The organism is Streptomyces sp. NPDC029151, from assembly GCF_055564315.1.
Genome location: NZ_JBVHWQ010000002.1, coordinates 515,655 through 572,977, shown reverse-complemented (window position 1 = coordinate 572,977; position 57,323 = coordinate 515,655). Strand labels below are relative to the sequence as shown.

Sequence of the window (57,323 nt, the reverse complement as noted above, 5' to 3'; positions counted from 1 at the left end):
ATGCGGTACTCGCTGTACTGCTCGGTGCCGTCGGGGAAGGTCTGGGTCTGGCCCACCAGGAAGCCGGTGTTCGGGTCGGCGATGGCCGCGATGTCGGGGACGACGCGGTTGCCGGCGGCGTTGTTGGCCGTGGCCAGCTCCTTCGGCACGACCCCCTTCTGGTAGTACGGCTGCGGCACCGTCTTGCTGGTGCCGCCGCCCGCGCCGGAGGTGAACGTACCGGGGAAGCCGGCCCAGCTCTTGCCGTCGGCCGACAGGGACGCCTTCTCGGTGCCCCAGCCGGTCTCCCACAGGTACTTGTCGCCCTTGCCGACGGCCAGGGACGTGCCGCCGACCGCGGTCACCCAGGCGGAGTTGGCGGGAGTGTCGACCTGCTTCACACCGGTGTTGGCGACCTGGTCGCCGTCGTCGCCGGAGGAGAAGTAGAAGCCGATGCCCTGGACCGCGCCCAGCTGGAAGACCTGGTCGTACGCGGCGGCCAGGTCCGGCGTCTGGTTGGCCTCGACGTCGCCCCAGGAGTTGGAGACGATGTCGGCCAGGTGGTTGTCGACGACCTTGCTGAGGGAGTCCAGCAGGTCGTCGTCGTAGCAGGACGCCGCGCCGACGTAGGTGACGTCGGCGGCCGGTGCCACCGCGTGGACCGCCTCGACGTCCAGGGTCTCCTCGCCGTACCAGCCGGCGGCCCCGCACTCCTTGGTCTTGGTGTAGTTCTTCGGCAGCGCCTGGTGCAGCTGGCCGGTCTTCCAGGCCGCGTCACCGTTCTTCAGCGCGTACGTGCCCGCGTCGTAGGCGATGGTCGGGGAGGCGTACGCGTCCGTGATCGCGATGCGCACGCCGCGGCCCGTGTACGTGCCCGCGCCGTACGCGGCGCGCAGCTGCTTGCCCGTGTAGCCCTTGACCGCGTACGGGATCTTCGAGCCGTACGCGTCGGGGAGCGTCGTCGCGATGTTCGAGCCGTAGTAGGAGGAGAACGGCCCGGAGTTCTTGAACACCGCGTCGGGGGGCGGGAGCTGGTCGTCGTGGTGCGCCTTGTGCGGGGCGTTGTCCAGGCCGGTGACCGTGAGGACGGCGCCCTTCAGGGCGGCCGGGGCGGAGGCCGCGGCGGCCGGGGCGCGGTAGGTCTTCGAGCCCTTGGCGAAGTTGTGCAGCTGGGTGCCGAACGCCTTCTCGGCGGCGGCCACGTCACCGGAGACGGCGACGTAGTGCGGGGTGACCGCGGTGACGGTCAGCCCGGCCGACTTCAGCCAGGACGTGACCGCGCTGACCTGGGCCCTGGTGGCGCCGAAGCGGGCCTGGGCCTTCTTGGCGCTCAGGTACTTGCCGTACAGCGGCGAGCTGGGGTCGGACACCGCCTTGGCGTAGGCGGCGAGGCCGGCCGCGTCCTTGCCGGCGAGGTAGACGCGGGCCTTGACCTGCGCGCTGTCCGGGGTGGCGCCCTTGTCCGCCTTGGCCGTGGCCCACAGCGGCTTGGTGCCCTTCAGGACGTCACGAGCGGGGCTGTCCGCAGCGTGTGCCGCGGGTATGCCCAGCGCCAGCGCACCGGCGATCATGGGCAGTGTCGCTGCCATGCTCACACCGGCGCGCACGGTGGCGCGGTTGGATCTCATAGAACCCCCTGCGATGCGGTTCGCATGCATGTAGTGGTGGTCGGTACCACGTGGATGCGCGCGCCGGCCCGCGGCGGTGTCGGCCGGCGAATGGATCACACGATGGGGGCCACTCTTTCGATGAACCGTTCATGTCAGGGGAACGTAAAAGTCAAGAGAAGCTCAAGTAACCGCCTTCGTAGGAGGATTTGGCGCTTTCGTCCGGTCGGCGGTGTTACGAACGGGGTTGCGCGCCCCGCTCCTTGAGCATCCCGGCCATCAGCTCGATCTCCGACTGCTGCGCGTCGACCATGCCCTGCGCGAGCCGCTTCTCCACGCCGACCGTGCACTTGGCGACACAGCCCTCGGCCATGTGGATGCCGCCCTTGTGGTGAGCCGTCATCAGCTGGAGGTAGAGGATCTCGGCCTGCTTGCCGCTGAGCGACTGGAGCTTCTTCAGCTCGGTGTTGGTCGCCATGCCCGGCATCAGCGCGCCGTCCTTGCCGGAGGCCATGCCGCCCATGCCCATCCAGGTCATCGGCGGGTCGGCGGACACCTTGGGCAGCTCCCACAGGTCCAGCCAGCCCAGCAGCATCCCACGCTGGTTGGCCTGGGTCTGCGCGATGTCGTACGCGAGCCGCCGCACCTCCTCGTTGCCGGTGCGGTCCCGCACGATGTACGACATCTCGACGGCCTGCTGGTGGTGGACGGCCATGTCCCGCGCGAAGCCGGCGTCCGCCGACCGGGCGTCCGGCGTCTTCACCTCCGAGCCGCCGGTGTCCTCGGCGACCGCGTACGTGATCGCGCCGGCCGCGACGAGCACCGCCGCCGCGGCCCCCGCGGCCCAGCCGATGTGCTGCCGCCTCACTTCATGACCCCGCCGGTGCACGAGGCGCCCGGTTCGGGCGTCTGCCGGCCCTGCACGTAGGTGGCGAAGAACTTGTCCACTTCCGGATCCTTCGCGCTCTTCACCGTCACCTGGTGACCCCACGCCGACAGGATCAGCGGGGCCTCCTGGTTCTCGTACGGGCTCATCAGCGAGTACGGCGTCTTCTTCACCTTGGCCGCGAGCGCGTCGACGTCCGCCTTCGGCGCCTTGCCGGTGTACGTCACCCAGACCGCGCCGTGCTCCAGCGCGTGCACGGCGTTCTCGTCCGCCACCGGCTTGGTGTAGACGTCGCCGTTGCAGTTCAGCCACACCGGGTTGTGGTTGCCGCCGACCGGCGGGTGCATCGGGTACGACACCTTGGTCGTCACGTGCGTCCGGGACAGCTTGCCCGACCAGGTCCTCACCCCGTCCTTGCCGGTGGTGAAGTGCCCGGAGTCCCCGGAGCCCTTGGCGTCGCCGCTCGGGGTGGCCTGGTCCTTGCCGGAGTCGTCCTGCGACCTGACCAGGACCACGCCGCCGACGACGAGACCCACGACGACCACCGCACTGGCGGCGATGGTGAGCACCCGGTTGCGGCGCTCGCGGGCGCGCTCCGCGCGCCGCATCTCCTCGATGCGCGCCTTGCGCGCCGCGGTGCTGCTGTTCTTGCCGGAACCCATGAGGCGTGTCCTTCTGCGGAAGGGGACGTGGACGGTGGGGCTCGCTGATCGTAGTGCGGCGGGGCCGCACTTCCGTAGGGAGGGCACCGGAACCGGATGAACCGGAGCCGGGAAATTTGAAGGGGGGATGCGCATTATCTACGCTCGCGGTATGCGGCTGCTGCGCTCCACCGACCTGGCCCTGCGCGTCCTGATGCGACTCGCCGTCGTCGCCGACGCCGTGCCCACGACCCGCCAGGTCGCCGCGGACATGGACGTCCCCTACACGCACGCCGCGAAGGTCGTCGCCGAGCTGCAGCGCCTGGGCCTGGTCCACGCCCGGCGCGGCCGGGGCGGGGGGCTGGCGCTGACGGAGCGGGGGCGTACGGCGTCGGTGGGCGCGGTGGTGCGGACCTTCGAGGGCGACGGGGACGTGGTGGACTGCGAGGGGGCCGCCCAGGGAACGCCTCCCTGCCCGCTGCGCTCCGGCTGCCGTCTGCGGGGTGCCCTGCGCGGGGCGCGGGAGGCGTTCTACGCGGCGCTGGACTCCGTCACCCTCGCCGAGATCGTCGACGAGCCGACGGGGCCGTTGCTGCTGGGGATCTCCCGGAGTCCGGGCCCGGACTGAGCGCCTCTCGCGGGCGCCGCCCGCCGGCTCAGTCCTGCGCCAGCCACAGGTCCGGCCCGAACACCTCGTAGTGGATGTCGGCCGGAGCCACGCCCTTCTCGATCAGCTGCGTGCGGACCGCGCGGAGGAAGGGCAGCGGGCCGCACAGGTACGCGCGCGTGCCGGGCCGCACGGCGATGTCCGTCAGGTCGACCAGGCCGGTCCGGGCGCCGGGCCCGGCGCCCCGCTCGTAGAAGACGTGCACGCGGGCGTCGGGCAGCTTGCCGGCGTAGGCCGTGTGGTCGGCGCGCAGCGCGTGGTCGGCGGGGGAGCGGTCGCCGTGGACGACGGTGACCGGGGCGCGGTGGCCACGGGCGGCGAGGTCGGCCAGCATCGCGACCATCGGGGTCACGCCGATGCCGGCCGAGGCGAGCAGCAGGGGGGTGTCGGGCGCGTCGGAGAGGGTGAGGTCGCCGAAGGGCTCGGAGAGTTCCAGGACGTCGCCGGGGCCTACGTGCGCGTGAAGGTGGTTCGAGACCTCGCCGTCGGGCGTGGCCCGGCCGTGCACGCGCTTGACGCTGATCTGGCGCACCGCCTCGCCGGGCGCCCCCGACAGGCTGTACTGCCGGATCTGCCGGGCGTCGTCCGGCAGGGCGACGCCCACGGAGACGTACTGCCCGGCGCGGAAGGCGGCCACCGGGCCGCCGTCGGCCGGTCGCAGGCGGAGGGTGACGACGTCCGCCGTCTCCTCGACCCGCTCCACGACCTCCCACGGGCGCAGGCCCGGACCGCCGCTCTCCTCGTACAGCCGCTTCTCGATCGCGATCAGCGCGTTCGCCATCAGCCAGTACACCTCGTCCCAGGCGGCGGCGACCTCCGGGGTGACGGCCTCACCGAGGACCTCGGCGATGGCGGCGAAGAGGTGCTGGTGGACGACGTCGTACTGCTCGGGGGCGACGCCGAGGGAGGCGTGCTTGTGGGCGATGCGGCCGAGCATCGCGTCCGGCCGCGTCCCGGGATGGTCCAGCAGGTGCGTGGCGAAGGCGGCGATCGAACCGGCGAGGGCCTGCCGCTGGGTGCCGGCCGCCTGGTTGCCGCGGTTGAACAGGTCGCGCAGCAGGTCGGGGTGGGCGTCGAAGAGGCGGGCGTAGAAGCGCTCGGTGATCTCGCCGATCGCCGCGCCGACGGCGGGCAGGGTGGCACGGACGGTGGCTGCGGACTGCTCGGTCAGCATCGGGACTCCTCGGAGAACTCGGCTGATCGGCACGCTATGAAAACTTGTATTTGGGATGCAAATTAAATGGGCGTGGTGTCGGTCACGGAGGAAGCGGATCGGCCGTTACGGATGCCGGTGCGAGCAGGCAAGATGGGCGGCAGAGAAGGACACCTGCCGTACGAGAGGCGTTCAGGCCGAGGACGCTCGGGCGATCAAGGTCCGCAACGCGCGTGAAATGGTGTTGTGGTGGGATGCTCAGGTGCCCGACCGCCTCCCGTGGCACGGGGGACAGGCGGCCTGACCAGCAAGGATGGGGAAGCGGAAGATGGACAAGCAGCAGGAGTTCGTGCTCCGGACCTTGGAGGAGCGTGACATCCGGTTCGTACGCCTGTGGTTCACGGACGTGCTGGGCTTCCTCAAGTCCGTCGCCGTGGCCCCCGCGGAGCTGGAACAGGCCTTCGACGAGGGCATCGGCTTCGACGGCTCCGCCATCGAGGGCTTCGCCCGGGTCTACGAGTCCGACATGATCGCCAAGCCGGACCCGTCCACCTTCCAGGTCCTGCCGTGGCGCGCGGAGACTCCCGGCACGGCCCGCATGTTCTGCGACATCCTCATGCCGGACGGCTCCCCGTCCTTCGCCGACCCGCGCTACGTCCTCAAGCGCGCCCTCGCCCGCACCTCCGACCTGGGCTTCACCTTCTACACCCACCCGGAGATCGAGTTCTTCCTGCTGAAGGACCGACCGCTGGACGGCTCCCGCCCCACCCCGGCCGACAACTCCGGCTACTTCGACCACACCCCGACCAACGTCGGCATGGACTTCCGCCGCCAGGCGATCACCATGCTGGAGTCGATGGGCATCTCGGTGGAGTTCTCCCACCACGAGGGCGCCCCCGGCCAGCAGGAGATCGACCTCCGCTACGCCGACGCGCTGTCCACGGCCGACAACATCATGACGTTCCGCCTGGTCATGAAGCAGGTGGCGCTGGAGCAGGGCGTCCAGGCGACCTTCATGCCGAAACCGTTCTCCGAGCACCCCGGCAGCGGCATGCACACCCACCTGTCCCTCTTCGAGGGCGACCGCAACGCGTTCTACGAGTCCGGCGCGGAGTACCAGCTCTCCAAGGTCGGCCGCTCCTTCATCGCGGGCCTGCTGCGGCACGCGGCGGAGATCTCCGCGGTCACCAACCAGTGGGTGAACTCCTACAAGCGCATCTGGGGCGGCTCCGAGCGCACGGCGGGCGCCGGCGGCGAGGCCCCCTCCTACATCTGCTGGGGCCACAACAACCGCAGCGCCCTGGTCCGCGTCCCGATGTACAAGCCCGGCAAGACGGGCTCCGCGCGCGTGGAGGTCCGCTCCATCGACTCCGGCGCGAACCCCTACCTGGCCTACGCCGTCCTCCTCGCCGCCGGCCTGAAGGGCATCGAGGAGGGCTACGAGCTCCCGCCCGGCGCCGAGGACGACGTCTGGGCCCTGTCCAACGCCGAGCGCCGCGCCATGGGCATCGAGCCCCTCCCGCAGAACCTCGGCGAGGCCCTGACCCTCATGGAGGGCAGCGACCTGGTCGCCGAGACGCTGGGCGAACACGTCTTCGACTTCTTCCTCCGGAACAAGAAGTCGGAGTGGGAGGAGTACCGCAGCGAGGTCACCGCCTTCGAGCTGCGGAAGAACCTGCCGGTGCTGTAGGGGCGGGTCGGGCCGTTATGAGGTCCTGATCATCCGTGCGGCCGATCGCTGCCTGGCGGTCGGCCGCACGGGCTTCGGGTGGCGGAGCGAGACCGGTCGGATCAGAGGGCGTCGATCCGCCAGGCGATCATGCCGGTCGACCCCTCGGTGCCGTCGACGTCGATGCGGACCGGCTCGTCCGCGGTGATCCGCTGCTGAACCACCGACCTGTCGCAGGGCACCGTGGCCTTCCTGCCGGCGCCGGCGGGCACGAAGGCCAGCCGCGCGTCCCCGTCGCCCGCGCACGCGAGACTGATGCGGTAGGTCTTTCCGCCGCGCAGCGTGGGTTCGCTGTGGACACCGTCGGTCACGCGTTCCGCGCCGGCCTCGACGAGCGTTCCGCCGCGGACGGCGGCTAGAGCCGCCTGGGCCTGCTCGCCGAGCGCTTCCTCCGGCTGCCTGGTTGCCGTTCGAGTCGGACTCGGTGCCGCCGACGGTGAGGAACCCGTTGTGTCCTCGCCGTTGCCGGATGTCGTGCACGAGGTGAGCAGGAACGCCGACACCAAGACGGAGTATCCGGTGAGCCGGGCCTTGCGCGGGCTCCGATGGGTCATGACGTGGTTTCCCCGTACTTCCAGTCGAATCCCGACGTGTGTGAACGTGAACACAACAAGTGTCACTTTACCGAGCGGAATTGAGCGTCAGCAGGGCGTGCCCCGCACCGGGAGGGTGCGGGGCACGTCGCTGGTCAGGGGCTCCGGATCACTGGCCGTCCCAGTCGCCGGCGACGGGGATCATGCCGGTGGCGCCGTAGACGAAGGTGGCGGAGGGGTCGTTGTTGGTGTTGGAGTTGTTGATGTCGAAGTTGTGGGTCTTGGGGTTCCAGACGCTGACGGTGTCCTTGCCGTCGCCGTTGAAGTCGCCGGTGACGGCGATGTCGCCGGGGGTGCCGTAGCTGATGGTGTAGTCGTTGCCGCCGGCGGTGGTGGTGTTGCGGAGGTAGACGGTGTGGGTGGTGTCGTCGTACATGCCGATGCCGTCGGCGCCGATGCCGTCCCAGTCGCCGGCGAGGGGCTGCATGCCGTCGCCGCCGTAGACGAAGGTCTTTTCGGCCGGGCCTGGGGTGTTGGAGTTGCGCAGGTAGAAGGTGTGGTTGGAGGGGCGCCAGACGCCGATGGTGTCGGTGCCGTTGCCGTCCCAGTCGCCGACGATGGGGATGTCGCCTGCGCTGCCGAAGGAGACGGTGTAGTCGTTGCCGCCGGCGCTGGGGCTGTTGCGCAGGTAGAAGGTGTGGTTGGCGGAGTCGTACATGCCGACGCCGTCGGTGCCTATGCCGTCCCAGTCGCCCGTGACGGGCTGCATGCCGGTGGCGCCGAAGACGAAGTCCTTGTCGTTCGGGCCGGCGCTCAGGGCGTTGCGCAGGTGGAAGTTGTGGTCGGCCGGGTTCCACACACCGATGCCGGCGCTGGTGTACGTCGGGTACGGGACGGCGTGGTCGTCTCCCAGGCCGGCCCGCGGGCCGCACGTGGGCCAGGCACCTTCGCCCTGACTGGCCAGGACCTTCTCGCCGATGAGGATCTGCTGCTTCTTGGTGGCGAGGTCCGGCCGCGAGGCGTAGGCGCCACCGCCGTAGGCGTTCCAGGTGGAGAGGCTGAACTGGAGCCCGCCGTAGTAGCCGTTGCCGGTGTTGATGGCCCAGTTGCCGCCGCTCTCGCAGTCGGCGACCTTGTCCCAGGTCGTGACGGAGGCTGCCTGGGCCGTGGCGGTCTGGAGGCCGAGGACGGCGGCGGCCAGGGCGGTGGTCAGTGCCAGGGTGCGGATGCGGCGGGCGGACATGGGAGGACTCCAGGTGGCGTGAGGCGTGCGGGAAGAGGGCGACGGCGGTGCGCGCGGGGGAGAGGGACGGCGGCGCCGGGGAGGTGACGGGCCCCGGCGCCGCCGGAGGGGTGAGGGGGCCGGAGGACTACTGGCCGTCCCAGTCGCCGGCGACGGGGATCATGCCGGTGGCGCCGTAGACGAAGGTGGCGGAGGGGTCGTTGTTGGTGTTGGAGTTGTTGATGTCGAAGTTGTGGGTCTTGGGGTTCCAGACGCTGACGGTGTCCTTGCCGTCGCCGTTGAAGTCGCCGGTGACGGCGATGTCGCCGGGGGTGCCGTAGCTGATGGTGTAGTCGTTGCCGCCGGCGGTGGTGGTGTTGCGGAGGTAGACGGTGTGGGTGGTGTCGTCGTACATGCCGATGCCGTCGGCGCCGATGCCGTCCCAGTCGCCGGCGAGGGGCTGCATGCCGTCGCCGCCGTAGACGAAGGTCTTTTCGGCCGGGCCTGGGGTGTTGGAGTTGCGCAGGTAGAAGGTGTGGTTGGAGGGGCGCCAGACGCCGATGGTGTCGGTGCCGTTGCCGTCCCAGTCGCCGACGATGGGGATGTCGCCTGCGCTGCCGAAGGAGACGGTGTAGTCGTTGCCGCCGGCGCTGGGGCTGTTGCGCAGGTAGAAGGTGTGGTTGGCGGAGTCGTACATGCCGACGCCGTCGGTGCCTATGCCGTCCCAGTCGCCCGTGACGGGCTGCATGCCGGTGGCGCCGAAGACGAAGTCCTTGTCGTTCGGGCCGGCGCTCAGGGCGTTGCGCAGGTGGAAGTTGTGGTCGGCCGGGTCCCACATACCGATACCGGCGGTGGAGTTGTCGACGATGTGGTTGTAGCGGTAAGCGCCGTAGTAACTGGTGGGCCAGCCCTCGATGCTCGCGTTGTTGATGTTGGCGGCGGTGGGGCCGTGCGTGGGGTTGTTCGGGTTGGACTCCGCGTAGTAGGTGAAGTCACCGTTGGCCTTGTTCGTCCACTTGTTGAAGATGAACGTGTGGGCGTCGGTGTAGTCGAGGATGTCGCCGCCCTGCAGCTGGCTGTAGCCGATCTTCGTGGAGACGCTGGGCAGCGTCCACGTCGTCAGGCTGTCCTTGAGGTGCCAGGCCATGGAGACGTAACCCGAACAGTCCTCTCTGTACGTGCCGTTGGCGTCGGTCTTGTAACCGCCCTGGTTGTAGGGGACGTTCTCGTCCACCCAGCTCTGGGCACGGGCGAGGACCTCACCGCGGGTGATGGGCCCGCCGACGGTGGACGCGGCGTGCGCGGCCGGGGCGTTGAGGAGGGGGAAGGCCATGGCCGCGGCGACGGTGGCGATGGCGGACAGGCGCAGGGTGCGGGAACGGCGGGACATGGGCGTGATTCCTTCGCTGGATGTGAACGTGGAAGTGAACGTGGACGCGGATGTACTCGGGTGCGGCCGGGGGTGCGGGGGCCGCGGTACGTCGCGGATCAGCGGGAGAGGGCGCGCAGCGTCGCCCGGTCGTCACGGGTGTCGTAGGAGTGCTGCGGGCCCCTTCCGCGCTGCTCGGTGAACTGCAGGACGGTCACCGTGGCGCCGCGGTGGACCAGGTAGACGTGGTTGGTCTGGGGGCCGGGGGCCGACATGCCGGCCACGCCGGTCCACCGCCGGGCGTAGGCGGCGGCGTCCGCGGCGGCCGCGGTGCGCTCGACGCGGGCGTCGGTGACCACACCGGCCTTGCGCTGCGCGGCGCGTGAGCCGGTCTCGCAGCCGTCCATGTCCGCGAGGAGCCGCCGGTAGGCGGTGGTCGCGGCGGCGGGCGTCGTGAAAGTGAAGGAGTCCTCGATGGCCGGGGTGTTGAAGCCGCTGACGTAGCCCTGCTGCTGCCAGGCGGTCGCGCCGCGGACGGTGGCGCACTCGTTGAGCCGCGTGTCGTGACCGACAGGACGGTTGTTCGCCGGCCCCATCGGCTTCCACCGGGCGGCTGCGGCGTCGGGCAGGCTCTTTGCGGGCAGCGGCTCGGGGGGCGTGGGTGTGGCTGCCGGGGAAGCGGTGCGGTGGCCGGCCGTTGCGGGACCGGCGGTGGGACCGGGTGCGGTGCGGGTGTGGCGTGGTGTGCCGGCGGGTGACGGTGTGCCCTGCGCGCTGCCCGGGGCCGGGGCGGCGGGAGTGGGGGGCGTGTGGTGCGCGGTGGGAGCGGAGGCCGCGGCGGCGGTCACCGTGGTGGCGGGTTCGGCGGCGCCCGTGGTCAGGGCCACGGTCGCGCCGGCCGCGGTGAGGGCGGACAGGGCCAGCGTCGTACGGACGATCAGCGTTTTCCTGCTGGGCACGGCGGTTCTCCAGGGAAGTCCGGGTGGGATGGGCGGGCAGGGGGATGCGCGTGGGCGGGCGGCGTCGTGTGCCGGGGAGGGGAAGCGAGGGGAGCCGGGCGTCGGCGGGGTGTCGCGGTGAAGGGGCCCGGGGGCCGTGCGACGGGGTGGCGGCCGTGGCGCGGCGGTCGTCGGGGTGCCGGCGGGCGGTGGGAAGAACCGCCTTCGGGACCACCCCGCTCCGGAGGGCCGACCGCGGTGGGCGGCGTGCCGCTCCGCTCGGGGCGGGTGACGCGGGCGCGGGAGCGCGATGGCCGGTCGTGGCGGCCTCCGTGCCCGGCGGTGCGGGCCGGTGGCGCGGTGTGGCCGGGGGTGGTGACGGTCGGTCAGTCGCCCTGGCGGGGACGGAGCCGGGTGGGTGTCGGCAGGGTCGCCGAGTAGCCGTGCGCGGCGACCGGTTCCCGTACCCGGTCGAACAGGTGGCTCACCCGGGTGACGGCGTCGACGTCGGATGCGGCGCGGACGAAGCACACCACTTCCAGATCCGTGCGCCGGGGGCGGACTCGTACGTGCTCCAGACCGGCGCCCGGAACGGCGTGCGCCCACAGCAGGTCGTGTACGAGCGGGCAGATCGCCGCGGAGGGAGCGGAGTGGCTGTGCGCCCGTAAGGTCACGCTGACGATGCGCACCGCCGCTCAGTCCGTGCCGATGGCGGCGGCCGCGGCCACCGGCTGGGAGGTGTCGGCGCGCTCGCTGTCCCAGCCGATGACGCCGGCCAGGGTCACGTCGGCGGGCTCGCTGTCCCAGCCGATGACGCCGGCCAGGGTCACGTCGGCGGGCTCGCTGTCCCAGCCGATGACGCCGGCCACCGTCGCGTCGGCGGGCTCGCTGTCCCAGCCGATGACCCCGGTCGCCGCGAGAGCGGCCGTGGACAGGACGAGGGCGAGGGTGCCGGTGGTGATCAGACGGCGGGCGGTGCGGAGCATGACAATCCCCCTGGCGGTGTGACGGTGGTGGTGCGGAGCGTCGGTCCGGTGGTGAGGGGGCCGGCCGGCTGGCCGGCCCGTCTCCCTCCCGGTGATCACCATCCTGCGGGTCGCACCACCGGCGCGGAAGGCATCCCCGCTGGCACCAAGGTGGTTGGCACCAAGGTGCCTCCGCGTCCGCAGGAGCCCTCGCCCTGCCGTGGTCCAAAGGGGGAGGCCGGTGAACCCGGGCGGGCGGACGGGTGGTCCGCGCGTGGGGATACGACTCCGCCCCGGCCGGATCGTGCCGGCCGGGGCGGAGACTTCGGGGCCGTCAGGCCCTACGGCTGCTCAGAGCCAGCCCCGCTGGGCGGCCTTGAGCCCCGCCTCGAAGCGGCTGGACGCCCCCAGGCGCTCCATCAGGGCGGCCATCTGGCGCCGCACCGTCCGCAGGGACACCCCCAGCCGCTTGCCCGCGGCCTCGTCCGTCATCCCGGAGGCCAGCAGTTTGAGCAGTTCCCGTTCGGCGGGGGAGATCCCGCCGTCCTCGGCGGGACCGCGGTGGTCGGCGCCGAGGGGAACCGCGGACCGCCAGGTCTGTTCGAACAGGGCGAGCAGGGACGCGACGATGCCGGGAGCATGGGTGCACAGGGCGCCCAGGCGGGTGTTGGCCGGATCGATGGGTACCACGGCGACCCGCCGGTCGAAGATGAGCATGCGGGGCGGCAGCAGCGGGCTGGTGCGCACCTGCCCGCCCCGCTCGGTGATCCAGCGGGCGTAGGCCGCGGTGGCCGCGTCGTTGCGCGCACTGTCCTGGTAGACCGTCAGGAGCTGCACACCCCGGTCCAGCGCCCGTTCGTCCAGCGGCCTGGACGCGTCCAGGCTGGCCTGCGACTGGGCCCCGCCCGGCTCGATGGCCCGGCACTCCTCCCGCAGATCGCCGGCCAGGCTCTCCAGGCGGCGCTGGATGGCGTCCAGACCGACGAGCCGCTCGGCACCGTCCTCACGGACACCCGGCCGCAGCGTGGCGAACTCGGCGACGGTCCGGGCCACGGCCTCCCGGCTGCGGGCCAGCTCCTCCTGGCGGCGCAGCAGGTCCGCTTCCTGACGTCGCAGGATGATGTCCAGTCCGAGCTCGGGGCTGACCGCCCGCAGCATCCCGGGGGTCTCCCGGGACGGCTGGAGCAGCTGCAGGTCCACCAGCCGGTCCAGGCACTCCCGTACCTCCGCCTCGCCGAGCGCCAGCCGTGCGCCCAACTCGGCCACACCGTCGTCCTCATGGACCAGCAGGGCCCGGTAGACCGCGTCCACCGACCGATCGAGCCCCAGTGCTTCCAGCACGCGACACACCCCCAGTACACACATGTCCGCTCTCGGACAACAGTTCGCCCGAGAGTGCCACCACGCTATGCACCGGTGACGCGTCCGATCAGGGACCGCACGCGCCATCCAAGGGTCCGCGCACGCCACCGGGGACGGCCGCGTGGCCGCGGAATCCACCGGGACCGTGACCGGCCGCCGGGATGCGCGCGGTTATGCTCGGCGTTCGTGTCCCTGCCAACCCACCAGGGGACGGTCTCCGCCGCCCTGACCCGTGTGAGCGTGCGCGTCGCACGCCGCGTCGATCTGCCCCGGGACCAGTACGCGCATCTGCTGGGCCTGGCCCCCGGGCACCTCGACGACGACCTGTGCCGCCTCCCGGCCGCGACCCCCAACCACCTCGCCGAACTCACCACGCGCCACGCGCCCTGGACCGACGTCTCCCACCTGCTGATGCAGCAGGCGACCGTCGGGGCACTGGGGGTCTGGGACTACCTGATCACCTGCGCGCCCACTCCGCTGGACGGCATCAAGGACGCCGCCGCCTACTTCGCGGTCGTCGCCGACACCGCCACCGATGCGCTCACCATCACCGAGGACGGCGACCAGATCACCGTCGGCCACGCCAACCACGCCGACCTGACCAACCAGGCGGCCTGCGCCATCCGCGGCTTCGCGCTCGGTCTGTACCGGCAACGCCTGAGCCAGGCCGCGGGACGTCCGCTCGTCCCGCTCCGCGTCACCCTCACGGCGCAGGCACCCCGTCGGCACGATGCGCTGACCGAGCTCTACGGCACCCGCGCCGTCGACTTCGAGTCCCCCACCAGCTCGCTCACGTTTCTCGCCTCCGACCTGAGGGCACCCAACCCGCACGCCCAGCCCGGCCTGTCCGGCGTCCTGCGGCGACACGCCGAGCACCACCTCACGCACGCCACGCCCCTGCACGACTGGCTGGCCCTGTTCCGCATCGCGCTGGAATCCGCTTACGCCCACGACGGCGCGACCCTGCCCGCGGTCGCACGGCGCATGGCCGTCAGCACCCGCACCCTCCAGCGCCGCCTCGGCGAACACCGGACGACCTGGAACAGGGAACTGGAGAACCTGCGCCGCACGCAGGTCACACGGCTGCTCCGGCACACCGACCACAGCATCGACGCCATAGCCGCCCGCGTCGGCTACACGAGTGTCCGCTCCCTGCGGCGTGCCGTACACCGCTGGTACGGCACCACCCCCACCCTTCTGCGCGCCACGGAGCCGGCCCCGGCCGCCGGGGCCTGAGAGGGACCCGGTCCGGAGCCGGCCGAGGCGCGGGTACCGCCACGCGGCCTCGTGTCATTCCCCGCGCAGCACCTCGATCTCGTAGTCCCCGCTGTCCTCGTCGATCGTCACGCCGTGGGTCTCGCTGCGGAAGCCCGGGAAGCGGCGGTCGAAGGTCTCCAGGGCCGTGAGGTAGCGCAGCAGGGGGCCGTCGGGGGTGCCGGTGGACTCGCCCGGCATGAGGACCGGGATGCCGGGCGGGGTGACCGTGACCATCGCCGCCGCCACCCGGTGCGCGGCGTCGGCGATCCGGACGCGTTCCGTGCCGCCCCGGACCAGGCGCTGGTAGCAGTGCTGGGGCGGGTGGACCGGCTCCGGGAGCCGCTGGAACGCCGTGTCCAGCAGCTCCACCAGGCGGGCCGAGCGCAGCTGTTCGTGCATCTGCCGGCACAGCTCGCGCAGGGTCAGCCCGGCGTAGCGCCTGGGGTGCGCGGCGACCGCCTCCGGCAGGACGCGGTCGAGCGGGGCGTCGGCGTCGTACAGGGCCTTGAAGTCCATCAGGGCGTCCAGCAGCGTGCCCCACTTGCCCTTCGTGATGCCCATCGAGAAGAGGATCAGCGTGGTGTAGCTGTCGGTCTTCTCGACCACGATGTTCCGGGTGGCCAGGTACGCCGTCAGGACGCGCGCCGGGATGCCCTCCTCGGCCATCTCGCCGGTGGCGGTGATGCCCGGGCAGGTCAGCGTGACCTTGACCGGGTCCAGCATGCAGTGACCCTCGGTCAGCCCGGGGAAGCCGTGCCAGGCGGCACCCGGCTCCAGCAGCCAGCAGGACTGCTCGGTGCGCAGCAGCTCCGGCGGGGCCTCGTCGAAGGGCAGCCGTTCGCCCGTCGCCGGGTCGGTGACCTCCTCCGGCTGCCAGACGCCGAAGAACCACGGCGGCCGGTCCCCGGCGCTCGCCACCCGCCGCCCGAGCCGCACCATCTCCTGCCGGAAGCGGATCGCCTCCGTCACCGCCTCGTCGATCAGCCACTCGCCCTGCGGCCCGTCCATCATGGCCGTCGCCACGTCCAGCGAGGCGATCATCGGGTACAGGGGCGAGGTGGTGCCGTGCATCATCAGGGCCTCGTTGAACCGGTCGTGCTCCACCGGCGCCCGGGGCGCGGGCCGCACGTGCACCATCGCCGACTGCGACAGCGCGGCCAGCAGCTTGTGCGTGGACTGGGTCGCGAAGACCGTCGGCCGGTCCGGGCCGGGGAAGGCGTCCGCGTCCACCGACATGCCGTACCGGCCCCGGTACAGCGGGTGGAAGCGGGCGTAGGCGAACCAGGCCTCGTCGAAGTGGACCCGGGGCGTGCTGGCCGCGAGGGCCTTCGCGGCCGGTACGGCGGCGTAGCTCAGGCCGTCGTAGGTGGAGTTGGTGAACACCGCGTACTGGGGGTCCCGGGAGACGGCGCCCTCGGCGAGCGGGTGCGCGGCGATCCGGGCCGCGATCGAGTCCGCCGCCAGCTCGGCCGGGGGCAGCGGGCCGGCGAGTCCGTAGCCGTTGCGGGTGGGCACCAGGTAGACGGGCCGGGCGCCGGAGACGACCAGCCCGTGCAGCACCGACTTGTGGCAGTTGCGGTCGACCAGGGCGAGCTCGTCACGGGTGACGCTGAAGTGGCCGACGAGCCGGTTGCAGGTGGAGTCGCCGTGCAGCACGAAGTAGCTGAGGTCGGCGCCGAAGACGCGGGCCGCGTTGCGCTCCGCCTCCCCGATCGGGCCGGTGTGCTCGAACAGCGAGCCCAGCTCCTCGACCGAGATCGACAGGTCGGAGCGGAGCAGCCGTTCGCCGAAGTAGTCGTGGAAGGCGCGCCCGGCGGGCGACTTGAGGAAGGCGACGCCACCGGAGTGGGCCGGGGTGTGCCAGGAGTACTCGTGGGCGTCGTGGAAGCGGCGCAGCGCCCGGAAGAACGGCGGCAGCACGTCCTCCCGGTAGGCGCGGGCGGCGCTGGTGATCCGGCCCGCGATGAAGTTCGGGGTGTCCTCCAGCGGCCACACGTAGCCGATGACCGTCTCCGACACCCACAGCGGCAGCTCCCGCACGCCGTCCTCGGCCATGACCAGGAACACCGGCAGGTCCCGGTACCGCCGCCCGATCCGCCGCAGCACGGCCGCCCCGCCGGGAGCCCCGTCGACGGCCTCGTCCGGCTTGGCGAGCGCGGCCCCGGGACCGTCCCCGGCCGCCCGCGCGCCCCCGGGCAGGTCCCAGGCGACCAGGGCCGCCGCCAGCCCCGCCTCGGTCCGCAGCACGGCGTCCGCGTCCTCCGCGCTGACCGCCCAGCGCACCCCGAAGCCCTCCGCCTCCACCGCCTCCCGGATCTTCCGCAGCTGCTCGGCCCCGGCGCCCTCGGCGCGCGGATGCTCCGGCACCGCGACCAGGATCCTGCTCTCACCCATCCCGTGCCCTCACCTTCCCGACGGCCGCCCGGCCACCGCCCGGAAAGTGTCCGGGCGGCCGGGCACGACGGCGGCGGCGGCACACGGCGGGTCACCGTGATGACGGAAAAACGGGGCCCCGGGATTGACGTCACTCGCCGAGATAGGCGGGCGACACGGCGGCCGTGCCGATCCTGCGCGCCCGCCCCGACCCGTCCGCCGGGACCTCGTACAGGTCGGCGCCGTAGTCCCCGGGCAGCGCGTACACGACCGTCCGGGCGTCCCGCCACACCGCCTGGTCGTCCACGCTCCGCGTCTCGGCGAGCGGTGTCTCCCGCAGCGTGCGCAGGTCCAGGACGTACAGGCGCCAGGGCGCGTCCTTCGGCAGGCCCGCGACCCGCTTCTTGTAGGCGACGCGGGTGCCGTCGGGGGACAGGGACGGGCACTCGACGTCGGTGTGCAGCGTGGTGACGGTACGGCGGCGCAGGTCACCGCGGACCAGGTAGGTCCGCCCCTTCGTGGCGAGCGTCGCGTAGAACGTGCGGTCGTCGTCCGCGAAGGTCACGCCCCAGAAGTTGGCGTCCGCCGCGCGGTAGGGACGCCCGTCCCTGACGATCCGGAACGCCTCCAGGGACGGGATCAGCTCCCCGCCGCGCGTGTCCACGATCGCCGTGCGCGTGGAGAAGTCCGTCCCGGCGTACGAGTCGCCGCCCACGAACGCCGTCCAGGCGGCGAAGTGCCCGGTGGGGGAGACCCGCGCCCGTGAGGGGATGCCCGGCACGTCGTACCGGTGCAGGGTCCGCAGCCTCGCGTCCAGGACGAGCGCGCGGTAGGTGTCGGAGACGGGGCCGTGCACGGCCTGGAGGCACACGCCGGTGCCGGACGCGGCGTGGAAGCGCAGGCACTTCAGGCCGGAGGCGGTGCGCGGGCCGCCCGGGGCGTTCGCCGGTACGGAGGTCAGCTCGTCCCGGTGCGGCCCCCACGCCATGTTCCGGAACACCAGCCGCCCGGGGTCCCGCAGCGTCACCGTGCCCGGGGTGACGCGCGGTCCGCCCGCCTGCACGTGGTCGCGGCGGTCCGCCCGCGCCGAGGCGTGCAGCACGGAGGCCAGCCCGGCCGCCGCCAGCACGGCGACGGCCGAGACGAGGATCAGCACTCGACGGCGTACGGTCATGCGGTCACGGTCCTCTGCGGGGGCGTGGTGTTCATGCGGGGAGGGTCCTCTGCGGGGGCGGCGCGTTCATGCGGGGAGGGACGTCTGCGGGGAGTTGGGGTGATCACGCGGGCAGGGTCCTCTTCGGGCGCAGGGTGACGGAGAACGCGGCGCACGCGGCCAGGGCCACCGCCGCGCCCGCCAGCGCCGCCCGGTCGCCCCACACCGTCCAGGCCGCGCCGAACAGCAGCGAGCAGGCGAACCGGGTCAGCGCCTGCCCGGTCTGTACGACGGCGAGCCCGGAGGAACGCAGACCGTCGGGCACGCTGTCCGAGGCGGCGGCCATCAGCACCCCGTCGGTGGCCGCGTAGAAGCCGCCGTGCAGGGCGAGCACCAGGTAGGGCAGCCCGGTGCCGTGCCACGAGGTGAGCAGCAGCGCGTACGCGGCGAGGAGGGCGCCGTGGCCGGCGAGGAAGACCGCCCAGCGGCCCACCCGGTCCGCGAGCCGGCCGAGCGGCACGGCCAGCAGCAGGAACGCGGCGGCCGTCCCCAGCGGCAGCAGCGCGAACCAGCGGTCGGGCACCCCGAGACGGCGCTGGAGCAGCAGGTAGACGAAGGAGTCGCTGACCGTGGCGAGGCCCAGCAGCAGCGCGCAGACGGTGATCCGGCGCAGGTCGCGGCGGCGCAGCAGGGCGAGGGCCGCTCGGACGGTCGGCCGTTCGGCCGGGGCCGCCCGACCGCGTCCGTCCGGCACGAACAGGACCAGCACCAGGACGCCCAGCACGGCGACGCAGAAGCTGACGGTGAACACCGCGTCGTACCCGTCCACGGTGGCCCGCAGGATGAGGAACGCCACCAGCGGCCCGAGCAGGGCACCGGCCGTGTCCATCGCCCGGTGCACCCCGAAGGCCCGCCCACGCGTCTCGGGCGTGCCGGCCATCGAGATCAGCGCGTCACGCGGGGCCGTCCGCAGCCCCTTGCCGGTCCGGTCGGCGGCGAGGACGACCCCGATCGGCGTCAGCGTGTGCGCCACCAGCAGCAGCGGCTTGCACACGGCCGAGATGCCGTAGCCGAGCCCGGCGACCCACTTGTGCCGTCCGCCGCCCCGGTCGGCGAGGTGCCCGCCCACCAGCCGGACGAGCGCCGAGAACCCGTTGTAGACGCCGTCCAGCAGACCGAAGCCCAGCGGCGACAGACCCAGCCCGGTCACCAGGTACAGGGGCAGCACCGCCGTCACCATCTCCGAGGAGACGTCGGTGACCAGGCTGACCGTGCCCAGCGCGAGCACGGTCGGCGCGACCGGCGCACGGCGCCGCCCGGCGGAGGGCCGGACGGTGCCGTGGGCGGACGTACGGGCACGGCTGTCCGCTACGTACACGTCAGGACGCCCAGATGCCGGTGATGTCCTGGGCGGAGGCCGCGTTGCCCGCGTGCGTGCTCAGCCCCTGGGTGTCCTCCAGGGTCCGCAGCAGGTCGTAGTGGTTGTACGTGGTGGCGGAGCTGGAGCCGGCGGTGACGGGCTGCCCGTAGAGCACGGTGGGGATCCGGTTGCCGCTCAGCCGGTTGTCCTCGTCGAACGTCACCACCAGCAGGCTGTTGTGCGTCTTGGCCCAGGTGGCGTAGGCGCCCAGCTTGTTCTTCAGCCAGGTGTCACCGGTGGACACCGAGCAGTCGTGCATGTCGCTGCACAGGTTCGGCACCACGAACGACAGCTGCGGCAGCGTCGAGTAGTCGGCCGGGAACTGCGCGAACGTCTTCGCGGTCGACGTCGGCACGTTGCCGAACCCGAACCACGGGTTGTGCTTGCGGGCGTAGTCGCCGCTGCTGCACGTGGTGGAGCCCTGGCTCGGCAGCGTCTCGTTGTAGCTGGCCCAGCTGCGGCCGGCGGCGATCAGCTCGGAGGCGAGGTTGGGCGCGGACGAGAAGCCCGGCGTGTAGCAGCTGTCGTCGGTGATGCCCTGCGTGGACCCGGAGAACATCGCGAAGTAGTTCGGCTGGCTCGGATGGGTCTCGGCGTAGGACTGGGTGAGGTTGGCACCCCCCGTCTTCAGCGAGTTGATGTAGGGCGCGCTGGAGGAACCGATGACCTGGCTGTACGCATGGTTCTCGAAGACCACGACGACCACGTGGTCCGGGCGGGGCACGGCGCCCGCGGCGTGCGCGGACTCCTGGCCGAGCCCGGTCCACAGCCCGACCGCGGCTGCGGCGAGGGCGGCCGCGGACGCCACGACGGCTCGGGCACGGCGATAGGCCGAACGGGCAGAACTGCCGGACACATCAACCTCCGGGAAAGGATGGACGGCTGGCGGTGCGGACAGAGCATGCACACGCCAACATTCCCGCGGCCCACGCCGGCCAACCTCCCGGGTGAAGACCGGATGAACGGCGGGTACTCACGCCCGCATGGCGGAGATCTTCATCGGAACCTGCGGCTGGACCGACCCCGAACTGCTCCGGAGCGGCTGGTACCCACCCGGCCACCGCGACGCCGAGAAACGCCTGCGCCACTACGCGACCCGCTTCCCCGTGGTCGAGGCCGACTCCCCCTACTACGCCCTCCCCACCGCCCGCACCACCACCCTCTGGGCGGAGCGCACACCCCCCGGCTTCCGCTTCGACGTCAAGGCGTTCTCCCTCCTCACCGGCCACCGCACCCGCCCGGCCGCGCTCCCCGCAGACCTCCGCGCCCACCCCCGCGACGAGGCCCTGCGCGAGGAGGTCTGGACCCGCTACGCCGAAGCGGTCGCCCCCCTGCTGCGCTCCGGCCGCCTGGGCACCCTCCTCTTCCAGTACCCGCCCTCCCTCGCCCCCGGCCCGGAAGCCGAGGCCTTCGTCCGCACGGCCCGCGAACGCGCCCGCGACTGGCCGTTCGCCGTCGAGTTCCGCGACCCCGCCTGGTGGCACCCCGCCCGGGCCCCCCGCACCACCGCCTTCCTCCGGGACCTGGACGCCACCGCGGTGGCCGTCGACACCGTCCAGGGCCTGCCGTCCTCCATGCCCGCGGACACCCCGCCCACCACCGCCCGCCTCTCCGTGATCCGCTTCCACGGGCGCAGCCCCCACTGGGGCACGGGAACGAAGGAGGAGCGCTTCCGCCACGCGTACACCGAGCGGGAGCTGCTCGCCTGGCTGCCTCGCATCCAGGCCCAGGCGGAGGCCACCGACGAACTGCACATCCTCTTCAACAACTGCTGTGGGGACGCCGCCCCCACCGCGGCCCAGACCCTCCACGACCTCCTGCGCACCCGGCTCCCGCACCAGCGCACCACCACCGCCCACCTGCCACCCGCGCACGAAGCCCCCCGGCCCCCCTCCGGTTAGGCTCTGGCCAGTACCAAGCAGATCCGAGGGGAGACCACGGACATGACGCCGGGCCGCAGGAGCAGCACCTTCACCCGTCTGCTGCGACACGGCTTCACCGATCCCTCCGCCGCCGAGGGCCTCCTGGACGGCCCCGAGCTGGCCCCCGTCCGCGACGACCCGGTGCTGCTCGAAGCCCTGGGCGCCACCGCCGACCCCGACCTGGCCCTGCACGGCCTGGTCCGCCTGCTGGAGGCCCAGCCCGGCGCCACCGCCCACCGCGAACTGCTGGACACCCTCATCGCGGCCAAGCCCCTGCGCGACCGCCTGCTGGGCGTCCTCGGCGCCTCCGCCGCCCTCGCCGACCACCTCGCCCGCCACCCCGGCGACTGGCACGCCCTCGTCACCTACGAACCCCACGACCTCCACCCCGGCGTCGCGGAGTTCGAACAGGGCCTGGCCACGGCCACCGACCCGGTCTCCCTCCGCGTCGCCTACCGCCGCTGCCTGCTGTCCATCGCCGCCCGCGACGTCTGCGGCACCACGGACGTCGCCGAGACCGCCGCCGAACTCGCCGACCTGGCCACCGCCACCCTCCGCACGGCCCTGGCCCTCGCCGAGCGCGCGGCGCCCGAGGACGCCGCCGCCTGCCGTCTCGCGGTGATCGCGATGGGCAAATGCGGCGGCCACGAGCTGAACTACGTCTCCGACGTCGACGTGATCTTCGTGGCGGAACCCGCCGAGGGCACCCCCGAGCACCACGCCCTCCGGTCCGCCACGAAACTCGCCTCCCACCTGATGCGGATCTGCTCCGAGACGACCGTCGAGGGCTCCATCTGGCCGGTGGACGCCAACCTCCGCCCCGAGGGCCGCAACGGCCCCCTCGTCCGCACCCTCAGCAGCCACCTCGCCTACTACCAGCGCTGGGCCAAGACCTGGGAGTTCCAGGCCCTCCTCAAGGCCCGCCCGGTGGCCGGCGACACGGCGCTCGGCGAGGCGTACATCGACGCCCTGCAACCCCTCGTCTGGCAGGCCGCGGACCGCGACAACTTCGTCCCGGACGTCCAGAAGATGCGCCGCCGCGTCGTCGAGAACATCCCCGCCGCCGAGATCGACAGGGAACTGAAACTCGGCCCCGGTGGCCTGCGCGACGTCGAGTTCGCCGTCCAGCTCCTCCAGCTGGTGCACGGCCGCACCGATCCCGCCCTGCGCAGCGGCACCACCCTGGACGCCCTCCAGGCCCTCGCCGCCGGCGGGTACGTCGGCCGTGAGGACGCCGCCCGCCTGGACGAGGCGTACCGCTTCCTGCGCTCCATGGAGCACCGCATCCAGTTGTACCGGCTGCGCCGCACCCACCTCGTCCCGGAGGCCGAGCCGGACCAGCGCCGCCTCGGCCGCTCCCTGGGCCTGCGCACCGACCCGGCGGCCGAGCTGAACCGCGAGTGGAAGCGGCACACCACGGTCGTACGCCGCCTGCACGAGAAGCTCTTCTACCGCCCGCTGCTCGACGCGGTCGCCCAGCTCGCCCCCGGCGAGGCCCGGCTGAGCCCCGTGGCCGCCCGCGAACGCCTCATCGCCCTCGGCTACGCCGACCCGGCCGCCGCCCTGCGCCACCTGGAGGCCCTCGCCTCCGGAGTGACCCGCAAGGCCGCGATCCAGCGCACCCTGCTCCCGGTCATGCTCGGCTGGTTCGCCGACTCCGCCGACCCCGACGCCGGCCTGCTGAACTTCCGCAAGGTCTCCGACGCGCTCGGCAAGACCCCCTGGTACCTGCGCCTGCTGCGCGACGAGGGCGCGGCGGCGGAGAACCTGGCCCGTGTCCTGTCGGCGGGCCGCCTCGCCCCCGACCTGCTGATGCGCGCCCCCGAGGCGGTCGCACTGCTCGGCGACGGCGACGGCGGCGGCCTGGAACCCCGGCGGCACGCCGCCCTGGCCCAGGAGATCATGGCGGCCGTGGGGCGCGCCCAGAACGCCGCGCAGGGCGTCACCGCGGCCCGCGGCGTCCGCCGCCGCGAGCTGTTCCGCACCGCCGCCGCCGACATCGTCCGCTCCTACGGCACCGAGGCCAGTGCCGCCGAGGCCGACCAGGGCGCCCTGGTGGACCGGGTCGGCGCGGCCGTCTCCGACCTGACCGCGGTCACCCTCGCCGGCACCCTGCGCGCGGTGGTCCGGGACGGCTGGGGCGACACCCTGCCCACCCGGTTCGCGATCATCGGAATGGGCCGCTTCGGCGGGCACGAACTGGGCTACGGCTCCGACGCCGACGTGCTGTTCGTCCACGAACCGCAGGACGGCGTGGACGAGCACGAGGCGTCCGCCGCCGCCAACAAGGTCGTCGCCGAGATGCGCCGCCTGCTCCAGCTGCCCAGCTCCGACCCGCCCCTGCTGATCGACGCCGACCTGCGCCCGGAGGGCAAGTCCGGCCCGCTGGTGCGCACCCTGAAGTCGTACGAGGCGTACTACCGCCGCTGGTCCCTGGTCTGGGAGTCACAGGCCCTGCTGCGGGCCGAGCCGGTCGCCGGCGACGAGGACCTGGGACGGCGCTTCATCGAACTGGTCGACCCGCTGCGCTACCCCCGGCAGGGCCTGCCGGAGGACGCCGTCCGCGAGATCCGCCGGCTGAAGGCCCGGATGGAGTCCGAGCGGCTGCCGCGCGGCGCCGACCCCCGGCTGCACACCAAGCTCGGTCCCGGCGGCCTGTCCGACGTCGAGTGGACGGTCCAGCTGCTCCAGCTCCGCCACGGCCACCAGGTCCCCGCCCTGCGCACGACCCGCACCCGCCAGGCGCTGTCCGCGGCCTGCGCGGCCGGGCTGCTGAGCGACGAGGACACGGAGATCCTGGACGAGGCGTGGGTGCTGGCCACCCGGGTGCGCAACGCGGTCATGCTGGTCCGCGGCCGGGCCGGGGACACCTTCCCCACCGAGCCGCGCGAGCTGGCCGCGGTGGGCCGCTACCTGGGCTACGGCGCCGGGCACGCCGGGAACATGCTGGACGCGTACCGCCGCACCACCCGCCGGGCACGCACGGTGGTCGAGGAGCTGTTCTACGCGGACTGAACGGCACGGGGGACGGTACGCCGGCCCGACGGCCCCGGAGCTACGCCGACTGCACGGCCCCGGCCGGCTCCCGCCGGGATCCCGGCGCCAGGCGTGGCAGGGCGTACGGCAGGCTGCCGTACCACGTCCGGGCCACCGTGAACCCGAAGCCCAGGCAGAGCAGCCCGCCGACCGCGTCCAGCCAGAAGTGGTTGGCGGTGGCGACGATCACCAGCAGGGTGGCCGCCGGGTACAGCAGCCCCAGCACCCGCACCCACGGCACCGACGCCAGCGCGAAGATCGTCACCCCGCACCACAGCGACCAGCCGATGTGCATCGACGGCATCGCCGCGTACTGGTTGGACATGTGCTTGAGGTCGCCGGAGGCCATCGACCCCCAGGTGTGGTGCACCATCACGGTGTCCACGAAGTGCCCGCCGCGCATCAGCCGGGGCGGCGCGAGCGGGAACAGGTAGTAGCCGACGAGGGCCACGCCCGTCGTCGCGAACAGCACCAGGCGGGTCGCCGCGTACCGGCCGGGATGCCACCGGTACAGCCACACCAGCACCCCGAGCGTGACCACGAAGTGCAGGGTGGCGTAGTAGTAGTTCATCCCGACGATGAGCCAGGACACCGAGTTCACGGCGTGGTTGACCGACTGCTCGACGGCGATGCCGAGCCGGTGCTCCGCACGCCAGATCCAGTCCGCGTTGCGCAGCGCCTCGTGCCGCTGCTCGGGCACGGCGTTGCGGATCAGTGAGTACGTCCAGTAACTCACCGCGATCAGAAGGATCTCGAACCACAGGCGGGGCCGGCGCGGCCGGCGCAGCCGGCCCAGCGGGCCCCGTGGGTCCTCACCCGTGACGGTGCGCGGAACGGTCACCTCCCCGCGCCCTTCCGGCTGTGTCACGGTCGAGTCAGTCATAGGCACAGAGTCTGCCAGACGACGCCTCCTCGGCCGATCATCCCAAGGAAGGGTCCGCGGCGCACCTTCTACGACGCACGGAGGACATGCGGGGCGGAGGCGGTCGAACCGCGCACCACCAGCTCCGGCATGAACACGAACTCGCTGTGCGGTGCCGGTGTCCCGCCTATCTCCTCCAGCAGGGTGCGCACGGCCGCCTGCCCCATGGCCGGGACCGGCTTGCGGACCGTGGTCAGCGGCGGGTCGGTGAAGGCGATCAGCGGGGAGTCGTCGAAGCCGACCACGGACACGTCCCGGGGGACCTCCAGGCCGCGCTGCCGCGCCGCCCGTATCGCGCCGAGCGCCATCATGTCGCTGGCGCAGACCACCGCCGTGCAGTCCCGCTCGATCAGCGCCGTCGCGGCCGCCTGACCGCCCTCCAGCGTGTACAGCGAGTGCTGCACGAGCTCCGTCTCGACGGTGTCCGCGCCGAGCCCGAGCTGGTCCTGCATCGCCCGGACGAATCCCTCGATCTTGCGCTGCACCGGCACGAACCGCTTCGGCCCGAGCGCGAGCCCGATCCGGGTGTGCCCCAGCGACACCAGGTGCGTCACGGCGAGCGCCATGGCCGCCCGGTCGTCGGGGGAGATGAACGGCGCCTGCACCTTCGGCGAGAACCCGTCCACCAGCACGAACGGCACGCCCTGTGCGCGCAGCCGCTCGTAGCGCTGCATGTCGGCGGTGGTGTCCGCGTGCAGCCCGGAGACGTAGATGATCCCGGCGACCCCGCGGTCCACCAGCATCTCGGTCAGCTCGTCCTCCGTCGACCCGCCCGGGGTCTGGGTGGCGAGCACCGGCGTGTAGCCCTGGCGGGTCAGCGCCTGTCCGATGACCTGGGCCAGGGCCGGGAATATCGGGTTCTCCAGCTCCGGCGTGATCAGGCCCACCAGGCCCTCGCTGCGCTGCCGCAGCCGTACCGGGCGTTCGTAGCCCAGCACGTCCAGCGCGGCGAGCACGGACTGGCGGGTGGTGGCGGCGACGCCCGGCTTCCCGTTGAGGACCCGGCTGACGGTCGCTTCGCTCACCCCCGCCTGCGCAGCGATGTCGGCAAGCCGTGTGGTCACGGGACTGGACTGTACCGGTCGTCTCTGCCCTTGCACACCGGCCGGACGCCGGGCGCGGGCGGGCGTGCGGCCTGCCGTGGGTTGCTGCGTCATCGCGCTCCCTCGGGAATCATGGTGGCAAGAGCTTGCAAGTCTTGCACAAGTGTCGTCATCGCCGCTCAGCGCTGCCACGATCGGGTTGCGGCGCGGTCGACGGCCGGTCACGGGCCGGTAACCATCGTGTCCTCTTGCACTTTTTTTCTGCAAGGTCTTTCGCAGCGCTTACATCGCTGTTACGTTCCCAGTCGCCCGGCCGCGGCAACGGCGCAGTCGGCAAGTCGCAGAGGCGGACGGGACCGCCCTCTGTACCACTCGGGCTAAACCCTCAAGGAGAACTCATGCGGCGTGGCATAGCGGCCTCCGCGCTGGTGGCGTCCCTCGCCCTCACGGCGACGGCGTGCGGCGGGAGCGACAGCGACAGCGGGAAGTCGGACGGCCCGGTCACCATCACCTGGTGGGACACCTCCAACGCCACGAACGAGGCGCCGACGTACAAGGCCCTGGTCCAGCAGTTCGAAGCCGCGAACAAGGACATCAAGGTCAAGTACGTCAACGTCCCCTTCGACCAGGCGCAGAACAAGTTCGACACCGCGGCCGGCGCCACGGGCGCCCCGGACATCCTGCGCTCCGAGGTCGGCTGGACCCCCGCCTTCGCCAAGAAGAGCTACTTCCTGCCCCTGGACGGCACGGAGGCCCTCGCCGACCAGGGCAAGTTCGAGCCGAACCTGATCAAGCAGGCCCAGTACGAGGGCAAGACCTACGGCGTGCCGTTCGTCACCGACACCCTCGCGCTGGTCTACAACAAGGCCCTGTTCAAGAAGGCCGGCATCACCGAGGCCCCCAAGACCTGGGACGAGCTGAGGGCCGACGCCGCCAAGATCAAGGACAAGGCCAAGGTCGACGGCTACTGGGGCTCCACCCAGGCCTACTACGCCCAGACCTTCCTCTACGGCGAGGGCACCGACACCGTCGACGTCGCCGCCAAGAAGATCACGGTGGACTCGCCCGCCGCGAAGAAGGCCTACGGCACCTGGCTGAGCCTGTTCGACGGCAAGGGCCTGCACAAGGCCGACGCCACCGCCGACGCCTACGCCCACATCCAGGACGCGTTCGTCAACGGCAAGGTCGCCGCGATCATCCAGGGTCCCTGGGAGATCACGAACTTCTACAAGGGCAGCGCCTTCAAGGACAAGTCGAACCTCGGCATCGCCACCGTGCCGGCCGGCTCCGCCGGCAAGGCGGGCGCCCCGACCGGCGGCCACAACCTCTCGGTCTACGCCGGCTCCGACAAGGCCCACCAGCAGGCGGCCCTGAAGTTCGTGAAGTTCATGACCTCGGCGCAGGCCCAGGAGACCATCGCGCTGAAGAACTCCACGCTGCCCACCCGCTCCGACGCCTACACCGCCAAGGTCAAGGCCGACCCGGGCATCGCCGGCTACCAGGGCGTCCTGGCCGCCGCGCAGCCCCGCCCGGCGCTGCCCGAGTACAGCTCCCTGTGGGGTCCGCTCGACACCGAGCTGCCCAAGGTCGCCAGCGGCAAGGAGTCGCTGGACAAGGGCCTGGGCAACGCCGAGCTGGCCATCTCCAAGCTGGTCGACGGCTTCAGCAAGTGAGTCCGCGTGGCCGCCGGACCCTCCCGCCGCGAGGAGGGTGAGGGATCCGGCGGCCACCGCCCTGTGCCCGGCCCAACCCCTTGAACGTTTGAAGGTGTCGAACCATGACAGTCGCCATCGACCGCGCGACCGGCAAGCGCCGCGGTGACCGCGCGCCTCGTCCCGGGCTGGGGCAGCGCGTGCGGAACGGCTTGCAGAAGTACTGGTACGCCTACGCGATGATCGCCCCGGTGGTCGTCGTGCTCGGCGTCCTCGTGGGCTACCCGCTGGCGCGGGGCGTCTACCTCACCCTCACCGACGCCAACAGCCTCAACTCCGCGCGCACGATCGGCGTCAACCACATCGACGCCACCTACAAGTTCATCGGCCTCGACAACTACCAGGACATCCTGTTCGGCCCGACGGCCTACGACCGGTTCTGGTCGCACTTCCTGTGGACCGTCTTCTGGACGGTCGCCTGCGTGGCCCTGCACTACACCATCGGTCTCGGCCTCGCGCTCATGCTCAACCAGAAGCTGCGCGGCCGTACCGCCTACCGGCTGCTGCTCGTCCTGCCCTGGGCCGTGCCGACCTTCGTCACCGTCTTCTCCTGGCGGATCATGCTCGCCGACTCCGGCGTGCTCAACCAGATCCTCGGCGCCCTGCACCTGCCCCAGCCGGAGTGGCTGGAGGACACCTTCTGGCAGCGCTTCTCCGCGATCATGGTCAACACCTGGTGCGGTGTCCCGTTCATGATGCTGTCCCTGCTCGGCGGCCTGCAGTCCATCGACTCCACGCTCTACGAGGCCGCGGAGATGGACGGCGCGAGCGCCTGGCAGCGGTTCCGGCACGTCACCCTGCCCGGGCTGCGCTCGGTCAGCTCCACCGTCGTGCTGCTCGGCATCATCTGGACCTTCAACCAGTTCGTCATCATCTTCCTGCTGTTCGGCAAGAACTCCGCGCCGGACGCCCAGATCCTCGTCACCTGGGCCTACACACTGGGCTTCGGCCAGCAGCCGCGCGACTTCGCCCAGTCCGCCGCGTACGGCGTGCTGCTGCTGTCGATCCTCACCGTCTTCACCTCCTTCTACTTCCGCTGGCTGAAGCGCAATGACCAGCTCGCCGTCTGACGCCGCAGGAGCCGCCGCCATGAGCACCACCACCCTGGACAAGACCGAGACCGCCCCGGCTCCCGCACCCGCGCCCCGGCGCCCCGCCCGCCGGCGCGGCGAGCGCGGCCCGCTCGGCGCCGCCCTGCTGCACGGCGGCCTCGTCGTGGCGAGCCTGATCGCCCTGGCCCCGGTGGCCTGGCTGTGCTACCTCTCGCTCGGCCCGGACAAGGAGGACTACCTGCACCCGGGCGGCATCGCGGGCAAGGCGACCTTCTCCAACTTCAGCTTCGTGCTGGAGAACACCGCGTTCCTCGACTGGTTCAAGTCGACCATGATCGTGGCCCTCGGCACCACGCTGATCGGTGTCCTGGTCGCCGCCACCACCGGCTACGCGGTCTCCCGGATGCGCTTCCCCGGCTACAAGCAGCTGATGTGGGTCCTGCTGCTCACCCAGGCCTTCCCGATCGCCATCCTGATCGTGCCGATGTACGAGATCTTCAGCGAACTCGGCCTCATCGACACCTACTGGGCGCTGATCCTCGTCAACTGCACCACCGCCGTGCCGTACAGCGCCTGGCTGCTCAAGGGGTACTTCGACACCATCCCCTTCGAGATCGACGAGGCCGGACGCGTGGACGGGCTCAGCCCCTTCGGCACCTTCTTCCGGCTGATCCTGCCGCTGGCCCGCCCGGGCCTGGCCGTGGCCGCGTTCTACAACTTCATCACCGCCGTCGGCGAGGTCGCCTTCGCGACGACCTTCCTGCTGGACGACTCCAAGTACACCTTCGCCGTCGGCCTGCAGACCTTCGTCAGCGAGCACGACGCCCAGTGGAACTACATGGCCGCCACCGCGGTGCTGATCGCGATACCCGTGACCGTGTTCTTCTACCTCGTGCAGAAGAACCTCGTCACCGGCCTCACCGCCGGCGGCACCAAGGGCTGACGCCCGCCACCCGACCGGGCGGGCCGCCGTGTCCTCCGACCCCGCTGTCACCGCGGCCCGCCTCGCAGTCCCGCCCGGCCGTACGCCGCCGCACCCACCGACCGCCCACCATGCCCCAGTTACGTATCAAGGACGCCATGAGCCAGCAGCACTCCGCCGCACCGGCCCGCCACTCCGCCGCCGTCACCGTCGCCGACCGCCGCGACTGGTGGCGGGACGCGGTCATCTACCAGGTCTACCCGCGCAGCTTCGCCGACAGCAACGGCGACGGCATGGGCGACCTGGAGGGCGTACGCTCCCGTCTGCCCTATCTGCGTGACCTCGGCGTCGACGCCGTGTGGCTGAGCCCCTTCTACGCCTCCCCGCAGGCCGACGCCGGCTATGACGTCGCCGACTACCGTGCCGTCGACCCGATGTTCGGCTCCCTGCTGGACGCCGACGCGCTGATCCGCGACGCCCACGCGCACGGCCTGCGCATCATCGTGGACCTCGTCCCCAACCACTCCTCCGACCAGCACGAGTGGTTCAAGCGCGCCCTCGCCGAGGGCCCCGGCTCCCCGCTGCGCGAGCGCTACCACTTCCGCCGCGGCAAGGGGGAGAACGGCGAACTGCCGCCCAACGACTGGGAGTCCATCTTCGGCGGCCCGGCCTGGACGCGCGTACCGGACGGGGAGTGGTACCTGCACCTCTTCGCCCCCGAGCAGCCCGACTTCAACTGGGAGCACCCGGCCGTCGGCGACGAGTTCCGCTCCATCCTGCGCTTCTGGCTGGACATGGGCGTGGACGGCTTCCGCATCGACGTCGCCCACGGCCTGGTCAAGGCGGAGGGCCTGCCGGACCTCGGCTCCCACGACCAGCTCAAGCTGCTGGGCAACGATGTCATGCCGTTCTTCGACCAGGACGGCGTGCACGCGATCTACCGGCAGTGGCGGACCATCCTCGACGAGTACGCGGGGGAGCGCATCTTCGTCGCCGAGGCCTGGACGCCGACGGTCGAGCGCACCGCGAACTACGTCCGCCCCGACGAACTCCACCAGGCCTTCAACTTCCAGTACCTGGGCACGGAGTGGGACGCGAAGGAACTCCGTACGGTCATCGACCGCACCCTGGAGGCCATGCGCCCGGTCGGCGCCCCCGCCACCTGGGTGCTGTCCAACCACGACGTCACCCGGCACGCCACCCGCTTCGCCAACCCGCCCGGCCTCGGCACCCAGATCCGCACGGCGGGCGACGGCGCGCTGGGCCTGCGCCGGGCCCGCGCCGCCACCCTCCTCATGCTGGCCCTGCCCGGTTCGGCCTACATCTACCAGGGCGAGGAGCTCGGCCTGCCCGACGTCGTGGACCTGCCCGACGAGGTGCGCCAGGACCCGGCGTACTTCCGGGGCGCCGGCCAGGACGGCTTCCGCGACGGGTGCCGGGTGCCGATCCCGTGGACCCGGGAGGGCTCCTCGTACGGCTTCGGCAGCGGCGGCAGCTGGCTGCCCCAGCCGCCGGCCTGGGGCGAGCTGAGCGTGGAGGCGCAGACCGCGGTGCCCGGCTCGACGCTGGAGCTGTACCGGTCCGCGCTGCGCCTGCGCCGTGCCCGGCCCGACCTGGGCGCCGGTGACGCGGTGGAGTGGCTGCGGGCGCCGGAGGGCGTTCTGGCCTTCCGCCGGGGCGAGTTCGTGTGCGTGGCGAACACGACCGGCGAGTCCGTGACGACCCCGGCCTACGGCCGCGTCCTGCTGACCAGCGGCGAGGTGACCGAGGCGGACGGCGAGACCAAGGTGCCCGGCGACACCACCGTGTGGTGGACCACGGCCGGCTGACGCCGCGTCTGAAAGTTCTTGCATCAAGTTCACAACGGCCCGCTGCCTTTCGGCCAGCGGGCCTTTAACATCTGCGTCACCGCAAGTTTGCTGAAATATTTCAGCAAGCGCCTTCAGCGGTCCCTGCCACCTTCAACGTCGAAGGGCCCCACACATGGCACGCAGCGCCCTCCCCACGGCGGCAGCCCTCACGGCCGCCGTTCTGATTGGCATGACCCCGACTACCGCCGAGGCCGCCCCGCCCGGCACCAAGGACGTCACCGCCGTCCTCTTCGAGTGGAACTACGCCTCGGTGGCCAAGGAGTGCACCGGCACCCTCGGCCCCGCCGGCTACGGCTACGTCCAGGTCTCCCCGCCCGCCGAGCACGTCCAGGGCTCGCAGTGGTGGACGTCGTACCAGCCCGTGTCCTACAAGATCGCGGGCCGCCTCGGCGACCGCACGGCGTTCCGGAACATGGTGAACACCTGCCACGCGGCGGGGGTGAAGGTCGTGGTCGACACCGTCGTCAACCACATGTCGGCGGGCTCCGGCACCGGCACCGGCGGCTCGTCGTACACGAAGTACGACTACCCGGGCCTGTACTCCGCCGGCGACTTCGACGACTGCACCTCCCCGGTGTCGAACTACTCCGACCGCTGGAACGTGCAGCACTGCGAACTCGTCGGCCTGGCCGACCTGGACACCGGCGAGGAGTACGTCCGCAAGACGATCGCCGGCTACATGAACGACCTGCTCGGCCTCGGTGTCGACGGCTTCCGCATCGACGCGGCCAAGCACATACCCGCCGCCGACCTCGCCGACATCAAGAGCCGCCTGACCAACCCGTCCGTCTACTGGAAGCAGGAGGTCATCTACGGGGCGGGCGAGGCCGTCCAGCCCACCGAGTACACCGGCAACGGAGACGTCCAGGAGTTCCGCTACGCCTACGACCTCAAGCGCGTCTTCACCAGCGAGAAGCTCGCCTACCTCACCAACTACGGCGAGGGCTGGGGCTACCTGGGCAGCTCGTCCGCCGGCGTCTTCGTGGACAACCACGACACCGAGCGCAACGGCAGCACCCTGAACTACAAGAGCGGCGCCCCCTACACCCTGGCCAACGTCTTCATGCTGGCCTGGCCCTACGGCGCCCCCGACGTCAACTCCGGCTACGAGTGGTCGGACGCCGACGCCGGCCCGCCGAACGGCGGTCAGGTGAACGCCTGCTGGCAGGACGGCTGGAAGTGCCAGCATGCCTGGCCCGAGATCAAGTCCATGGTCGCCTTCCGCAACGCGACCCGCGGCCAGGCGGTCGGCAACTGGTGGGACAACGGCAACAACGCGATCGCGTTCGGCCGGGGCGGCAAGGGCTACGTGGCCATCAACCACGAGTCCTCGTCGCTCACCCGCACCTACCAGACGTCCCTGCCCGCCGGGACGTACTGCAACGTCCAGAACAACACCACGGTCAGCGTGAACTCCAGCGGACAGTTCACCGCGACCCTCGGCTCGAACACGGCACTCGCGATCTACGCCGGCAAGTCGAGCTGCTGACCCTCCGCCTGACGGTGCGTGGAACCTCTTGCCGGAGGTTTCACGCATCTTGCTGCAACTGTCAGCCGCAATCCTAGGAGTCACGACCCGTGATACCGAGATGGCCGGCGCCGCGCACGCGCCGTACGCCGTATCGCACAAGGGCCGCCGCCGTCACCGGCATGGCCCTCGCCGCAGCCCTGGTCCAGGTGCCGGCCGCCCGTGCCGCCACCCCGCCCGCGCCCCCCTCGGACGCGCGGCTCGCCGCCGCGCCCGCCCGGCACGACGACACCCGCGAGCAGTTCTACTTCGTCATGCCGGACCGGTTCGCCAACGGCGACACCTCCAACGACCGGGGCGGCCTCACCGGCTCCCGCCTCGCCACCGGTTACGACCCCACCGACAAGGGCTTCTACCAGGGCGGCGACCTCAAGGGCCTGACGGGGAAGCTGGACTACATCAAGGGGCTCGGCACCACCGCCATCTGGCTGGCGCCGATCTTCAAGAACCGCCCGGTGCAGGGCACCGGCAGCAACGCCTCGGCCGGCTACCACGGTTACTGGATCACCGACTTCACGCAGGTCGACCCGCACTTCGGCACCAACGGCGACCTCAAGAACCTCATCTCCAAGGCCCACGCCAAGGGCATGAAGGTCTTCTTCGACGTCATCACCAACCACACCGCCGACGTCGTCGACTACGAGCAGAAGTCGTACGACTACCTGTCCAAGGGCGCCTTCCCCTACCTCACCGAGGACGGCAGGCCCTTCGACGACGCCGACTACGCGGAGGGCGGCCGCACCTTCCCGGCCGTCTCCGGCGCCTCCTTCCCCTACACCCCGAAGGCCGCGAACAGGAGCAAGGTCCCGGCCTGGCTCAACGACCCGACGATGTACCACAACCGGGGCGACTCCACCTACGCCGGCGAGTCCGCCACCTACGGCGACTTCTCCGGCCTGGACGACCTGTGGACCGAGCGTCCCGAGGTCGTCCACGGGATGGAGAAGATCTACGAGCGGTGGGTCAGGGACTTCGCCGTCGACGGCTTCCGCATCGACACCGTCAAGCACGTGAACATGGAGTTCTGGACCCAGTGGGCGACCGCACTGGACCGGTACGCGGCCCGGCACGGGCGGAAGAACTTCTTCATGTTCGGCGAGGTCTACTCCGCCGACACCGCCGTCACCTCCCCGTACGTCACCCGGGGCCGCCTCGACGCCACCCTCGACTTCCCCTTCCAGGACGCGGCCCGCGCCTACGCCTCCCAGGGCGGCAGCGCGCACAGGCTGGCGAGCGTCTTCGGTGACGACTACCGGTACACCACCGACAAGGCCAACGCCTACGAGCAGGTCACCTTCCTCGGCAACCACGACATGGGCCGCATCGGGTACTTCCTGAAGCAGGACAACCCGAAGGCGACCGACGCCGAGATCCTGAGGAAGGACCGGCTCGCCAACGAGCTGATGTTCCTCAGCCGGGGCAACCCGGTCGTCTACTACGGCGACGAGCAGGGCTTCACCGGTTCCGGCGGCGACAAGGACGCCCGCCAGACCATGTTCGCCTCCAAGGTCGCCGACTACCTGGACGACGACGAGATCGGCACCGACCGCACCCACGCCAGTGCCGCCTTCGACACCCGTGCCCCGCTGTACCGGCAGATCGCCGCGCTGGCGAAGCTCCGCAGGGCCGAGCCGGCCCTGACCGACGGCGTGCAGACCGAGCGGTACGCGGCCGACGGGCCCGGCGTCTACGCCTTCACGCGCACGGACGCCCGGACGGGCCAGGAGTACGTCGTCGCCTTCAACAATGCCGGCTCCGAGGAGACGGCGACGTTCGCGACCGGATCCGCGGACAGGTCGTACAAGGGCGTCTACGGCGCCACCGGCAAGGTGAGGTCCGACGGCGACCGGAAGCTCACCGTCACCGTCCCGGCCGGCTCCGCCGTCGTCTACAAGGCCGCCGGCCGCCTCGCCGAACCGGTCACCAAGCCGACGATCACCCTCACCGCACCGGCGGCCGGCGCCACCGGCACGGTCGTCCTCAAGGCCGACGTCGACGGCGGACAGCTCAACCGGGTCGTCTTCGCCGCCCAGGTCGGGGACGGGACGTGGAAGACGCTCGGCTCCGCCGACCACGCCCCCTACCAGGTCACCCAGACCCTCGGCAGGGACGTCCCCGCCGGTACCGCCCTGCGCTACAAGGCCGTCGTCGTCGACACCGCCGGGCACACCGCGAGCGCCCTGGCGGGCAGCACCACCGGCACCCCTCCCGCCCCCGAGGTCCCCACGGCCTCCTCCCGGGACTACGCGATCGTCCACTACAAGCGCACCGACGGCGACTACGCCGACTGGGGCCTGTACGCCTGGGGCGACCTCGCCGACGGAGAGGCCACGAACTGGCCGGCCAGCCACCCCTTCACCGGCCGGGACGCCTACGGCGCCTTCGCCTACGTCAAGCTCAGGCCCGGCGCCTCGAACGTCGGATTCCTGGTCATCGACAAGGACGGCACCAAGGACGTCTCCGCCGACCGGAGCATCGACGTCACCAGGACGGGCGAGGTGTGGATCGAGCAGGGCAAGGCGGACGTCCTCACCCAGAGGCCCGATCACCCCGCCCAGGACAGGACCAAGGCCGTCCTGCACTACCACCGGGCCGACGGCGACTACGACGGCTGGGGCCTGCACGTCTGGACGGGAGCCGCGCACCCCACCGACTGGTCGAAGCCGCTGGAGCCGGTGAAGACTGACGCCTATGGCGCGGTCTTCGAGGTGCCGCTCACCGAGGGTGCCACCAGTCTCAGCTACATCGTCCACAAGGGCGACGAGAAGGACATCCCGGCCGACCGGTCCCTGGACCTCAAGGCCGCCGGCAACGAGGTCTGGCTGTTGAACGGCCAGGAGCAGTACCTGCTGCCCCAGCCGGCCGGCAGCGCCGCCGCGCTGGACCCGACCACCTCCAAGGCGGTCTGGATCGACCGGGACACCCTCGCCTGGAACGGCGCCGACGGCGCCGCCTCCACCCAGCTGCTGTACTCCCGTGACGGCTCGATCACCGTCAAGGACGGGACGCTGACCAGCGACGACGAGCGCTGGCTCCGGCTGGCCAAGACCACGCTGACCGACGCGCAGAAGGCGAGGTTCCCGCACCTGAGGGACTACACCGCCTGGTCCGTGGACCCGCGCGACCGGGACCGGGTGCGCGAGGCCCTCCAGGGCCAGCTCGTGGCCTCGCAGCGGGCGGCCAACGGCGCCGTGCTGGCCGCGACCGGCGTGCAGACCGCCGGCGTGCTGGACGACCTCTACCCCGGCGCCACCGAGGCGAAGCTCGGCCCGGTCTTCCACGACGGCAGGCCCACCCTCTCCGTCTGGGCGCCGACGGCCCAGTCCGTCCACCTCGACCTCGACGGCAAGGCCGTGCGGATGCACCGGGACGCCGGCACCGGCGTCTGGTCCGTCACCGGTCCCGCGTCCTGGAAGGGCAAGCCCTACCGGTACGTGGTGAAGGTGTGGGCGCCCAGCGTCCGCAAGCTGGTCACCAACAAGGTCACCGACCCCTACTCGGTCGCGCTCACCGCGGACTCCGAGCGCAGCCTGGTCGTGGACCTGGACGACAGGTCGCTCTCCCCGAAGGGCTGGACGTCCCTGCGCAAGCCCAGGGCCGTGCCGCTGAAGGACGCGCAGATCCAGGAACTGCACATCCGGGACTTCTCCGTCGGGGACCGCACCGCCCGGCACCCGGGCACCTACCTGGCCTTCACCGACAAGGACAGCGACGGCTCGAAGCACCTGCGGGCGCTGGCGAAGGCCGGGACGTCGTACGTGCACCTGCTGCCCGCCTTCGACATCGCCACCATCCCCGAGAAGAAGGCCGACCAGGCGACCCCGGACTGCGACCTGGCCTCCTACCCGGCCGACTCCGACAAGCAGCAGGAGTGCGTGGCGAAGACCGCCGCGAAGGACGCCTACAACTGGGGCTACGACCCGTACCACTACACGGTCCCGGAGGGCTCCTACGCCACCGACCCGGACGGCACCGCCCGTACCGTCCAGTTCCGCGAGATGGTGCGGGCGCTCAACCAGGACGGTCTGCGGGTCGTCATGGACGTCGTCTACAACCACACGGCGGCCAGCGGCCAGGCGGACACCTCCGTGCTGGACCGGATCGTGCCCGGCTACTACCAGCGGCTCCTGGCCGACGGCTCGGTGGCGAACAGCACCTGCTGTGCCAACACCGCGCCCGAGAACGCGATGATGGGCAAGCTGGTCGTGGACTCGATCGTCACCTGGGCCAAGGAGTACAAGGTCGACGGGTTCCGCTTCGACCTCATGGGCCACCACCCCAAGGCCAACATCCTGGCCGTGCGCAAGGCCCTGGACGCGCTGACCCCGAAGAAGGACGGCGTCGACGGCAAGAAGATCATCCTGTACGGGGAGGGCTGGAACTTCGGCGAGGTCGCCGACGACGCCCGGTTCGTGCAGGCCACGCAGAAGAACATGGCCGGCACCGGCATCGCCACCTTCTCCGACCGCGCCCGGGACGCGGTGCGCGGCGGCGGCCCCTTCGACGCCGACCCCGGTGTCCAGGGCTTCGCCTCCGGGCTCTACACCGACCCCAACGCGTCCACGGCCAACGGCACGAAGGAGGAGCAGAAGGCGCGCCTGCTGCACTACCAGGACCTGATCAAGGTCGGTCTCACCGGCAACCTGGCCGGGTACCGGTTCACCGACAGCGGCGGCAAGGAGGTCACCGGCGCCCAGGTCGACTACAACGGCGCGCCCGCCGGCTACGCCCGGGCACCCGGCGACGCCCTCGCCTACGTCGACGCGCACGACAACGAATCGCTGTTCGACGCGCTGGCCTACAAGCTGCCCAAGGACACCTCCGCCGCCGACCGGGCCCGGATGCAGGTCCTCGCCATGGCCACCGCGGCCCTCTCCCAGGGCCCGGCGCTCTCCCAGGCCGGCACCGACCTGCTGCGCTCCAAGTCCCTGGACCGCGACTCCTTCGACAGCGGCGACTGGTTCAACGCCATCCACTGGGACTGCGCCGACGGCAACGGCTTCGGGCGCGGGCTGCCCCCGGCGGCCGGCAACCGGTCCAAGTGGGACTACGCCCGGCCGCTGCTGAGCACGGTGAAGGTCGGCTGCCCGCAGATCACCGGCGCCTCGGCCGCCTACCGGGACCTGCTGAGGATCCGCACCACCGAGAAGGCGTTCTCGCTGGGCACGGCCGCGCGGGTGCAGGAGCGGCTCTCCTTCCCGCTGTCCGGCCCGGACGAGACGCCCGGGGTGATCACCATGACCCTGGGTGACCTGGTCGTCGTCCTCAACGCCACCCCCGACCGGCAGGAGCAGCGGATCCCGGCGCTCGCCGGGAAGCACTACCGGCTGCACCCGGTGCAGGCGGCCGGTGCCGACGAGACGGTGAAGGCCTCCGCCTACGCGGCCGGTTCGGGCACGTTCACCGTGCCGGCGCGGACCGTGGCGGTGTTCACCCGGGCGGGGAACTAGGGTGAGGCCGTTGCCGTAGAACGGGAGTGCGCATGCCGCAGATCACCATCGACTACTCCGACCTCATGGAGGACGCCTTCGACCGCGAGGGGTTCGCCCGGGCGCTGCACGAGGCGACCGTGGAGATCGCGGCGGCGACGCCGGAGGCCTGCAAGACGCAGTTCCGGCCGAGCGCGTACACCGTGTTCGGGTACGAGGATCCCGGGGCGCGCGGGCACGCCGTCGTGCACGTGACGATCGGGCTCCTCGCCGGCCGCAGCGAGGAGACCAAGGCGAAGCTGACGGAGACGGCCCTGGAACTGCTCGGCAGGCACGTGGCGGACGGGGCGTTCGCCCTGCACGCCTCCGCCGAGGTCCAGGACCTCGATCCGTCGTACCGGAAGTCCGACCGCTAGCGACCGCTCAGGAACCGAGCGCCACGAGCCGGCCGACCAGCTCCGCGAAGGGGCCGTCGGCCGGCTCTTCCTTCACCATCGTGCGGAGCAGGACGGCCATGTCCTCGTCGTAGGCGGCGCTGACGGCGGCCAGCGCGGCGAAGTCGTGCACCAGCTGCTTCTCCAGCTCGGCGCGCGGGATGCGCCGGCCGTCCAGCCAGATCAGCGCGGTGGACTCGGCGAGCGAGATCCAGGAGCGCACCACCAGCTCCAGGCGCGGGGACGCCTCGGTCACGCCCAGGTGCGAAAGGATCTGGTCATAGGCGGCCTGCCGTACGGAGTCGATGAGCGCGTTCGTCGCGGACGAGCCCACGGCGGGGCCGCCGCGCATCAGCGCCGAGAAACCGGGGCCGTGCTCGTCCACGAAGTCGAAGAAGCGGCCCATCACCCGCAGCAGCCGGGCGCCGAGCGGACCCTCGTGGGGCTCGGTGAACCGGCTGGCGAGATCCTCCGAGGCACGCTGCAACGCGGCCTCGTACAGGCTGAGTTTGCCGGGGAAGTAGTGGTAGACGAGCGGGCGTGAGATGCCCGCCGCCGTGGCTATCTCGTCGATGGAGACCTCGTCGGGCGAGCGTCGGCTGAACAGGTCGAGAGCGACACCGATCAGCTGCTGCCGACGCTCCTCGACGCCCATCCTGCGGCGAACCCCGGAACTCATGCGAACACTTTACCGATCGAATCCGGCCGCCCGTGATCACATGTGACCGCTGCTCACCCGTCGACGGTGATCACATGTCCAGGACCAGGCGGTCGCCCCGGGACCGGGACACGCAGATCAGCATCGAGTCGCCGCGCTCGGCGTCCGTCAGCAGCTCGTCCCGGTGGTCGACCTCCCCCTCCAGCACCCGCTGTTGGCAGGTCCCGCAGAACCCCTGCGCGCAGGAGTAGGCGGTGTCCGGCAGCTCCGCGCGTACGGCGTCCAGCACGGTGGAGCCGGCGGGCACCGTCACCGTCCGCCCGCTGCGCCGGAGTTCCAGCTCGAACGCGCTGTCGCCGCCGGCCGGCGCACCGGGCGAGAACCGTTCGAGACGGACGTCCGGGAAGCGTTCCGCGACGGCCGCCATCAGCCCCTCCGGGCCGCAGCAGTAGACGGCGGCCCCTTCGGGCACCTCCAGCGCGTCGAGGTCGGGCCGCCCCTCGACCACGGTCACCCGGTCGCCGCCCAGCTTCCCGACCTCCTCCAGGAACGGCATCGAGGCCCGCTCGCGCCCCGCGTACAGCAGCCGCCAGTCGGCACCGTCCGGGAGCGCCCGCAGCATCGGCAGCAGCGGGGTGATCCCGATCCCGCCGGCGACGAAGACGTAGGACTCCGCCCCGACCAGCGGGAAGCGGTTCCGCGGTCCCCGCACCTCCAGCTCCATGCCCTCCGTCACCTGCTCGTGCACCTCGCGCGAGCCGCCCCGCCCGTCCTCGACCAGCCGGGCCGCGACGGTGTACGAGGAGGTGTCCCGGGGGTCGCCGCACAGCGAGTACTGCCGGACGAGCCCCGACGGCAGCACCAGGTCGAGATGGGCGCCGGGTTCCCAGCGCGGCAGGTCCCGGCCTTCCAGCCGGAGCCGTACGACCCCGTCGGCCACCGTCTCGTGCGAGGTGACCAGCAACCGCAGGGCCCGTGAGCGCGGCCGGCCCGACGTGGGCTCCTCCAGCGCGGGCAGCGGCCACAGCGGCGACAGGCGGACACGGCGGCGCAGTGCGCTCCGGGTCAGCAGCACGGCGCCCGCGACGAGCGCGAGGGTACGCGGCTTCGGCATCACGCGGCCCTCCGCTCCGCCGCCGTGGCCGCGGGGGAGGCGGCCAGGTAGGCGACGGCCTGTTCGGTGTCGCCCTCCTGGGAGGGGTGGTATCCGCGGCTCAGGTAGCGGGGGACGGACCGGATGATGTCACCGGTCGAGGGCAGCAGACCCTGCCGGCCGCGGACGTGGAAGTCCTTCAGCGAGGCCCTGCCGTCGACCAGGGTGGGGTCGTTCTCCATGAAGAACCGCGTGCCGCGCTGCCACAGGAACACCAGTGCCGTGAAGGCGGTGGCCCAGGTCCGCACGCGCCGGCGGTAGCTGCCGTCGACGTGCAGGAACAGCTCGAAGGCGACCGAGCGGTGCTCGACCTCCTCCGCGCCGTGCCAGCGCAGCAGGTCCAGCATGGTGGGGTCGGCGCCGCGCCGGTCCAGCTCGTCGGCGTTGAGCACCCAGTTGCCGAGGAACGCCGTGTAGTGCTCGATGGCCGCGATGAGCGCGACCCGTTCCAGCAGCCACCACCTGCGCGTCCGGCCCGGCGGCAGGGTCCGGTCGCCGAGCAGCTTCTCGAAGAACCAGTCGACCTGCGCGGTGTACGGCGTCGGGTCGAGCCCCTGCTCCCGGAGGTGGGGCAGCACCTCGTCGTGGGCCTGCGAGTGCATCGCCTCCTGGCCGATGAACCCGATGACGTCCTCGCGGAGCCGTTCGTCGCGGATGTACGGCAGTACCTGCTTGTACACGTGCACGAACCAGCGCTCACCGGCGGGCAGCAGCAGGTGCAGCACGTTGATGGTGTGCGTGGTGAACGGATCCCCCGGCACCCAGTGCAGCGGCGTGCCGTCCCAGGAGAAGGACACCTTGCGTGCCGTGAGCGGCACCCGGGCGTGCGTATGAGACATGGCGTCAATGTACTGGCGGGTAAGGACGCTGAGAAGCCCCGTGCGCCACCTTGTTGACACCAATGTCAGCTAGTGCAGCCCGCTGATCTCCCGGCCGCCCGCCAGGGTGCCCTTCAGGTCGGCCCGCGCACCCTGCTGCGCCTTCGCCGCCAGCAGCTGCCCCGGCCCCGACGCGGTGACCCCGCCCGTGGCCCGGATCGACACCGTGTCCCTGCTCCCCGCCGCCAGCAGGTACCAGCTCCCCGCCGCCGACTTCCACAGCACCCCGGCCAGCACGTGCGGGTCGCGCGGCCCGCAGGCCGGCACGTCCGTGCCCTTGGCCACGACCGCCCCGGTGGCCCCGCCCGGCGTGCGGAACTGCGCCAGCGCGGCCGTGCCGTCACCGCGCCAGGTCTCCGCCCGGGTGCACACCCACGCGGCGGACCCGCCGCCCTCGGGCAGCGGCTGCTCGGCGAACGCCCACGCGTTCACGCTCCGGACGCCCGCCGAGCGCTCCGCCGACAGGGAACAGGCGAACGGCGCCCACGTGCGCAGCCCCTCCGCGCCGGACGCCTCCCCGGCCGAGCCGGGCCGGCCGGCCGTGAGGTGGGCCGGAACCAGCTCGCCGAGGTCGGTCGTGAGCCGCGTACCGGAGGCGTCGGTCAGCTGGAGCACCGTCCAGGAGGTGCAGCCGCCGGGCTGCTGCAGGGCGGAGCCGGCCAGCGGTGCGGTGACCCCGTCGGAGAGGGTGAGCGGTGTCGCGGCCGCGTCCGGCTTCGTCAGGTCCCGCCGGGCCGCCCCCGTCACCCAGGGAGCCGTCAGATAGCGGACGTTGCCGTCGGAGCGGCCCAGCACCAGCGCGCTCGCCCCGGCGCCCGTCGCGCCGTCGACCCGGGCGAAGTCCAGGGCCGCGCCCTGCGTGCCGCTCTTCGGCTCGGCGTAGCGGGTGACGCGCAGGCCGTCGTAGAGGACCACCACGCGGGCGGCGTCGACCTCGCCCGCGTACAGCAGCTGCGGCGGGCCGGCCGGGCCGCCGGTCTGGGTGCCGGGGGTCGCCGAGACGCGGACCGTCGCCCCGGGGCGGGCCCACACCGCGAGGGCGCGGCGCAGCAGGGCCCGGTCGCCGGTGAGCGGGCCGCGCGCGGGCCACACGGAGAAGTCGGTGCGGGCCGAGGTGCGCCAGGCGGTGGGGGAGACGCGGGTCAGCCTGCCGGGGTCGAGGGCGGCCTCGGCGGCCGGGTTCTCGGCGTAGGAGGGCGCGGCGGCGCCGTCGGGGCCCCAGCCGTCGCCCGGCAGGGCGACCAGCGCGCCGCACACCGCGAGCGCCGCGGCGGCGGCGAGGGCGGCCTTGGTGTGCTGGCGGCGGCGCATCAGGTCGGTGGGCCGGGCCTGGAGCGAGCACGGGTCGAACTCGGGTGAGGAGAGCAGCCCGGGCTGGGCGGGCACACTGTTCGCCGAGGCCAGCGCGCCGCCCGGGTCGGTCACCCCGGCGGCCGCGAGGATGTCGCGGACGTCCGGGTCGGCCAGCTGCTCCAGGCCGCGCAGGACGTAGGCGGCGCGGGCCGGGGCGGACAGGGTGGACAGCCGCTGTTCCAGGGCGAGTTCGTCGGCGCCGCCCGAGCGCGGGAACAGCCTCAGCCCCCACACCTGGGGGAGCGAGGGCGGCAGCTGGGCGAGCCGGGCCAGGCCCTTGCGGGGGCGGGCCGCCTCCAGGGCCGCCCGCAGCACTCGCTCGCGCAGGCAGGCGTACCCCGGGTCGTCCTCCCGGCCGGAGGCCTGTGCCGGGAGCACGGCCGGCTGCTTGCGGCCGCGGGGCAGGGCGCGCTGGGCGAGGGCGTGTGCGGTCAGCACCCGGCGGCCGCGGCCGAGGCCCGGCGGCAGCACCAGGTAGGCGAGCCGGACCAGCCGCGGGTAGTGCTCCACGAGCGCGGCCTCGGCCTGCTCGACGTCCACCGTGCCGGTGCCGCGGGCGGAGTGGGGTGTGTGGCGCTGGGATACATCCTGTGACTGCACGTCCGGGAGAACGAGCGAGCCGGTGGTTGGTCACCGCCGGACGAGTGGTGCGCACCCGGCGGCCCCGGTGACCGTCGAGTGCCCGGGCACCGGTTTGAGCGCACCGCGCGCGGGAGCCGTATCCGAAGGGGCTGGGGCATGCTCGGCACACCAGGGACCGGAGGAACAGATGAGGTTGACGCGACTGACGCTCGGCGCAGTGGCCCTGCTCGCGCTGGCGGGGTGCGGTTCGGGCGGGGGGCACGCCGACGCGGTGCCGCCCACCGCGACCGGCAGCCTGGAGCGTCTGGCCGCCGAGGTGAAGTGCCGGCCGAACATGCAGACCGACGCCGACGAGATCCGCCAGGCCATCTGCCGCAACCCCGACGGCCGCTTCATCCTCGCCACCTTCGCCACCGACCGCGGCCAGCGCGAGTGGATCAACGACGCCAAGGACTACGGCGGTCACTACCTGGTCGGCCGCAAATGGGTCGCCGTGGGCGACGACGGGGTGGTCAAGGCGCTGCGCGGCACGCTCGGCGGCGACCTGGAGGAGGGCGTCGACCACCACGCGCACGGCGCCGAGCACAGCGGCTGACGACCCGGGGCACGGCGAAGGCCGGTGACGGGAGGGGGGTCTCGTCACCGGCCTTCTGTCAGGGGCGCGGGGCGGGGCTCACGCGCAGTTCTGACCGCGGTTGATGCAGTTGGCGATCTTGTTGGCCAGACCGTTCTTCGTGACGCTGATGAAGTCGTCGTGGTCCGTGGCCGCCTTGTGCAGCTGCTCCGGGAAGCCGTCCACCGCGTAGGCGTTCTTCACCTGGCCGTTCTGGACGGTCGGCGGGTTGATGTTGTAGACGAGCCGCATGGTCAGCTGCGGGATCGCCTTGAACCCGTTCGGGCAGACACCGCTCGCCGGGTCGGCGAAGGCGACGTGGGTGCGGTGGTTGGCGCTGTCGATGTTCTGTCCGTCCCAGCAGCTCTGGAAGGCGAACGTCCGCACCACCTTGCTGCCCTGCGGGCAGATCGGGTACTGCTGCGTCAGCTGCACCTTGTTCTCGAAGCCGGTGCAGCTCCAGTGCGCGTTGGCGTTCGCCAGACCGTTGGTCGTGGTCTTGGCGTCACCGGTGATGATGCGCAGGAACTGCGGCATCGGGACGACCTTGCTCGCCGGGCTGCCCACGTACTTGATCTGGGCCTGGGCCGGGGTCAGGATGCGGCCGACGTTGCCTTCCTTGCCGCCGCCGTCCTTGTTCTGGTCGAAGTCCTGCGTGCCGTCCTGGACGCGGACCACCGGCCAGTAGTACGACGACAGGTCGCTGCTGTTCTGGCAGCTGGTGCCGCCCTGGAGGAACGTGTTGTTGCTGGAGAAGGCGTTGATCTTCTGGTTGCCGACGTAGTCGTGCAGGTGGTGCGCGCCGTTGGTCACGCCGGGCGCCACGATCACGTTGTCGGTGTTGAAGTTCTTGTTGGCGTTCACACCGCAGCGCGTGGAGAACGTGCCCGTCGAGGCGTTGCCGGTCCTGCGCGGCTTGCCCTGGACGTTCGGGGCCACCTTGGTGATGTCGACGAAGTCGGCCGCGACCGGGCCGTTGCCGGCCTGCCCGCCGATGTTCCCCTGCTGCCCGTTCTGGCCCTGCTGCTGGCCGCCGTTCTGCTGGCCGCCCTGCTGCTGGCCGCCGTTCTGCTGCTGACCGCCCTGCTGCTGGCCGCCCTGCTGTTGACCGCCGTTCTGCTGCTGGCCGCCGGCGTTCGTCTGGTTGGCGGTCTGCGTCGTGCAGGAGGCGAGCTGCTTGAGCGCGTTGTCGAAGGAACCGCCGACCCGCTGGATGTCGATCCGGATCCGGTCGATCGTCGCCGACCGCTTCTCCTTGAGGGGGCCGACGATCGCGTTCTGCACGAAGCTCGCGTCCCTCGTCTGGGCGTCCCGGGTGGAGGCGAGCCGGTTGTAGGCCTCGGTGATCTGCTTGTCGAGGTTCGCCAGCTCCGTCGCCACGCCCTGGCGTGCCCGTTCCGGCACGTTCGTCAGCTTCTGGCCGACGTCCGGGCAGGAGATGGTCGCGACCTGTGCCGTCGCGGCCTTGGTCGAGTTGCCCCCCCACGACTGGTTGTTCGACTCGTGAGCCGAGGCGTAGAAGTTCGCCCAGATCAGCCCGCCCCCACCGAGCGCTAGGGCCGCCGATGCGGCTATGGCCTTGGTGGCCAGCGGCGTACGGCGTTTTCGTGTGTTGCGTCCCATGGAACTCCTCTGACTTCCTTGCGGGGCAGCATCGAGGCGCCCGACAGGAGTGAAGCGGCGCCCCTACATACGGACGCCGTCCCGGAGGTGTTCACCGGTCACACAAATTCCTCACGGCAACAGGGAGTTGGCGTGTCAGCGGTCCCGGTCCAGATGGGCGAGGACCGCGAGCACGCGCCGGTTGTCGTCGTCCGACACCTCCAGTCCGAGCTTGGCGAAGATGTTGGAGGTGTGTTTGGCGATCGCCCGTTCCGTCACCACGAGCTGCGCCGCGATACCCGCGTTGGAGCGGCCCTGCGCCATCAGCTCCAGCACCTCCCGCTCCCGCGGGGTGAGACGGTCGAGCGGGGACCCGCCGGCCGACCGCCTGGACAGCAGCTGCTGGATCACCTGCGGGTCCATCGCCGTACCGCCCGCCGCCACCCGCCGTACGGCGTCGACGAACTGCTCCGCGTCGAAGACCCGGTCCTTCAGCAGGTAGCCCACCCCGCCGGTGCCGTCCGCGAGCAGCTCGCGCGCGTACAGCTGCTCCACGTGCTGGGAGAGCACCAGCACCGGCAGCCCCGGCCGCGCCCGCCGGGCCGCGAGCGCGCACTGCAGGCCCTCGTCGGTGTGCGTCGGCGGCAGGCGTACGTCGACCACCGCGACGTCGGGCCGCAACTCCTCCAGCGCCCGGGCGAGTTCCGGGCCGGACTCGACGGCCGCCGCGATCTCGAAGCCGTACGCCTCCAGCATCCGCACCAGCCCGTCGCGCAGCAGGAAGAGGTCTTCGGCTAGGACAACACGCACGGGATCTCCAGGGTCACCATGGTGGGACCGCCGGCGGGGCTGCTGACGGCCAGGACGCCGTCGAATGTACCGAGCCGGCGCTCGACCCCGGCGAGCCCCGAGCCCGCCCCGACCACCGCACCGCCCCGGCCGTTGTCGGTGACGGTGACCCGCAGCCGGCCGTCGGTGTGGTGCACGTCGACCCAGATCCGGTCGGCGCCGGAGTGCTTGACCGCGTTGGTGAGCACCTCGTTGACCGCGAAGTAGGCCGCCGACTCCACCGGCGCCTCCGCACGGCCGGGCAGCTCCACCGTGACCTCCGTGGCGAGCGGCAGCCGGAGCGCCAGTGCCCGTACGGCATCGCCGAGTCCGCGTTCGGCGAGGACCGGCGGATGGATGCCGCGCACCAGGTCGCGCAGCTCCTCCAGGGCCTCGGCGGAGTTCCGGCGGGCCTGCGCGAGCAGCTTCTTCGCCTGCGCCGGGTCCCGTTCCACCAGCATCTCGATGGTGCCGAGGTCCATGCCCATGGCGACCAGCCGGGCCTGCGCCCCGTCGTGCAGGTCCCGTTCGATGCGGCGCAGCTCGGCGGCCGAGGTGTCGACCGCGTCCCGCCGGGTCTCGGTCAGCACCTGCACCCGCTCGGCGAGCGCCGCGTGGGAGGCGCCGATCACCGCCCGGGTGAGCCGGAAGTGCACGGCGAGCAGGCGTGGGACGAAGCGCCAGGTGGCGGCGAGGACGAGCGCGCCGAGCGCGGCCGCCGCGAGGGCCGTGACCTGGCCGGTGACCGGCACGAAGCCGTACCAGTAGGGCTCGCCCGTGTCGTGGACGTACGCCCGCCACAGCCCGGCCGCCAGAGCGAAGCCCTCGAAGGGGTACAGCACCAGCACGGCCGGCGTCAGCGCGGTGACGAAGCCCGCGGTCATGTCCACCGGCAGCCACAGCACGTCCCGCCGCACCTGCGCGTCCCCGAGCAGCGTCATCGTCCGCGTCCACGGGTTGGCGCTCTCCGGGAGCGGCCGGTACACCGCCGGGATCCGGATCCCGCACCACTCGGCCGCGAGCCTCCTGCGGGTGTCCGCCAGCGCCCGGACGCCGGTGAGGATCGCCGGGGTGGTGAAGAGGCCGACGCCGAGCGGTATCAGCGCCACGGAGAGGAGGGTGAGGACGAGGAACGCCATGCCGCACGGCAGCACCACGAGGGCCAGTACGAGCCCCTGCACGGCGGCCAGCACCGCCTCCCTGGCCCGGGCCGGGAAGGCGGCTGTGTCTTTGTCGGTGTGCATGCCGCCAGTCTTGCCCACGGCCGCGGCCGGGTCAGTCGTCCGAGGACCCCTCCCGGAGGGTGGTGCCAGGTACACCCCCGGCCCCCGCCAGCACCTTCGCCTCCACCTCCGGGTCCAGGCCCGGGCGGGTGCGGTCCGGTCGCCGGGGTGCCGTGCCCCCGAGCTGTGCCAGCCACCGCCAGGTGTCCGCGACGGTCTCGTCCACCGGCCGGCACACCAGCCCCGTCGCCACCGCCCGGGACACGTCCGCGCCGTGCACGGCGTCGTACATCTCGCCGCCCGGCGGCACCCACACCGGCAGCTCGGTCCACGGTTCGATCCCGGCCTCCAGGATCTTCTCCGGGTCCGTCCAGCACAGCTCCGCGTCCGCGCCGGTGACCCGCAGGCAGGCCTGGAGCAGCTCGCCCATGGTGGCGTGACCGGACGGCCCGACCAGGTCGTACGGCCCGGACAGCCCCCGCTCCAGCGCGCCGAGCAGCCAGCCGGCGAGGTCCCGGGCGTCGACGTACTGCAGCGGCAGTCCGCGCGGGCCGGGGGCGAGGACCGGGCCGCCGCGGGCGATCCGGGTCAGCCACCAGGGCAGCCGGCCCACGTTCTCGTACGGGCCGAGGATCAGCCCGGCCCGCACCAGCAGCGAGTCCGCCGCGCCGAACGCGCCGACGACGGCCAGTTCACCGCCGCGCTTGTCCGCCGCGTAGTCCGTCGAACCGGCGTCCGCGGCGCCCTCGACCAGCGGGGCGTCCTCGGCGCTCCCGCGCGGCCAGGGCCAGGCGTACACCGACCGGCTGGAGACGTACGCGTACCGCCCGGCCCGGCCGCGCAGCAGCCGGGCCGCCTCGTGCACCGCGCGCGGGGCGGAGGACCAGGTGTCGACCACGGCGTCCCAGCCGTCACCGCGGTCCGCGGCGAGGGCGGCGAGACCGTCCGGCGCGGTGCGGTCACCGTGCAGCGACCGCACCCCTGCCGGGGCTCGGTGCCGTCCCCGGTGGAAGACGGTCACCTCCCAGCCGCGCCCGAGCGCGGCCTCCACCACGGCCCGCCCCACGAACTCCGTTCCGCCCAGCACGAGAAGTCTCATGCCCGGATCGTGCCCGGTCCGGGCAGGCGGTGGGGCGGGACTCTGCCGAGGGCAGAACGGTCAGCGGCCGGCCGGAGGGGTGTACTTGTAGCCGACCCGGCGCACCGTCTGGATCGTCTGCCGGTGCTCGGCGCCCAGCTTGCGGCGCAGCCGGGCGATGTGCACGTCGACGGTACGGCCGTCGCCGACATGGCCGTACCCCCACACCGTGGAGACGAGCTGGTCGCGGGTGTGCACCCGGTGCGGGTGCGCCACCAGGTGGGCGAGCAGCTCGAACTCCAGGTAGGTGAGGTCGAGTTCACGGCCGTCGACGCTGGCGGTGCGCTGCCCGGAGTCGATCCGCACCAGCGGGTCCGAGCCGGCGTCCGCCCCGCTGCCGGGCTGGTCCGGGACCGCGGCCGGCAGGAACGGGGGCCGCTCGCCGGCCGGGACCAGCACCAGGTAGCCGACCATCGGAGGCCGGCCCGGCAGGGCGGGCAGGGTGTGCTGCGGGGCGGGCAGCCAGGTGGCGCCCGGCGGCAGCAGAGCGGTGACGCCGTTCCCCGGGCTCTCGGCTTCGTCCGAGGAGGGGAGACCCCAGTCCTCGTCCCGGTCGACGGCGCGCAGCCGGTGCCGGGCGCCGTTCGGGACGGGGGTGGCCAGGGTGGCGGTGGAGAGGGTACGAGAGGTCGCCATGGCAGGTCAGCTCTTTCGCGCGAGGAGTTCGTCGGGAGGAGCGGCGGCCGCGATTCGTGGTCGGGCGCGCCGGAGGACGTACGTCGTTCCGCGCTGGCCGAAGGCCGGGGGTGTACGGCTTTAGAGGGCCCGCGCGTTCGTCGCGCGGCAACACACACGGTCGAAGTCGTGGTGCTGACGGGAAGGCCAGAACGGCTCGAGGTCGTGACGACCCGTCGCTGTGATCTTCTGGAAGCCGGCCATGAGCCCATTGAAGCAGAGGCGCGCGCCGGGCAGGAGCCTCCTCTCACTGCTTGGACGCTTCCATGGCCGAAAACTGACGTCGCGTCCACCCGCGACCCCGGCTCCCGGCCCTGGTCAGCGGCCTGCCGTGGCCCGTCCGTGACTGGATCTCCGTCTCGCTCCTCGGACAACGGCGGGGTGCCGGCGGGGCCATGATGCGCGCGAGGGGCGCCCGCCGTGACGGCGGGCGCCCCTCGGTGGAGCAGGGCGGATCAGACCTGGCCGGCCTTCTCCAGGGCGGAGCAGCAGGTGTCCACCAGCAGGCGGGTCACCACGTACGGGTCGACGTTGGCGTTCGGGCGGCGGTCCTCGATGTACCCCTTGCCGTCCTTCTCGACCTGCCACGGGATGCGGACCGAGGCGCCGCGGTCGGAGACGCCGTAGGTGTACTTGTCCCAGGGGGCGGTCTCGTGCAGGCCCGTCAGACGCTCGTCGATGCCGGCGCCGTAGTTCTTGACGTGGTCCAGCGGCTTGGAGCCCTCACCGAGGGACTCGCAGGCGGTGATGATGGCGGCATAGCCCTCGCGCATCGCCTTGGTGGAGAAGTTGGTGTGCGCGCCCGCGCCGTTCCAGTCGCCCTTGACCGGCTTGGGGTCCAGGGTCGCGGAGATGCCGAAGTCCTCGGCAGTGCGGTACAGCAGCCAGCGGGCCACCCACAGCTGGTCGGAGACCTCCAGCGGGGCGAGCGGGCCGACCTGGAACTCCCACTGGCCGGGCATGACCTCGGCGTTGATGCCGGAGATGCCGAGGCCGGCCTTCAGGCAGTTGTCCAGGTGGGCCTCGACGACGTCACGGCCGAAGATCTCGTCGGCGCCGACGCCGCAGTAGTAGCCGCCCTGCGGGGCCGGGAAGCCGTTCTCGGGGAAGCCCAGCGGACGGGAGCCCTCGAAGAAGGTGTACTCCTGCTCGATGCCGAAGATCGGCTCCTGCGCGGCGAACCGCTCGGCGACCTCGGCCAGCGCGGCACGGGTGTTGGACCGGTGCGGGGTCATGTCGATGTCGAGCACCTCGCACAGCACGAGGATGTCGTCGCCGCCGCGGATGGGGTCCGGGCAGGTGAAGACCGGCTTGAGCACGCGGTCCGAGGAGTGGCCCTCGGCCTGGTTGGTGGAGGAGCCGTCGAAGCCCCAGACGGGCAGCGCGTCGAGGCCGGCCGGGGCGCCCGTGATGATCTTCGTCTTGGAACGCAGCTTGGCCGTCGGCGAGGTGCCGTCGATCCAGATGTACTCGGCCTTGAAGGTCACGGGGCCACTTCCTTCGGGGGTGGGGCGGGCTCACTCGTCGCGGGTGCTGCGGCGCTGCGGCACCGGTGCGCCGCTCGATCTGCCGGGCAGCCTGTCAACGGGCCGTTTCCCGTCCATTGCTCGTATGTGAACCCCGTGTTACCTGGCCCTTCTGTGCCGCGTCTCACATGGTGAGGCGAGCGGTGCTGCGGTATGGGACAGCCGGCGACCGCCACCCCCGTCGCGGTCGCCGGCCGGACCTCACCCCACCTTCTCGATCACAGCCCGGCGGATGAGGAACTTCCCGGGCTCCCGGACCTGCTCGAAGGCCGCGTTGTTGAGCAGGACGCAGCTGCCGGAGACGGACGTCACCTTCACCGTCGTGGACTTGTTGTTGTCCAGGTTGGTGACCTTCAGGGTCGTCCCCGCCGGGAACTGGTTGCTGGACGCCGCCGGGGCGCCGCCCTCGCCCGAGAGGGTCACGGTCGACCCCTTGCAGACCTGCTCACCGGCGGCCTGCTGAGCACCTCCGGCCTGCTGTCCGCTGCCCTGCTGGGCGCCACCGGCCTGCTGCCCGGCACCCTGCTGCGCGCCCCCGGCCTGCTGACCCTGCTGCCCCGCGCCCTGCTGACCGTTGCCCTGCTGCGCCGCGCCCTGCCCGGCGTTGCCGCCCTGCCCCGCCTGGGAGTCCTGAGCCGACTCCCCAACAGTGCAGCCCGCGGCCTTCTGCTGGACCTTGATCTGTTCGATGACCTTCTCGCGGTTGGCGATCCGGGCCGCCGACTGGGCGTCCGGTTTCGCCTTCTGGTCCGCGATGAACTTCTCGTTGTTGCCGAGGGCCGTGGCCAGCCCCTGGCACGCCGTCGAGTTCCCGGCCGACAGCGTCTTGGCGTCGTGCGGGCTCTGTGCGGCGTTCGAGGTGGACGCCAGCGCGAAGGCCCCGCCGCCCGCCACCGCCGCGGCACTGACGAGCAGCGCGATCTTCTTCTTCGTACCGAGAGTTCTCCTGCGCGACATGCGCGCCTCCTGAAGAGGTAGGGGAGCGTACGCCGCTATGTACGAGATACCGAACGGGGTTGCTCAGTGGTCGCCGGAGTCGCTGAAGTAACCTGCGTCACAAAGACATTGAGCCGCGTTCAGCTCTTGCTGTGGGTGAGGGCCTCCCGTACGGCCTCCTCGGTGCGGGCCACCAGCGCCGTTCCGTCGTCCGCGGTGATGATCGGGCGCTGGATGAGCTTGGGATGCTCGGCGAGCGCGGTGATCCACCGGTCCCGGGCGTCCGCGTCCCGCGGCCACTCCTTGAGCCCCAGCTCCTTCGCGTCCGCCTCCTGGGTGCGGGTGATGTCCCACGGCTCCAGGCCCAGCCGCTCCAGCACGGCCCTGATCTCGTCCTCGCTCGGTACGTCCTCCAGGTAGCGGCGGACGGTGTAGTCGGCCTTCTCGGCATCCAGCAGGCTGAGCGCGCTACGGCACTTCGAGCACGCGGGGTTGATCCAGATCTCCATGCCGGACACGGTACTCGGCATCGGCTCCTGTTCGAATTCGCGACACCTCGCCCGCCTCACCTCCACCGCCCGTGACAGCCCGCCAATTCCGGTGCTCACCAGCGGCTTTGCCTCCTTCCGGACACCCCTGATTGTCAGTGCCCGCCGGTAGACTGGGAGCAGTGTTCGAGGGAGCCGCCGGGACCCCGGCGACTGCCTGACCGCGACAGGAGGATGCCTGTGCCCGCTGCCGCCCTGAAGCCGAAGCCGTTGCCGACCCAGTCCACCGCCAAGCGTTCCGTGCTGTTCGACTCGCCCTACGAGCCCGTGGCGAAGCGACCGCTGCCGGCCGGACGGCCGCGCGAGTGGTACGTCATGCACAACCGCCGCCTGAAGGCCATGCGCCTCGCCATAGCCCTGCTCGACTCCGGGATCTACCTGCCGGACCAGGCCCGGAACGAGACGATCCGTGGCACGGCCGAGCGGATCGGCATGCGTTCCCCGTCCGACACCACGTGCCGCATGGTCCGGGCGCTGATGCGCTACTCGCGCTGAACCGCGCGCGGCGCCGGGTGCCCCGCGCGGGTGCGAGGCATCCGGCACCCGGCTGTCATGCTGTCAGCTCCCGCTCCAGCGGTGTACGGAAGCGCGGGGTGACCCGGGTGGCGCCCAGCCGGTCCCCAAGCCGCCCCGCCTCCGCCTCGACCGCGCCCGCGGCCTCCCGGCGGACGCCCGCCTCGGGGATCCGCCACACGATCTCGCCGTCCGCGCGCTGCGCCCAGCCGCCCACCACCCGGCCGTTCCACCACACCGTCGGGCCCACGTTCCCACTGCGGTCGAAGAGCAGGGGACGCAGCGCGGGGGCCAGATACCAGTCGCGCTGCTGCCAGCCCATGGCCGTCGGGTCGAGGGCGGGCAACAGCGCCGCCCACGGCCTCTCCGGGGCCGCGCTCGGGGCCGTGTCGCCGTTGGCGACGTACCCCGTGCCCTCGTCCAGCGCGACCTCCTCGGCGTCGATCGCGGCCAGTGCGCGGCGGACCTCGGTGATCCTCCACCCGGTCCACCACTTCAGGTCCGCCTCGGTCGCCGGCCCACACGCCCGCAGCCAGCGGAGCAGCAGGCCGGCCTGGGCCTCGGCCACATCCAGCTCGGGATGGGGCGGCGCCGGCGCCCAGCGGAACCGACCGGACGTCCAGGAGCCGAGCGGCCGGCCCCGGACCACCTTGCCCTCCACGCCCAGCACCCGCAGCAGACGGGTCGACACCGTGTGGACGCCCTCGTAGCTCTTCCCGGCCGCGTAGACGAACTGCTCGCGCAGGCGCGGCTCGTCCGCCGCCAGTTCCGCCGCCGTGGCTTGGCCGCGCCGGACCAGCGCGGCCAGCGTGGCCTCCTCGACCTCCGCCAGCCAGGCCGCGTCCGGGGCACCGGCGGCCGCCATGGCCCGCAGCAGGCTCGCCCGCTCACGGGCGGCCACCGCCAGACCCGTCGAGGCGTGGACGACGGCCGTCAGCTCGGCCGGGAACACGAACACCGTGTGCCGCATGCCGTGCATCCGCACCAGCGTGCGGTCCTCGTACAGCGCCCGCTCCGTCTCCGCGACCGCCTTCGCGGGGTCGGCCAGCCGGGCGGCCACCGCCAGGTACACCGTCGCCGGGTCGGTGCCGTGCAGGGCCACCAGGGAGTCCGCGACCTGCTCGGGGGTCGCGGCCCGTGCCGCACCGGCGAGGCGGTGCCGCAGGGCCAGTCGCGCCCGCCGCTCCGCCGTGCCGATGTGCCGCCGTCCTCCCGTCATGCCCGCCCCCCCGGGTTCACGGTCCCGTGCCGACCATGGTCGCCGATGCCGCTGACGACCGGGCCCCGCCGGGGCTCGTCCAGCAGGGCCGTCACGAACGCCTTCCGGTCCTCGGCGTGGTCGCGGAACCACATGCCCAGGAAGTGGTCCGCCTCGGGGATGTCGAAGCGGGTGAACCGGCTGCCGGCCGACAGCGCCTCCTGGACGGCCGCCGTCGCCGCCGGTGGGATGATCGTGTCGGTGCCCGGTACGGCCAGCACCGCCCGGCCCGCGTACGAGCGGAACGCCTCCAGGGCGGGGGAGTGCCGCCAGCTGTCCGGGGTGCGGATCAGTGCGGAGAAGCGGCCCCCGTCGGTGCCGAACGGGACCTCCCAGGCCTCGGGCGTGTACACGGCGGGCGCGCACAGGCCCACCGCCGCCACCCGGCGCCCGTAGTGCCGTACCAGATCGGCCACCGTCTGCCCGCTCATGCTGAAGCCCACCAGCACCAGCGGATCGCCGGCCGGTGCGTGCGCGTCGAGCACCGCCACCGCCTGCTCGAACCGCCGGCGCAGGCTCGACTCCGCGAGCGCGTCCGTGCTCTCGCCGTGGCCGGAGAAGTCGAACGCCAGGGCGTGGCAGCTCCGGTCGGCGAAGTCGGAGACGAACGGCAGCAGCCGCTCCTTGCTGCCGTTGCCCGCGCCGTGCAGCAGGACCGCCGTGGCCCGGCCGGGCGGGCCCGCGCTCACTCCGCTGAGCCGTTCGCCGTCGTACCGGTAGCTGAAAGCGGTGGGTTCGTCCATGCGGGCCATTCACTCACGGCCGTCGCCGCAGCCGGAAAACGGGATGCACCGGCGGTCACGCCCTCCCTACGCTGGGCAAACGGAGGCGAAACACCCGCACTCCACTCTTTCCACCCCCGACTCACCCCACGGAGGTCCGTCATGCGTGGCATTCTCGCGACCGGGACCGTCGTCCTGGTGATCCTCGGAATCGGAAACCGTCTCTGGTGGCTCGCCGCCGTCGCCCTGCTGTATTTGTACGCGACGCACGGGCGCGGCTCGCCCGGCACGAGCCCGGCCCCGCCCGGCACACGCCCGGCCGCGTCCCCGCCCGCCGGCTCCGGCGCCCTGCCCGACAGCTACCGGGCGTACCGGGAGCGCCGTGACCGGCAGGCCAAGTGGGAGCGCCGCTACCGTCGTGAGCGGCCCGGCGCGAGGTGAAGGGGGGTGTCACCGGCCGTCACAGGCCGGGGGCGCCCCACACCGGGAACCAGCGCTCCAGGTCCGGCTCGATCCGCAGGTCGTCGGCGAGCGTGGCCCGCACGTGCAGTTCCAGCGCGGTGTCCCGCCGCTCCGTGGCCCCGGGCAGCGGGGCGAAGGGGTAGAAGGTCCCGCGCTTGTACAGGTACACGAGCGCCAGCCGCCGGCCGCCGTCGTCCCGGAAGCCGGCCAGGGAGCACAGCAGTTGCGGGCCGAAGCCGTTGACCTCCAGCGAGGTGTTCACCGCGTGCAGGTCGTTGACCAGGTCGGACACCTGGCCGGGGGAGCGCCGCGACACCAGCCAGGAGTAGCCGTAGCCGTCCCGGCGCAGTTCGACCGGCGGCCCGGTGCGGTCGGTGTCCGCGTCCAGCAGCGCCTGCACCTCCCGGTGCGCCTGTTCGAAGGACGCGCCCTCCACCGTGGCGAAGCACACCGCTCCGCTGCCGGTGGGCGTGAAACCGGTGGCCGCCTGAAGCGTCACGGCCGCCGACGGCAGCGCGAACAGCTGGTCCAGATCGGGCGCGACCGGCCTCGTACGGCCCAGCAGGATGTCCAGCAGCCCCACCGGTCAGCCCGCCTTCCCCGGGGTGCCGGTGCCCGGGTCCGTGCCCCCGGGGGTGGCGGCCTCGCCCAGCTCCGCCGAGATCCGGCCCAGCTGCGCGAGCCGCTGCTCCAGGCTCGGGTGGGTGGCGAAGAACCGCTCGATGCCGGGCTCCCGGCCGGTCGCCGGGGTGAAGTAGAACGCGTTGAACGCCTGGGCCGTCCGCAGATCCTTCGTCGGGATCCTCGCGATCTCCCCGGAGACCTTGGTGAGGGCCGCCGCCAGCGCCGAGGGCCGGCCGGTCAGCAGCGCCGCCGCGCGGTCGGCCGCCAGCTCCCGGTACCGGGACAGCGCCCGGATCAGCAGGAAGCTGATCGCGTACACGGCCGCCGACACCCCCAGTACGGCGGCGAGCACGGCGGCGGTGTTCTGGTCCCGGCGGCCGCCGCTGAAGACCTGGGAGTAGAACGCGAACCGGACGACCAGACCCGCGACCACGCCGAGGAAGGACGCGATCGTGATCACGGCGACGTCCTTGTGGCGCACGTGCGACAGCTCGTGCGCCAGCACGCCCTCCAGCTCGGCGGGCTCCAGCCGGCGCAGCAGCCCCGTGGTCACACACACCACCGCGTGATCGGCGCTGCGCCCGGTCGCGAACGCGTTCGGCATGTCCATGTCGGACACGGCCACCACCGGCTTGGGCAGGTCGGCCAGGGCGCACAGCCGGTCGACCACGGCGTGCAGCCCGGGGTACTCCGCCCGCTCCACGACCCGCCCGCGCATCGCGAACATCGCGATGCGGTCGGAGAACCAGAACTGCGCCACGCACAGCGCGCCGATCAGGACGGCGACCAGCACCCAGGACTTCAGCAGCACGATCAGCGCGGCGACAAAACCCACGTACAGCAGCCCGAGCAGGAACAGTGTGAGACCCATGCGTACGGTCAGCCGCCGGTCGCTCCGGAAGCGGC

The 57,323-nt window shown here is 72.2% G+C and carries 48 protein-coding genes (2 of these 48 cut by a window edge); 15 read left to right on the top strand and 33 right to left on the bottom strand.

Going from position 1 to position 57,323, the window contains the following annotated elements:
• The 3 genes from ACZ4VF_RS10320 to ACZ4VF_RS10310 form a co-directional block, all read right to left on the bottom strand.
• Positions 1-1,607, bottom strand: the 5' portion of a protein-coding gene (locus tag ACZ4VF_RS10320; protein ID WP_467924663.1) for a S53 family peptidase. Its footprint begins 337 nt before the window's first position; 1,607 of the gene's 1,944 nt are visible here — the first part of the coding sequence; its start codon is at positions 1,605-1,607; its stop codon lies beyond the left edge, outside the window.
• Positions 1,608-1,821: 214 nt separating this feature from the next.
• Positions 1,822-2,454 (bottom strand): DUF305 domain-containing protein, encoded by a 633-nt coding sequence (locus ACZ4VF_RS10315; RefSeq protein ID WP_467924661.1) that lies wholly within the window; start codon positions 2,452-2,454, stop codon positions 1,822-1,824.
• Positions 2,451-3,134, bottom strand: coding sequence for a DUF3105 domain-containing protein (locus tag ACZ4VF_RS10310; RefSeq protein WP_467924659.1), 684 nt, complete (start codon positions 3,132-3,134; stop codon positions 2,451-2,453). Before ACZ4VF_RS10310 ends, ACZ4VF_RS10315 begins: the two co-directional genes overlap by 4 nt.
• A 151-nt stretch (positions 3,135-3,285) precedes the next feature.
• Between ACZ4VF_RS10310 and ACZ4VF_RS10305 the strand changes: the two genes are divergently transcribed.
• Positions 3,286-3,741, top strand: a complete 456-nt coding sequence (locus ACZ4VF_RS10305) for an RrF2 family transcriptional regulator (RefSeq protein WP_467924657.1) — start codon at positions 3,286-3,288, stop codon at positions 3,739-3,741.
• A gap of 28 nt (positions 3,742-3,769) precedes the next feature.
• Here ACZ4VF_RS10305 and ACZ4VF_RS10300 read toward each other — a convergent pair whose 3' ends face one another.
• Positions 3,770-4,954 carry a globin domain-containing protein gene (locus tag ACZ4VF_RS10300; RefSeq protein ID WP_467924655.1) on the bottom strand — a complete coding sequence of 395 codons (1,185 nt, stop codon included), beginning with the start codon at positions 4,952-4,954 and terminating at the stop codon, positions 3,770-3,772.
• A 307-nt stretch (positions 4,955-5,261) separates the two neighbouring features.
• On the opposite strand from ACZ4VF_RS10300, the gene glnA reads away from it, so the two are divergent.
• The gene (gene glnA, locus ACZ4VF_RS10295) at positions 5,262-6,623 is read left to right on the top strand and encodes a type I glutamate--ammonia ligase (RefSeq protein WP_356160866.1); all 1,362 of its coding nucleotides are present in this window, start codon (positions 5,262-5,264) and stop codon (positions 6,621-6,623) included.
• 101 nt (positions 6,624-6,724) lie between these two features.
• Here glnA and ACZ4VF_RS10290 read toward each other — a convergent pair whose 3' ends face one another.
• The 7 genes from ACZ4VF_RS10290 to ACZ4VF_RS10260 form a co-directional block, all read right to left on the bottom strand.
• On the bottom strand, positions 6,725-7,216 hold the full coding sequence (locus tag ACZ4VF_RS10290; RefSeq protein WP_467924653.1) for a hypothetical protein: 492 nt from the start codon (positions 7,214-7,216) through the stop codon (positions 6,725-6,727).
• A 148-nt stretch (positions 7,217-7,364) separates the two neighbouring features.
• Complete coding sequence (locus ACZ4VF_RS10285) at positions 7,365-8,438, bottom strand: transglycosylase family protein (RefSeq protein WP_467924651.1); 1,074 nt, start codon at positions 8,436-8,438, stop codon at positions 7,365-7,367.
• 127 nt (positions 8,439-8,565) lie between these two features.
• The gene (locus ACZ4VF_RS10280; protein ID WP_467924649.1) at positions 8,566-9,807 is read right to left on the bottom strand and encodes a hypothetical protein; all 1,242 of its coding nucleotides are present in this window, start codon (positions 9,805-9,807) and stop codon (positions 8,566-8,568) included.
• A gap of 98 nt (positions 9,808-9,905) precedes the next feature.
• Positions 9,906-10,745, bottom strand: coding sequence for a hypothetical protein (locus tag ACZ4VF_RS10275; RefSeq protein ID WP_467924647.1), 840 nt, complete (start codon positions 10,743-10,745; stop codon positions 9,906-9,908).
• Positions 10,746-11,110: 365 nt separating this feature from the next.
• Complete coding sequence (locus ACZ4VF_RS10270) at positions 11,111-11,398, bottom strand: hypothetical protein (protein ID WP_467924645.1); 288 nt, start codon at positions 11,396-11,398, stop codon at positions 11,111-11,113.
• 21 nt (positions 11,399-11,419) lie between these two features.
• On the bottom strand, positions 11,420-11,710 hold the full coding sequence (locus ACZ4VF_RS10265; protein ID WP_467924643.1) for a hypothetical protein: 291 nt from the start codon (positions 11,708-11,710) through the stop codon (positions 11,420-11,422).
• Between the two features lie 330 nt (positions 11,711-12,040).
• Positions 12,041-13,030, bottom strand: coding sequence for a LuxR C-terminal-related transcriptional regulator (locus tag ACZ4VF_RS10260; RefSeq protein WP_467924641.1), 990 nt, complete (start codon positions 13,028-13,030; stop codon positions 12,041-12,043).
• 207 nt (positions 13,031-13,237) lie between these two features.
• Here ACZ4VF_RS10260 and ACZ4VF_RS10255 point away from each other — a divergent pair, with 207 nt between their 5' ends.
• On the top strand, positions 13,238-14,287 hold the full coding sequence (locus ACZ4VF_RS10255; RefSeq protein WP_467924639.1) for a helix-turn-helix domain-containing protein: 1,050 nt from the start codon (positions 13,238-13,240) through the stop codon (positions 14,285-14,287).
• Positions 14,288-14,341: 54 nt separating this feature from the next.
• Here the strand turns inward: ACZ4VF_RS10255 and ACZ4VF_RS10250 are convergent, their stop codons facing one another.
• The 4 genes from ACZ4VF_RS10250 to ACZ4VF_RS10235 all read right to left on the bottom strand — a co-directional run bounded on the left by ACZ4VF_RS10250 (position 14,342) and on the right by ACZ4VF_RS10235 (position 20,110).
• Positions 14,342-16,702 (bottom strand): Orn/Lys/Arg family decarboxylase, encoded by a 2,361-nt coding sequence (locus ACZ4VF_RS10250; RefSeq protein ID WP_467924637.1) that lies wholly within the window; start codon positions 16,700-16,702, stop codon positions 14,342-14,344.
• Between the two features lie 130 nt (positions 16,703-16,832).
• Positions 16,833-17,855 carry a TolB family protein gene (locus ACZ4VF_RS10245; RefSeq protein ID WP_467924635.1) on the bottom strand — a complete coding sequence of 341 codons (1,023 nt, stop codon included), beginning with the start codon at positions 17,853-17,855 and terminating at the stop codon, positions 16,833-16,835.
• 103 nt (positions 17,856-17,958) lie between these two features.
• A complete protein-coding gene (locus ACZ4VF_RS10240; protein ID WP_467924633.1) occupies positions 17,959-19,212 on the bottom strand; it encodes an MFS transporter in 1,254 nt (417 codons plus the stop codon).
• Position 19,213: 1 nt separating this feature from the next.
• The gene (locus tag ACZ4VF_RS10235; RefSeq protein ID WP_467924631.1) at positions 19,214-20,110 is read right to left on the bottom strand and encodes an alkaline phosphatase family protein; all 897 of its coding nucleotides are present in this window, start codon (positions 20,108-20,110) and stop codon (positions 19,214-19,216) included.
• Positions 20,111-20,237: 127 nt separating this feature from the next.
• Here ACZ4VF_RS10235 and ACZ4VF_RS10230 point away from each other — a divergent pair, with 127 nt between their 5' ends.
• Positions 20,238-21,155, top strand: coding sequence for a DUF72 domain-containing protein (locus ACZ4VF_RS10230; RefSeq protein ID WP_467924629.1), 918 nt, complete (start codon positions 20,238-20,240; stop codon positions 21,153-21,155).
• A gap of 42 nt (positions 21,156-21,197) precedes the next feature.
• Positions 21,198-24,191, top strand: a complete 2,994-nt coding sequence (locus ACZ4VF_RS10225; RefSeq protein WP_467924627.1) for a bifunctional [glutamine synthetase] adenylyltransferase/[glutamine synthetase]-adenylyl-L-tyrosine phosphorylase — start codon at positions 21,198-21,200, stop codon at positions 24,189-24,191.
• Positions 24,192-24,231: 40 nt separating this feature from the next.
• Here ACZ4VF_RS10225 and ACZ4VF_RS10220 read toward each other — a convergent pair whose 3' ends face one another.
• Both ACZ4VF_RS10220 and ACZ4VF_RS10215 read right to left on the bottom strand, forming a co-directional pair.
• Positions 24,232-25,095 carry a phosphatase PAP2 family protein gene (locus ACZ4VF_RS10220; protein WP_467924625.1) on the bottom strand — a complete coding sequence of 288 codons (864 nt, stop codon included), beginning with the start codon at positions 25,093-25,095 and terminating at the stop codon, positions 24,232-24,234.
• Positions 25,096-25,163: 68 nt separating this feature from the next.
• Entirely contained in the window at positions 25,164-26,198 is a 1,035-nt protein-coding gene (locus tag ACZ4VF_RS10215) for a LacI family DNA-binding transcriptional regulator (protein ID WP_467924623.1), read from the bottom strand.
• A 377-nt stretch (positions 26,199-26,575) separates the two neighbouring features.
• Here ACZ4VF_RS10215 and ACZ4VF_RS10210 point away from each other — a divergent pair, with 377 nt between their 5' ends.
• From ACZ4VF_RS10210 to ACZ4VF_RS10180, 7 genes are all read left to right on the top strand, one after another.
• Positions 26,576-27,850 carry an extracellular solute-binding protein gene (locus tag ACZ4VF_RS10210; RefSeq protein WP_467924621.1) on the top strand — a complete coding sequence of 425 codons (1,275 nt, stop codon included), beginning with the start codon at positions 26,576-26,578 and terminating at the stop codon, positions 27,848-27,850.
• A 104-nt stretch (positions 27,851-27,954) separates the two neighbouring features.
• Complete coding sequence (locus ACZ4VF_RS10205; protein WP_467924619.1) at positions 27,955-28,959, top strand: carbohydrate ABC transporter permease; 1,005 nt, start codon at positions 27,955-27,957, stop codon at positions 28,957-28,959.
• A gap of 19 nt (positions 28,960-28,978) precedes the next feature.
• Complete coding sequence (locus ACZ4VF_RS10200; protein ID WP_467924617.1) at positions 28,979-29,884, top strand: sugar ABC transporter permease; 906 nt, start codon at positions 28,979-28,981, stop codon at positions 29,882-29,884.
• A 137-nt stretch (positions 29,885-30,021) separates the two neighbouring features.
• Positions 30,022-31,692: a glycoside hydrolase family 13 protein gene (locus tag ACZ4VF_RS10195; RefSeq protein WP_467924615.1), complete on the top strand. Its 1,671-nt coding sequence runs from the start codon at positions 30,022-30,024 to the stop codon at positions 31,690-31,692.
• A gap of 154 nt (positions 31,693-31,846) precedes the next feature.
• Positions 31,847-33,223: an alpha-amylase gene (locus ACZ4VF_RS10190; protein ID WP_467924613.1), complete on the top strand. Its 1,377-nt coding sequence runs from the start codon at positions 31,847-31,849 to the stop codon at positions 33,221-33,223.
• A gap of 89 nt (positions 33,224-33,312) precedes the next feature.
• Complete coding sequence (pulA, locus tag ACZ4VF_RS10185) at positions 33,313-38,712, top strand: pullulanase-type alpha-1,6-glucosidase (protein ID WP_467924611.1); 5,400 nt, start codon at positions 33,313-33,315, stop codon at positions 38,710-38,712.
• 32 nt (positions 38,713-38,744) lie between these two features.
• Positions 38,745-39,107, top strand: a complete 363-nt coding sequence (locus ACZ4VF_RS10180) for a 5-carboxymethyl-2-hydroxymuconate Delta-isomerase (protein WP_467924609.1) — start codon at positions 38,745-38,747, stop codon at positions 39,105-39,107.
• A gap of 7 nt (positions 39,108-39,114) precedes the next feature.
• Here the strand turns inward: ACZ4VF_RS10180 and ACZ4VF_RS10175 are convergent, their stop codons facing one another.
• The 4 genes from ACZ4VF_RS10175 to ACZ4VF_RS10160 form a co-directional block, all read right to left on the bottom strand.
• On the bottom strand, positions 39,115-39,780 hold the full coding sequence (locus ACZ4VF_RS10175) for a TetR/AcrR family transcriptional regulator (RefSeq protein WP_467925600.1): 666 nt from the start codon (positions 39,778-39,780) through the stop codon (positions 39,115-39,117).
• Between the two features lie 94 nt (positions 39,781-39,874).
• On the bottom strand, positions 39,875-40,897 hold the full coding sequence (locus ACZ4VF_RS10170; protein WP_467924607.1) for a PDR/VanB family oxidoreductase: 1,023 nt from the start codon (positions 40,895-40,897) through the stop codon (positions 39,875-39,877).
• Entirely contained in the window at positions 40,897-41,775 is an 879-nt protein-coding gene (locus ACZ4VF_RS10165) for a metal-dependent hydrolase (protein ID WP_467924605.1), read from the bottom strand. Before ACZ4VF_RS10165 ends, ACZ4VF_RS10170 begins: the two co-directional genes overlap by 1 nt.
• Before the next feature lie 69 nt (positions 41,776-41,844).
• Positions 41,845-43,767 (bottom strand): hypothetical protein, encoded by a 1,923-nt coding sequence (locus ACZ4VF_RS10160; RefSeq protein ID WP_467924603.1) that lies wholly within the window; start codon positions 43,765-43,767, stop codon positions 41,845-41,847.
• A gap of 169 nt (positions 43,768-43,936) precedes the next feature.
• On the opposite strand from ACZ4VF_RS10160, the gene ACZ4VF_RS10155 reads away from it, so the two are divergent.
• Positions 43,937-44,344, top strand: a complete 408-nt coding sequence (locus ACZ4VF_RS10155) for a hypothetical protein (protein WP_467924601.1) — start codon at positions 43,937-43,939, stop codon at positions 44,342-44,344.
• Between the two features lie 78 nt (positions 44,345-44,422).
• Here the strand turns inward: ACZ4VF_RS10155 and ACZ4VF_RS10150 are convergent, their stop codons facing one another.
• The 8 genes from ACZ4VF_RS10150 to ACZ4VF_RS10115 all read right to left on the bottom strand — a co-directional run bounded on the left by ACZ4VF_RS10150 (position 44,423) and on the right by ACZ4VF_RS10115 (position 52,799).
• Positions 44,423-45,985, bottom strand: coding sequence for a DUF1996 domain-containing protein (locus ACZ4VF_RS10150; protein WP_467924599.1), 1,563 nt, complete (start codon positions 45,983-45,985; stop codon positions 44,423-44,425).
• Positions 45,986-46,120: 135 nt separating this feature from the next.
• On the bottom strand, positions 46,121-46,774 hold the full coding sequence (locus ACZ4VF_RS10145; RefSeq protein WP_467924597.1) for a LuxR C-terminal-related transcriptional regulator: 654 nt from the start codon (positions 46,772-46,774) through the stop codon (positions 46,121-46,123).
• Positions 46,759-48,036 (bottom strand): sensor histidine kinase, encoded by a 1,278-nt coding sequence (locus tag ACZ4VF_RS10140; RefSeq protein ID WP_467924595.1) that lies wholly within the window; start codon positions 48,034-48,036, stop codon positions 46,759-46,761. The genes ACZ4VF_RS10145 and ACZ4VF_RS10140 overlap by 16 nt, the downstream gene beginning before the upstream one ends.
• 31 nt (positions 48,037-48,067) lie before the next feature.
• Entirely contained in the window at positions 48,068-49,114 is a 1,047-nt protein-coding gene (locus tag ACZ4VF_RS10135; protein WP_467924593.1) for an NAD-dependent epimerase/dehydratase family protein, read from the bottom strand.
• A 60-nt stretch (positions 49,115-49,174) separates the two neighbouring features.
• A complete protein-coding gene (locus ACZ4VF_RS10130) occupies positions 49,175-49,789 on the bottom strand; it encodes a winged helix-turn-helix domain-containing protein (protein WP_467924591.1) in 615 nt (204 codons plus the stop codon).
• Between the two features lie 494 nt (positions 49,790-50,283).
• Positions 50,284-51,315 (bottom strand): glutamine synthetase, encoded by a 1,032-nt coding sequence (gene glnII / locus ACZ4VF_RS10125; protein WP_467924589.1) that lies wholly within the window; start codon positions 51,313-51,315, stop codon positions 50,284-50,286.
• 240 nt (positions 51,316-51,555) lie between these two features.
• A complete protein-coding gene (locus ACZ4VF_RS10120; protein WP_467924587.1) occupies positions 51,556-52,311 on the bottom strand; it encodes a hypothetical protein in 756 nt (251 codons plus the stop codon).
• A gap of 119 nt (positions 52,312-52,430) precedes the next feature.
• Positions 52,431-52,799: an arsenate reductase family protein gene (locus tag ACZ4VF_RS10115; protein WP_467925598.1), complete on the bottom strand. Its 369-nt coding sequence runs from the start codon at positions 52,797-52,799 to the stop codon at positions 52,431-52,433.
• Positions 52,800-53,018: 219 nt separating this feature from the next.
• Here ACZ4VF_RS10115 and ACZ4VF_RS10110 point away from each other — a divergent pair, with 219 nt between their 5' ends.
• On the top strand, positions 53,019-53,333 hold the full coding sequence (locus ACZ4VF_RS10110) for a hypothetical protein (protein ID WP_467924585.1): 315 nt from the start codon (positions 53,019-53,021) through the stop codon (positions 53,331-53,333).
• Positions 53,334-53,388: 55 nt separating this feature from the next.
• On the opposite strand, the gene ACZ4VF_RS10105 is transcribed toward ACZ4VF_RS10110, so the two are convergent.
• Both ACZ4VF_RS10105 and ACZ4VF_RS10100 read right to left on the bottom strand, forming a co-directional pair.
• Positions 53,389-54,570, bottom strand: coding sequence for a winged helix DNA-binding domain-containing protein (locus ACZ4VF_RS10105; RefSeq protein ID WP_467924583.1), 1,182 nt, complete (start codon positions 54,568-54,570; stop codon positions 53,389-53,391).
• On the bottom strand, positions 54,567-55,352 hold the full coding sequence (locus tag ACZ4VF_RS10100; RefSeq protein WP_467924581.1) for an alpha/beta fold hydrolase: 786 nt from the start codon (positions 55,350-55,352) through the stop codon (positions 54,567-54,569). The genes ACZ4VF_RS10105 and ACZ4VF_RS10100 overlap by 4 nt, the downstream gene beginning before the upstream one ends.
• A 141-nt stretch (positions 55,353-55,493) precedes the next feature.
• On the opposite strand from ACZ4VF_RS10100, the gene ACZ4VF_RS10095 reads away from it, so the two are divergent.
• A complete protein-coding gene (locus ACZ4VF_RS10095; RefSeq protein ID WP_467924579.1) occupies positions 55,494-55,772 on the top strand; it encodes a hypothetical protein in 279 nt (92 codons plus the stop codon).
• A 19-nt stretch (positions 55,773-55,791) separates the two neighbouring features.
• Here ACZ4VF_RS10095 and pspAB read toward each other — a convergent pair whose 3' ends face one another.
• Complete coding sequence (gene pspAB, locus ACZ4VF_RS10090) at positions 55,792-56,376, bottom strand: PspA-associated protein PspAB (protein WP_467924578.1); 585 nt, start codon at positions 56,374-56,376, stop codon at positions 55,792-55,794.
• Positions 56,377-56,379: 3 nt separating this feature from the next.
• Positions 56,380-57,323: the 3' portion of a zinc metalloprotease HtpX gene (htpX, locus tag ACZ4VF_RS10085; RefSeq protein WP_467924577.1), read on the bottom strand. It continues 7 nt past the right edge of the window; 944 of the gene's 951 nt are visible here — the last part of the coding sequence; its start codon lies beyond the right edge, outside the window; it ends in the stop codon at positions 56,380-56,382.

Excerpts from the sequence above, each read along its gene's own strand:
- ACZ4VF_RS10230 (WP_467924629.1), top strand. The coding sequence starts at position 20,238 with ATGGCGGAGATCTTCATCGGAACCTGCGGCTGGACCGACCCCGAACTG.
- ACZ4VF_RS10150 (WP_467924599.1), bottom strand. The coding sequence starts at position 45,985 with ATGGGACGCAACACACGAAAACGCCGTACGCCGCTGGCCACCAAGGCC.
- ACZ4VF_RS10200 (WP_467924617.1), top strand. The coding sequence starts at position 28,979 with ATGAGCACCACCACCCTGGACAAGACCGAGACCGCCCCGGCTCCCGCA.
- ACZ4VF_RS10285 (WP_467924651.1), bottom strand. The coding sequence starts at position 8,438 with ATGTCCGCCCGCCGCATCCGCACCCTGGCACTGACCACCGCCCTGGCC.
- ACZ4VF_RS10250 (WP_467924637.1), bottom strand. The coding sequence starts at position 16,702 with ATGGGTGAGAGCAGGATCCTGGTCGCGGTGCCGGAGCATCCGCGCGCC.
- ACZ4VF_RS10095 (WP_467924579.1), top strand. The coding sequence starts at position 55,494 with ATGCGTGGCATTCTCGCGACCGGGACCGTCGTCCTGGTGATCCTCGGA.
- ACZ4VF_RS10130 (WP_467924591.1), bottom strand. The coding sequence starts at position 49,789 with ATGGCGACCTCTCGTACCCTCTCCACCGCCACCCTGGCCACCCCCGTC.
- ACZ4VF_RS10120 (WP_467924587.1), bottom strand. The coding sequence starts at position 52,311 with ATGTCGCGCAGGAGAACTCTCGGTACGAAGAAGAAGATCGCGCTGCTC.
- ACZ4VF_RS10310 (WP_467924659.1), bottom strand. The coding sequence starts at position 3,134 with ATGGGTTCCGGCAAGAACAGCAGCACCGCGGCGCGCAAGGCGCGCATC.
- ACZ4VF_RS10135 (WP_467924593.1), bottom strand. The coding sequence starts at position 49,114 with ATGAGACTTCTCGTGCTGGGCGGAACGGAGTTCGTGGGGCGGGCCGTG.
- ACZ4VF_RS10140 (WP_467924595.1), bottom strand. The coding sequence starts at position 48,036 with ATGCACACCGACAAAGACACAGCCGCCTTCCCGGCCCGGGCCAGGGAG.
- ACZ4VF_RS10300 (WP_467924655.1), bottom strand. The coding sequence starts at position 4,954 with ATGCTGACCGAGCAGTCCGCAGCCACCGTCCGTGCCACCCTGCCCGCC.
- ACZ4VF_RS10100 (WP_467924581.1), bottom strand. The coding sequence starts at position 55,352 with ATGGACGAACCCACCGCTTTCAGCTACCGGTACGACGGCGAACGGCTC.
- ACZ4VF_RS10180 (WP_467924609.1), top strand. The coding sequence starts at position 38,745 with ATGCCGCAGATCACCATCGACTACTCCGACCTCATGGAGGACGCCTTC.
- ACZ4VF_RS10265 (WP_467924643.1), bottom strand. The coding sequence starts at position 11,710 with ATGCTCCGCACCGCCCGCCGTCTGATCACCACCGGCACCCTCGCCCTC.
- ACZ4VF_RS10245 (WP_467924635.1), bottom strand. The coding sequence starts at position 17,855 with ATGACCGTACGCCGTCGAGTGCTGATCCTCGTCTCGGCCGTCGCCGTG.
- ACZ4VF_RS10280 (WP_467924649.1), bottom strand. The coding sequence starts at position 9,807 with ATGTCCCGCCGTTCCCGCACCCTGCGCCTGTCCGCCATCGCCACCGTC.
- ACZ4VF_RS10305 (WP_467924657.1), top strand. The coding sequence starts at position 3,286 with ATGCGGCTGCTGCGCTCCACCGACCTGGCCCTGCGCGTCCTGATGCGA.
- ACZ4VF_RS10210 (WP_467924621.1), top strand. The coding sequence starts at position 26,576 with ATGCGGCGTGGCATAGCGGCCTCCGCGCTGGTGGCGTCCCTCGCCCTC.
- ACZ4VF_RS10195 (WP_467924615.1), top strand. The coding sequence starts at position 30,022 with ATGAGCCAGCAGCACTCCGCCGCACCGGCCCGCCACTCCGCCGCCGTC.
- ACZ4VF_RS10105 (WP_467924583.1), bottom strand. The coding sequence starts at position 54,570 with ATGACGGGAGGACGGCGGCACATCGGCACGGCGGAGCGGCGGGCGCGA.
- ACZ4VF_RS10190 (WP_467924613.1), top strand. The coding sequence starts at position 31,847 with ATGGCACGCAGCGCCCTCCCCACGGCGGCAGCCCTCACGGCCGCCGTT.
- ACZ4VF_RS10225 (WP_467924627.1), top strand. The coding sequence starts at position 21,198 with ATGACGCCGGGCCGCAGGAGCAGCACCTTCACCCGTCTGCTGCGACAC.
- ACZ4VF_RS10175 (WP_467925600.1), bottom strand. The coding sequence starts at position 39,780 with ATGGGCGTCGAGGAGCGTCGGCAGCAGCTGATCGGTGTCGCTCTCGAC.
- ACZ4VF_RS10165 (WP_467924605.1), bottom strand. The coding sequence starts at position 41,775 with ATGTCTCATACGCACGCCCGGGTGCCGCTCACGGCACGCAAGGTGTCC.
- ACZ4VF_RS10205 (WP_467924619.1), top strand. The coding sequence starts at position 27,955 with ATGACAGTCGCCATCGACCGCGCGACCGGCAAGCGCCGCGGTGACCGC.
- ACZ4VF_RS10155 (WP_467924601.1), top strand. The coding sequence starts at position 43,937 with ATGAGGTTGACGCGACTGACGCTCGGCGCAGTGGCCCTGCTCGCGCTG.
- ACZ4VF_RS10220 (WP_467924625.1), bottom strand. The coding sequence starts at position 25,095 with ATGACTGACTCGACCGTGACACAGCCGGAAGGGCGCGGGGAGGTGACC.
- ACZ4VF_RS10290 (WP_467924653.1), bottom strand. The coding sequence starts at position 7,216 with ATGACCCATCGGAGCCCGCGCAAGGCCCGGCTCACCGGATACTCCGTC.
- glnA (WP_356160866.1), top strand. The coding sequence starts at position 5,262 with ATGGACAAGCAGCAGGAGTTCGTGCTCCGGACCTTGGAGGAGCGTGAC.
- ACZ4VF_RS10115 (WP_467925598.1), bottom strand. The coding sequence starts at position 52,799 with ATGGAGATCTGGATCAACCCCGCGTGCTCGAAGTGCCGTAGCGCGCTC.
- ACZ4VF_RS10170 (WP_467924607.1), bottom strand. The coding sequence starts at position 40,897 with ATGCCGAAGCCGCGTACCCTCGCGCTCGTCGCGGGCGCCGTGCTGCTG.